The following is a 56508-nucleotide window of genomic DNA, read 5'->3' on the forward strand; positions in this document are numbered from 1 at the left end:
CCCCGTTTTGCAGGCCCTCCGGATCCACGCCAGGCTCGGTGGTAGCAGCAGAGGAAGACGTCTCAGCATTCTTCTGTGCCGGTGCCTCGCCGGTAAAGGTCGATGCGTTGTCGATCTTGCCGGATTCAGAATCCTGCTCGTTCGGCGGGTGGCAGGCGGCCAAGGAAAGGCCGGCGGTAAATACTAATCCAGCGGTGGCGAAACGGGAGAATTTCTTCATGGGGATGTGCTCTTTCTCCAGAGTAGTGAAGGCGGTAGTGGGGTGGACGGAGGAAATTAGGACTCGCGCGGGGTGGCAGCCTTGGCGGAATCGTATGGGGCAGCCGACTCGATGGTCACCGAGATGGTCTTACCGTTTGGCGCGGAGTACTCGCGGGTTTCGCCCTCCTGTGCACCGATGATGGCGGCGCCCAGCGGGGACTGCTCGGAGTAGGTCTCCAGGTCCTTGTTGTCGGTCGCAGCGGCGCGGGTACCGATGAGGAAGGTTTCCTTATCGTCCTTGTTGCCGTTGTAGTACACGTGAACGACGCTGCCGGTGTAGGCAACGCCTTCCTGCATGGTGCCACGCTCGGTGGTGGAGTTAGCCAGCAGCTCAGAAATCTGCTTGATGCGGGCCTCTTCCTGGTCCTGCATCTCGCGGGCGGCATCGTAGCCGGCGTTTTCTTTCAGGTCGCCCTCTTCGCGGCGCTCATTGATTTCCGCTGCGACCTCTGGGCGGTGATCGATAAGCTCCTGCAGCTCGGTCTCGAGCTTTGCCTTGGTTTCTGGGGTGATGTACTGCTTTTGCTGCTCAGCCATTCTAAAACCTTCCGTGCTGTGGAATAGTGGTCAAAGCCCCGCGATGATGGCGGGACCGAAGTTAAGTATGCAACCAGGCAAATGCCCAGTTCTAGGCTGTACAAATCCTAGCACATGGGGCTAGCGACTTTCCGCGTAGTCGGGGTTGTCCATATCCAGGTAATCCGGGATATTGCCGGAGCAGCCATAGGCGCCACCGGCGACGGCGCGGGCATTAGTGGGGACATCGACAGCAATGCGGTGGGTTTCATTTCCGCCGGCAGGAACGGCGAATTCGCGGCGGCCCACCTCGGATTTGGAGTAATCGTAGGCCTGCACGATGCAATAGGCGTCTTCATCGGTGTGATTGCGGGTCACATCGACCCAGACGCGCGTGGTGTCATCGCTGAGAACCTCCTGGGTGACCATAGAGATCTGCGCATTGACGGATTCTTTTTCCCGAAAATACTGGAAACCGTAATAAAGAAGGGTGACGAGCATGGCGGCGAAAATCAACACCAGCGCCTTATTGGTCCAGCTACCAGAGTTCTTTTGTGATTTATCGCGCGAGCCGTAGCGCGCGGCGGAGCGAGAATTTCCGGCGGAAGTCATAGCCCTACTTTAACCGAGGAGTACCATTTTCCCATTATCTACTAAGATAGTGATCTGTTCTAAAAGCTAGTTTTAAAGGGGATGGATTTTCAGTGAGCGACTTTCGCCTCCTAGCAATCCACGCACACCCGGACGATGAATCCTCCAAGGGTGCTGCGACTACGGCCCGTTACGCTGCAGAAGGTGCGGATGTAATGGTGCTAACCTGCACCGGTGGTGAACGCGGTGACATTATTAACCCGGCTATGGACCGTCCTGGTGTTAAGGAAAACATGGCTGAGGTACGCCGCGAGGAAATGGCTAAGGCAGCCCGCGCGCTTGGGGTCCAGCACCAGTGGTTAGGCCACGTTGATTCCGGCCTGCCGGATCCTGAGGAAGGCAAGAGCATGGAAGACCTCTTGCCAGAAGGCTGCTTTGCCTTGATGGGCGATGATGCAGCGGCCCAGGAAATGGTGCGCGTTATCCGCTCATTCCGCCCGCAGGTCATCATTACCTACGACGAAAATGGCGGCTATCCGCACCCGGACCACTTGATGGTTCACCGAGCATCCATGATTGCGTGGGATAAAGCAGGCGACCCTGACTACCACCCAGAATTGGGCGAGCCTTGGGAGCCGCTGAAGCTGTACTACTCGCATGGCTTTGTATACCAACGCATGAAGATGTTCCACGATCTCCTCCTTGAGGAGGGAAAGCCCAGCCCGTATGGCCCTATGCTGGCGCGTTGGGATACGGCTTTTGGCGATATCATGGCTCGCGTTACCACTCAGGTGGAGTGCGCCGATTACTTCGAAAACCGCGACGATGCGCTGCGGGCGCACGCCACGCAGATCGATCCTGCGGGCGCATTCTTGGCCACCTCCGTGGAGGTCCAGCAGCGTCTGTGGCCGACGGAGGAGTTTGAGCTAGCTAAGACTCGAGTATCGACCTCGCTGCCGGAAAATGATTTATTTGCGGGCATTGAAAAGAACGAGGAGACTTAAAATATGAGCGTCTATGACTCCCTTTTCCTTGCCGCACACGATGTCACTGTTCTTGCGCAAGGCACAGAAGGTGCTGAGGGCGGACCAATGGGCCCTGAGTTTGGTAAGGCTTCGCCCATCGGACTGCTTATTCTCGCCATCCTAGGCGTTGCCGTGCTGGTAGCGGGCTGGAACTTCCACCGCCGCTTTTCGCGCTTTCGCCGGCGTACCATGTTCGCTGAAGACCACGGGATCGATCCATTCGATGAAGAGGCAGTGGATGCGGCGCTGAAGGAAGCTGGCCTTTACGATAACCGCAAGAAGTCGATTTTCTAGCCGGCTGGAGTAATCAACGTGACATTTCTCAAGCGGCTGATGTACCCCTTGTATGAAGCGCGCCTCGTGCGGCTTATCAAGGGCAGGCCACAGCCGAAGCACGTGGCGATCATGGCTGACGGCAACCGCCGCTGGGCGCGGGAAGCCGGGTTTACTGATATTAGCCATGGCCACCGCCAGGGTGCGAAGAAAATCGGAGAGATGATCGCGTGGTGTCGCGATACCGATATTGAGGTAGTCACCATCTACCTCTTATCCACGGAGAACTTGAAGCGCAGCCAGCAGGAAGTGCAGCTGCTTTTTGACATCATCTCAGATGTGGTCACGCACCTGTCCCGGGGAGATTTGGATTGCCAGGTGCGCCTTGTAGGCAACTTGGATTTATTGCCCGCGCCGGTAACCCAGCGCATGGTCGATGCCGCCGAGGAAACCAAGGATAACCAGGGCGTCATCGTCAATGTGGCTGTGGGCTACGGTGGGCGCCAAGAAATCGTTGATGCCGTCCAAAAATTGGTGCGCAGCGAGGCCGAAAAGGGTACCAGCGCGGCCGAGATGGCGGAGCGAGTTACCGCAGACTCGATCACAGAACACCTGTATACCAAGGGCCTGCCGGATCCGGATTTGGTGATCCGCACCTCCGGTGAGCAGCGCCTTTCCGGGTTCCTGCTGTGGCAAGCGGCCTATTCAGAAATCTGGTTCACCGATACCTATTGGCCGGCGTTCCGGAAGGTAGACTTCCTGCGCGCGCTGCGTGATTATTCCCAGCGTTCGCGCCGCTTTGGCAAGTAGCGGCTAAATTTTTCGCATTCGTACCTTTTCAACGAGGTGATGCGAGCCCTTTTTCAATACCAACGAGGCGCGCACGCGGGTGGGCAGGATGTTTTCTACCAGGTTCGGCAGGTTAATGGATTGCCAAATTTCGCGGGCTTGGGCGCGCGCCTGCTCATCATCCATATCCGCATAGGCGGCGAAGTGCGCATTCGGCCGGCGGAATTCGGTATTGCGCAGCGTGAGGAAGCGATCGATGTACCACTGCTCAATATCGTCCGTGCGGGCATCGACGTAGACGGAGAAATCAAAGAGATCCGCAATGGTGAGGGTGGGGCTGGTCTGAAGGACGTTGAGGCCCTCCAAAATCAGAATATCGGGCTGGTTGACCTCTTGGTAGCGATCTTTGACGATGTCATAGGTGATATGCGAATACAGTGGCGCCTTGACCACGGGCTTTCCGGACTTGACGTCGGTGACAAAGCGCATGAGCGCGCGGCGGTCATAGGATTCGGGAAAACCCTTGCGCTTCATTAGACCGCGCTCTTTAAGCGTTTGGGTGGGAAAGAGGAATCCGTCCGTGGTAACCAGATCCACCTTCGGATGCGAGTCCCAGCGCTGCAAGAGCACCTGGAGGAGGCGGGCGGTGGTGGATTTACCCACGGCCACGGAACCGCCCACGCCAATGACGAAGGGCACGTGCGTGGGCGGGTTGCCCAAAAAGGCCTCGGTGGCGGCGGTGAGCTGCTGCCGGGCGGTGACCTGCATGTGGATAAGGCGGGAGAGGGGGAGATAGACGTCTGCGACCTCGTCCAAATCAATGCGGTCACCGATGCCGCGAAGTTCTTCAAGCTCGTTTTCTGTCAGCACCTGCGGCATCGATTTGCGTAGTTCACGCCAGGTTTCACGGTCAAAGTCGAGGTAGGGGCTCGAATCCAGGTTGCGCGCCATGGCTTAATTGTCGCACGCCGTAACAAGGGAATGAAAAATTTGCCCCTGTAAGGTAGCCGAAAGGTTATGATATGTAATGGCTCATACTGCTTCCTACCGAGAAGAGGACTAGTCTTATATGGCTTCTTTCAATACTGACCTGCGCGATCTTGACCCAGATGTTTTCGGCGCTATCCAGGGAGAAATCTCCCGCCAGCGTGAAACCCTGGAAATGATCGCCTCTGAGAACTTCGTGCCGCGCGCCGTCCTGCAGGCACAGGGTTCTGTCTTGACCAATAAATACGCCGAGGGCTACCCGGGGCGTCGTTACTACGGCGGCTGTGAGCACGTCGATATTGTTGAGGATCTCGCCCGCGACCGTGCGAAGGCGCTCTTCAACGCGGAATTTGCTAACGTGCAGCCACACTCCGGCGCGCAGGCTAATGCCGCAGTCCTGGCCAGCATCGCGGAACCGGGCGATAAGATCCTCGGCCTGTCCTTGGCCCACGGTGGGCACCTGACCCACGGGATGAAGTTGAACTTCTCCGGCAAGCTTTACGATGTCGCAGCCTACGGCGTGGACCCAGAGACCATGCGCGTGGACATGGATAAGCTGCGCGAGCAGGCAATTAAGGAGAAGCCAAAGGTTATCATCGGCGGTTGGTCCGCCTACCCGCGCACCCTGGATTTCGCGGCCTTCCGCGAAATCGCCGATGAGGTGGGCGCTTACCTGTGGGTTGATATGGCCCACTTCGCGGGTCTGGTTGCCGCGGGCCTGCACCCGAACCCGGTAGAGCACGCCGATATCGTCTCCACCACCGTGCACAAGACCTTGGGCGGTCCGCGCTCCGGCATGATCTTGGCCAAGCAGGAATACGCAAAGAAGCTGAACTCCAATGTCTTCCCCGGCCAGCAGGGTGGACCGCTGATGCACGCGGTGGCGGCAAAGGCCATTTCCATGAAGATTGCGGCCAGCGAGGAATTCAAGGAGCGCCAGGAGCGCACCCTCGAGGGTGCCCGCATTCTGGCTGATCGCCTCTTGGCGGAAGATACACAGGCAGCTGGCGTCGACGTCGTCTCCGGCGGCACCGATGTCCACCTCGTCCTGGCGGATCTGCGCAATTCGCAGCTCGATGGTCAGCAGGCAGAAGATCTCCTGCACCAGGTAGGAATCACCGTCAACCGCAATGCGGTCCCGAACGATCCTCGCCCGCCGATGGTCACCTCGGGCCTGCGCATCGGCACCTCCGCCTTGGCCACTCGTGGCCTCGATGCGGAAGCCTTCACCGAGGTTGCCGATGTCATCGGTACCGCCTTGGCGCAGGGCAATAATGCCGATGTCGAGGCACTTCGCCGGCGCGTCGATAAGATCGCCGAGGACTACCCGCTGTATGAGGGCCTCGAGGACTGGAAGCTGGTTTAGTCCTTATCTTCTGAGGAATCCTCTGCGGCGTCCTTGTGGACGTCGTGGCCGCGAGCCTGCGCTAGCGTGGCGCGGGCTTGCTGCAGCCACTCCGGCTGCTTTTCCAAAAGCTCGCTGATTTCCGCGGTGGTCAGCGGCTTATCCATGTCATTCTTCTTTAGCGCGGTAACGGAAATGCCCAGTTTGTGGGCAACTTCCTGCCGGGGGTGGGGGCCTTCGCGGCGCAGTGTTTGCAGCCACTGCGGGGGATTGTGCTGCAGCTCGCGCAGTTCCTCGTGGCTTACTGCACTATTTTGAAATTCCTCGGGGGCGGCGGGCAGATAGATATTTAGCTTCTTAGCGGCGGTCTGCGCGCGCATCGCGGTACCGGACGGTTGCTGTTGGTTATGTTGTTCACTCACGGTTTAACCGTAGCACTTTCAGTAGACTGTGCTCCATGCTGCGCTTAGCCTTTGTTACCGGTACGCAACCTGGAAAATGGTTTCAGAGATTTCAGGACAATACTGCCCACGGCGGTTTATCCACCGTCGATGCGGATGACGGCATGGCGGAATTGCTCGCCGGGCACGCGGATGTGGCGCTGACCCGCTTGCCAGATGCGCGCCTGGATGACTCCTTCCACGTGGTCCGCCTCTATGAGGAGGCCCCCGGCGTTGCGGTTCCAAAGGACTCCGTCTATGCGGAGGTGGGCGAGGCGCTGGCGCTTGCCGATGTCTCCGATGAACACCTCAACTACCGCCTCACCGATGCCGGTGAGGTCGATATCGCCGCCGTGCGCGAGGCCCTGCAGGTGGTCGCGGCCAATGTGGGCATCGCCATCGCACCGCTGCCGCTGCTAAAAATCCTCAGCAAGAAACAGGTGGTTCCGCTTGCGCTGAAGGGCAGCGAGGTGCCGGTCACCGAAATTGCCTTGGTCTGGCGAAAGGCGGAGGATAGCGAGGCAATTCAGGACTTTGTGGGCATCGCTAAGGGGCGTACCGCCCGCTCCTCTAGGCAGGAAAAGCCGAAGCGCACGGCCCGTGAAAAAGCTAAAGCCAAACAGTCTCGAAGGATTGTTAACAATCCGTTACAAAAACAAAAGAAACGCCCTAAGCAGCGCAAACGGCGATGAACTGAAGCCTGAACCGCGCAAACCTCGGTGCACAGAGTGGCGGCATAGTGCACTTGGGGTCTACGGTGGGCTGCGCTCGCCTCAACGGCGGCCTAAAACTACAGTGAACTAATTTTCGGCTGAAAATCGAAAGGTAGATCTAGAAATGCGCAAGATGACTCGTCGTATCGCAGGTGGCTTCGCGGCCGCAACCCTCTCCGTTGCTCTCGTTGCATGCTCGGATGCAGAGGACGCCGCCGATGACGCAAAGGATGCCGCTGGCTCCGTAGCCGCAGACGCCTCGGATGCTGCTGGTTCTGCCGCATCCGATGCCACCGATGCCGCTGGTTCCGCTGCCGCAGAGGCAACCGGCTCTAAGGACGATAATGCAGAGGGCGCCAAGGGCGATACCCAGACCATCACCACCGCAAATGGCGAGGAAGAAGTTCCGGCTGACCTCGCCGCCGCCATCGAGGAAAAGCAGGCTGAGTGGGGCGACGTGCAGAGCGTAGAGTCCTCCGATAAGGGCACCCTGGCTACCTTCGAGGGTGGCAAGTACTTGGTCTACTCTGAGGAGACTGGCGCACAGCCGGTCATCGGCAAGATTGCTGAGACCTGGGTCAACGAGGGCGGCCTCGACGCCTCCGTTGGCCTGCCTACCAACCCAGAGGCTGACGCAACCGACGCAAACGGCTGGACCCAAGAGTTTAGCAACGGCACCATCTCCTGGACCGAGGGTGAAGACGGCCAATTCAAGGCTGATATCGAGGCCTAAAGGCTAAAATTCGGCGCCTGCCCAAGCGGCACGCCGAACACTCTCGTCACTTTCCCTGCGGGTTTTCCCGCAGGGATTTGTCGTTTTCTTAAAGTTCATCTTCCACCCATGTGATTTCAACCTTGGGTGCTTAGGTTGGGTGGCAACCCCTAAAGGATCGCGATCATTAGCGGTCCTGGGGGAGATAGACAAGGAAGAACAGCTTTCTACCGTTTCGCAAAGGAAGATTCCTGCCACCATGACTCGCCCCTCTGTACTTTCTACTCCACTAGGCACCACGGAAAATGACGTCGCTACCAAGACCTACGTCCTTGATACCTCGGTCTTATTATCTGACCCGTGGGCGCTGCGAAAATTCGCCGAACACGAGGTCGTCCTTCCCGTCGTGGTTATCTCTGAATTGGAAGGAAAACGTCATCACCCGGAGCTTGGCTGGTTCGCCCGCCAAGCTCTTCGCTTTTTGGAAGAGCTGCGCGCTACCTATGAGGCGCTTGACCAACCCGTTCCGGTCAACGTGGCCGGCGGTACCTTGCGGGTAGAGCTCAACCACCAAGATCAGTCGCTCTTGCCGGCCGCATTCCGCGGTCCGGAAGGAGACCACCGCATCTTGGCCTGCGCCTTGAACCTCGCGCACGAGGGCAAGGACACGGTCCTAGTGACCAAGGACGTACCGCTGCGCGTTAAGGCCGGCGCCGTAGGCGTGCAGGCCGATGAATACCACGCCCAGGATGTCATTTTGACCGGGTACTCCGGTATGGCCACCGCCTATACCACCACGGATGTCATCGATGCCCTCTACAGCGATGGGGAAGTGCTGCTCGATGGGGCCGTCACGGACGATGACACCCCAGTGGAAGACCTGCCGGTGCACTGCGGCATCACCTTGGTTGCCGGAGCGCAATCTGCCCTGGGCCGCATCATGCCGGACGGGGCGATGCGCCTGGTACGCGGCGATCGAAATGCCTTTGGCCTGCAGGGTCGTTCGGCGGAACAGCGCATCGCCCTCGATCTCCTGTTGGACCCGGAGGTTGGCATCGTGTCCATCGGCGGTAGGGCAGGCACCGGCAAATCCGCGCTGGCCTTATGCGCCGGCTTGGAGGCGGTCTTAGAGCGCGGTGAGCACCGCCGCATCGTGGTCTTCCGGCCCATGTACGCCGTCGGCGGGCAATCGCTGGGGTACCTGCCGGGCTCCGAATCAGAGAAGATGAACCCGTGGGCCCAGGCGGTCTATGACACCTTGGAAGGTCTAGTCTCTGACAATGTCCTGGAGGAGATCCACGAGCGTGGGCTCATCGAGGTCCTGCCACTGACCCATATTCGCGGCCGTTCTTTGCACGATGCCTTCGTTATCGTGGACGAGGCGCAGTCGCTGGAGCGCAATGTTTTGCTTACCGTGCTCTCGCGCTTGGGGGAAGGCTCGCGAGTAGTACTCACCCATGACGTTGCCCAGCGCGATAACCTGCGGGTGGGCCGCCACGATGGGGTACAGGCGGTCATCGAAAAGCTCAAGGGCCATGAGCTCTTCTCACACATTACCCTTCAGCGTTCGGAGCGCTCTGCCATTGCGGAGCTGGTAACGGATCTGTTGGAGGGCAATGGCTAAGGGGAGGGATGAAAGCGTGTTCGCAGACAGCGAATTTAATCAAATTTATATGGCAAAAATCACCCAAGACCAGTAATAATGGTGCCTATGAGCGAGAACGCCAAGCAAACGTCTGCGGACGAAAAGAAAAAGGATTTCCGTATCCGGCCCTTCACGTCGGCCGATTACCCGCAGATGCGGGAGATCTACGAGCAGGGCCTGCAAACCGGCCATGCCACCTATGAGACCCGTTCCTTGACCTACGAGGAGTTTACGAATTCCAAGATCATGGCTTCGGTGCACGTAGCCGTTGAGGCGGACGATGATTCCAAGGTATTGGGGTGGGTTTCGGCCGCCCCGATTTCCTCGCGCACCGTCTTCCACGGCGTCGTGGAGGATTCCATCTACTTGGGATCTGATGCCCAAGGCCGTGGCATTGCCGGGGCCTTGCTCGATTGCCTCATTGAGGTGTGCAAGGACCTGCACAAGTGGGCCATTCACTCCTGGATCTTCCCAGAAAATGAAGGCTCTGCGGGCCTTCACAAGTCCCGCGGCTTTGAAAAGGTCGGCACCTACTCCCACATGGCCAAGATGACCTATGGCGAGTTGGCCGGTCAGTGGCGCGATACCGATGTCTACGAACTCCTGCTTCCCAAGCCGGAGGAAAAGAACCGCTAAATACAACCGTGCCTCGTAACCACGAAGGCCGTAGCGCTGCCGAGGGAATTAATAATCTCGGTCGCTACGGCCTTTGGTCGTTTTCTACTTCGCGAGGCCGCCGGTTGGGTAGGCGAGGGCGGACTCGATGGGAGCATCGGCAAGCGGCAGGCTTTCGCGCAGCGCATGCAGCTCCCCTAATCGATCGTCTCCTTCAGGCGCTCTTCGCGCAGGGGAAGCAGGACGAGTAGGGCGACGATGACGAGCGGAACCATCAGCGCGATGACCGGGGTGAGGCCATCGTTATAGGAATTGAGGATCGCTTGCTCGAGGGGCTCTGGCAGGGAAGAGACCATATCCGGGGTGAGGCTATTGGCATTGCCATTGGCGCTATTGAACTTCTCAGCATAGGCCGCGCCCTCGGGGCCCAGCTGCTGGATGGCCTGCGGCAGGCGGTTGGCCATCTCATCCTGCATGTTGTTGATGAACATGGAACCAACCAGGGAAGCGCCCAGGGCAGAACCGATCTGGCGGAAGAAGTTATTCGCCGCGGTAGCCGTGCCCACCTGGGACAGTGGGAAGGAGTTCTGAACAATGAGCACGAGCACCTGCATGACCATGCCCAGGCCAATGCCGAAGGCAAGGAATTCGAAGCCGAGCTGAATGAGGGACGTGTCTACCGATAGGCGGGACATCCAGAACAGGGCGCCTGCGGTAATGGCTAGGCCGACAAGCGGGTAAATCTTGTAGCGGCCGGTGCGGGCGATGATGAAGCCGACGCCGGTAGAGGTGCCGATAAGGCCAATCATCATCGGAATCATCATCAGGCCAGCGCTGGTGGGCGATAGGGTATGGACCATCTGCAAGTAGGTGGGCATATAGCCCAGCACCCCAAACATGGCCAGGCCCAAGATGACGCCGGATAGGGTGGTCAGGGCCATATTGCGATTCTTGAACAGGCGAACCGGGATGAGTGGTTCGGCAGCGCGCAATTCCACGATGATGGTAATGATCGCACCGACGAGGGTGATGGCGCCGAGGGTGAGGATCATGGAGGAATCCCAGTCATACTCGGTGCCGCCCCAGGTGGTCATGAGGATAAGGGAGGCGGTGGTAATGGCGATGAAGGTGGCGCCGAGCCAGTCAAAGCGCTTCATATCGGCCTGACCCACACGCAGGTTGAGTACCAGGATGCAGACCACCATGGCCAGCAGGCCGAGCGGGATATTCATCCACATGCCCCAGCGCCAGCCGGGGCCATCAGTAAACCAGCCGCCCAAGACGGGGCCAAGGACGGAGGACAGGCCGAAGACGCCGCCCATGATGCCCATGAACTTGCCACGCTCACGGGAGGAGGTGACCTCGGCGATGATGGACTGTGAGGAGATCATCATGAACCCAGCGCCAAAGCCTTGCACGGCGCGGGCGATGATGAGCACCGTCATGGAATCGGCGAAACCGCCGATGGCGGAGCCCACGACGAAGACGGCGATGCCGCCAATGTAGAGCCACTTGCGGCCCAGCATGTCACCCAGCTTGCCGGAAATCGGCATGGCGATGGTCATGGTGACAAGGAATGCGGAGATGACCCAGCTCATGTGGTCAACGCCGCCAAGCTCACCAACAATCGTTGGCAAAGCGGAAGAGAAAATCATCTGGCCCAGCGAGCTCATCAACATGGTGAGCACTAGCGCAGAGAAAATGAGCCCCAGGTTATCCGCCCGCGACTGGCCCTGCGCAGGAGCCTTTTCGGCTGTATCTACCATCGGATTCCTTTCATAACATCATTAATCAAAGTCAGTGAATCATTCAGACGCGAACTCAGGGCGTCGCTGCAATCGCTATCGGGGGCGGCGATGGAAAGCCAGAGGGCCTCGCGGACCACTCCGGCGATGACCATGGCCTCCGTTGCCGTGGAATGGTCCTCGAGGACGCGCAGTTCCGGTTCCCAGTCAAGGCGCTCCTCAATGAGCCCAATAAGCTCGATGGATTTCGCCCGCTTGCGGCTAATGGAGGCGGCGGCCGCCTCTGGGTCATTAGCAATGCGCTTGCGTCGCTCCCGAATCGTGGGATTAACGTGATGGCCCTCCATGTGCTGCTCAACCAGGTTAAGGACGAGCTCCATGATGTTGGTGGTGGGCTCGTGGAGGAAATACTCGCGCATTTCCGCGGTGAAGTCAGCGCTTGGCGCCCCAAGCACGGCGGATTCCTTCGAATCGAAATAATTAAAAAACGTGCGCCGAGAAATACCGGCTAGTTCGCAGATCTCTTCAATAGTGACCTCGCCAAAGGAATGCTTATCCACCAATTCGGTGGCGGCATCCTCAATGCGTAGCCGCGTTTCTAGGCGTTTCTGCTCGCGTAGTGATAGTTCTTCTTGCACAAAATGCAACTTTACACTCGGTGCAAACTTGCACCAAGTGCAAAATGGGTGATTTTGTAGATGTGTACGCTGAATCTATGTTGTAGTTCACAGCCTGCGCTTGCCGATGCCCCTTTCTTTACCCGCGCTTGCCATGCCTGGGAAGCGCGTCGAGGCATGCGAAAACCCCCGCTCAGAAGTGATTTCCGAGCGGGGTTACAGCGCTAAAAGCGGCTGAGATTAGATATTGTCGCGCTCGCGGTTGGTCATGCTCAATACATCCAAGCGCTTGTCCAGCTCTTCCTCGGTGAGGTTCTCGCCGTCAACAAAGCCCAAGTCGATAACGGCCTGGCGGACGGTGATCTTCTCATTGAGTGCGTGCTTTGCGGCCTTGGCGGCGTTCTCGTAGCCGATGGCGGAGTTCAGCGGGGTCACGATGGAGGTGGAGGACTCCGCGAAGTGCTTCATGCGCTCCTCGTTGGCCTCGATGTGGTCGACGCACTTCTCAGCAAAGACGCGGGCGGAGTTGGCCAGCAGGCGAGCGGACTCGAGCACGTTGCGCGCCATCATCGGGATGAAGACGTTGAGCTCGAACTGGCCCTGTGCGCCGCCGAAGGCAACGGCTGCGTCATTGCCCACGACCTGGCCGGCCACCATGGTAACCGCCTCAGGGATAACCGGGTTGACCTTGCCCGGCATGATGGAAGAACCAGGCTGCAGGTCCTTCAGGTGGATTTCTGCCAGGCCGGTCAGCGGGCCGGAGCCCAGCATGCGCAGGTCATTGGCAATCTTGTTGAAGGACACGGCCACCGAGCGCATGGCGCCGGAGAACTCTACGAGGCCATCGCGGTTAGCCTGTGCCTCGAAGTGGTTTTCTGCTTCCTTCAGCTTCTCAACGCCGGTGAGCTTCTTGAGCTCCTCGGTCACCTTGCCGCCGAACTCAGCGGAGGTATTCAGGCCGGTACCGGTTGCGGTACCGCCGATGGCGAGCTCGCCCAAGCGCGGGAGGGTAGCCTCAATGCGCTCGATGCCGAGCTCCACCTGGCGGGCGTAGCCGCTGAACTCCTGGCCCAAGGTGATTGGGGTGGCGTCCATGAGGTGGGTGCGGCCGGCCTTGACGACGTCCGCGAATTCCTTCGCCTTCTTGGTCAGGGACTCGTGCAGGACCTTCAGGCCCGGGATGAGGTCATTGACGGCTGCTTCCGTGGCCGCTACGTGGGTAGCGGTGGGGAAGGTGTCATTGGAGGACTGGCCCATGTTGACGTCATCGTTCGGGTGAACCTCGACGCCCTGCTTATGTGCCAGGGAAGCGATGACCTCGTTGGTGTTCATATTGGACGAGGTGCCGGAACCGGTCTGGAAGACGTCAATGGGGAAGGCATCGTTGTGCTTGCCTTCTGCGATTTCCTTCGCAGCGGCGATAATGGCGTCTGCCTTTTCCGCATCCAGGCTGCCGGAATCCTTATTGACCTGTGCGCATGCAGCCTTGAGCAGGCCGAGCGCGCGGATCTGCGCATCTTCCAGGCCGCGGCCGGAGATGGGGAAGTTGTCTACCGCGCGCTGAGTTTGTGCGCGCCACAGGGCATCGGCGGGAACTTTAACCTCGCCCATAGTGTCATGTTCGGTACGGTATTCGGTCATGAAAATCACCTCGGTTAATTGAATGTGTGCGTCTACCCCCAGTATGGCGAAAAGCTAAAAACTAGAGCGCGAAAAGCCCGAGCCCGCCCCGCCATTTGGGGGTGAGGTTTAGTTCTTGGTGGGGTCCGAGTAGTCCACGACGGAGTATTCCTGCAGCTTAGCCAGCTTGTGGAAGGAATCGACGTAGCGAATGGTGCCGGACTTGGAGCGCATGACCAGCGAACGGGTGGAGGCACCATTATTGCGGTAGGAGACACCGCGCAGCATGTCACCGTTGGTCACGCCGGTGGCGGCGAAGTAGCAGTTCTTGGAGGAGACCAAGTCATTGGTGCCCAAGACCTTATCCAGGTCGTGTCCGGCGGCGCGGGCCTTTTCCGCTTCCTCTTCATCCTTTGGCCACAGCTTGCCTTGGATTTCGCCGCCCATGCACCGCATGGCGCAGGCAGTGATGATGCCCTCAGGGGTGCCGCCAATGCCCATCATCATGTCGATGGAGTTGGAATCCTGGCAGGTAGCGATGGCGCCTGCCACATCGCCGTCCATGATGAGGCGCACCTTGGCGCCAGCCTCGCGGATCTCCTGGATGAGCTTTTCGTGGCGCGGGCGGTCCAAAACCACCACGGTGACATCCGCGGTGCGCAGGCCCTTCGCCTTGGCCACGGACTCGATATTCCACTGCACGGACTGGTTGATATCGATGGAACCGACGGCTTCTGGGCCCACGGCGATCTTTTCCATGTAGAAGACCGCGGACGGGTCATACATGGTGCCGCGCTCAGCGGCGGCGATCACGGAAATGGCATTGGGGCGGCCCTCAGCCATCAACCGCGTGCCGTCCACGGGATCCACGGCGATGTCCATCGCCGCACCCTCACCGGTGCCGACCTCTTCGCCGTTGAAGAGCATCGGGGCCTCATCCTTTTCGCCCTCACCAATGACGACGACACCCTTCATCGCCACGGAGTTAATCAGCTTGCGCATGGCATCGACTGCCGCGCCATCGCCCTCATTCTTCATGCCACGACCAACCCAGCGGCCAGAGGCCAAGGCGGCGGCTTCGGTCACGCGCACCAGCTCCATGGCCAAGTTACGGTCGGGCAAATAAGAAGTATTTTCGGACATGTGTAGTGGTTGCCTTCCATGTGTTCTCACCGTGGGGGTAATTCCCACGCGCTTAGTGTTCTACTTTTCCTATTCTGGCACTTTTTGGCGCCAATAGGTCCGATTTGGGGCCCCTTTTGTGGGGATTTTCCTTGTTATTGGCGGCATTAACGGCGCGAATGTGCGCACGCGGGAGGCATGTGGCACTTTCACGGCGGCTCATGCGATACTAAGGCGCGTGGCAGCAGAACAAAGACCGAAGATTTTCGAAGGCGCTCGCGACATCATTTTGTCCCTTTCCGTAGTGGTCGTCATGATGTTGCTCGTGGTGGGCGCGACCGGGCTCTGCTCGGTCAATCCGGAAACAGCGCAAGGCCCAGTCCAAGAGGTAGACGAGGAGACCTTCCTGGATACGCAGGCCCGCGCCGGTATTGGCGCCATCCGAGATCCCCAGATGCCTGAAGGCTGGCAGGCCAATGCGGCCCGCCGCTCGCAGCTAGGCGGCGAGACAGCCACCGTCGTCAGCTGGCTGACTGCGGACGGAAACTACGTGGAATCCACCCAAACGCAGGTTTCTGCAGAAGACGCGGGCGAAAAATACGATGCGAACTACCGCGGGCTGAACTCTACGCGCGAGGTAGCCGGCCACCAGGTGCGCGTGCTGGCAAGCGATGACGATTCGGTGCGCCGCTTGTGGATTGTTGACCTGGGCGATGCCCGCCTCATCATCTCTGGCGCGGCCCCCGATGAAGAATTCGCCGCCGCCACCGAGGCCTTTATCAAGGCCAAGCCTATAAGCGGAAAGTAACCTCGCTGAGCCCCTCAGAGTCCGCTTCCACCGTGATTCCTTCAGTATTACCGGTGGCTTCTTCTAAGCCAGCGGCATCCAGGCCGCTCAGCCGCGTCTTTTCTAGGTAGACATCCACGCGCTCGCGCTGAGAACGCTGCGGGTAGATGGAGACTTGGACCACGTGGGCATCGGCAAGCAGCAGCACGATGGACCGGGAAAAGTAGCTGAGTTCCTCCTCGGTGCCCGAAACCTGGGTGCTGGTATGCGCCGGCCCGAAGAACTCCTCTACCAGCGCGCGGGAATCGCCGCCCATGATGGAGCCTGCCGATGCCGATTTGGATACGAAATCAATCCGCTTTCCCGGGTAACCATAAATCTGCACTACTCTTCACCCTCCTCGGCCTGCTGCTCGTTGTTTTCTGCCTTCTCTAGGGCATCTTCCACGCGCTTGGAGGCGCCATCCAGGTGGGACTCGCACGTGCGGGCAAGCGCCTCGCCGCGCTCCCAGTACTTCAGGGACTCGTCCAGGCCCATCTGGCCGAGCTCTAAAATCTTGACGGTCTCAATGAGCTCATCGCGCGCCTGCTCGTAGCTCAACTCCTCTACGGGAGTAAAGGCATCCTGGCCCGGCTGGCCGGAACCAATGGTTTCATCTGACATCAGCAATTCTCCTACTATTTCTGGCTAATCGGCGGCCTGGGAGGCCATGGACACGGCGGTGATGGAACCATCGCCCACGCGAATTCGCAATTGCGCGCCGGGCGGTGATTGCTCATAAGAGCTGACGACCTCCGGATCGCTGCCATTTTTGGGCAAGACCTGGACAATAGAATACCCACGGGCAAGCGTGGCGGAAGGCCCCAAAGCAGAAACCCGCGCGCGCAGGGACTCCACGTGCCGGGTCTCGCGATCCAGCAGCACCCGCAGCTCGCGGCGCATACTCGTGCGCATGCGCTCGACCTCCTCGCGGCGGGCGCGGATGGGCGTCATCGGATCGGCCAGCACCGGGCGCGAGCGGATATTATTCAATCCACGGCGCTCACGTTCCACCCAGCCGCGCAAGGCCGCCGCCATGCGGGATCGCGCCTCAGCGATGACCGCGCGTTCCTCTGCTACCGACGGGACCACGCGCTTGGCGGCGTCCGTCGGGGTAGCCGCGCGCAGATCCGCCACGTTATCGAGCACCGGGCTATCCGGCTCGTGGCCAATCGCGGAGACCACCGGGGTACTTGCGGCCACGACGGCGCGTTGCAGGGCTTCTTCAGAAAAGGGCAGGAGGTCTTCGACGGAACCGCCACCGCGGGCGATGATGATGACATCGATCTGCGCATCGGCGTCGAGCTCCTGCAGGGCGGAAATCACCTCGGGGACGGTATTCGCCCCCTGGACCGCAGTATTAATGACGCGGAATTGCACGGCCGGCCACCGGTCGCGGGCAACCGCCATGACATCGCGCTCGGCGGCAGAACCGCGGCCTGTAATCAGGCCGATTTTCTGCGGGAGGTAGGGAAGCGGGCGCTTGCGCGCGGGATCAAAGAGGCCTTCTGCGGCAAGCTGCGCGCGTAGCTTTTCGATGCGCGCCAACAAATCGCCGATGCCTACGTGCCGGATCTCCGTGGTCCACAGGGAAAAGGATCCGCGGCCGGCATAAAAGGCGGGCTTGCCGTGCACGATGACGCGGTCGCCATCTTTTAGCGGCGTGGGCAAGTTGTGCAGCATTGAGGACGAGCAAGTCAATTGCACCGACTTTTCCTGCTGGACATCGCGCAGGGTGAGATAGGACAGCTTCCAGGTGGGCTTGTAATTAATCTGCGTTAACTGGCCTTCCACCCACAGGTATCCTAGGCGCTCGATCCATCCCTTCACCTGGTCATTGACCTGGCCCACGGGCCACGGGGTCTCTGGAGTATTTGCCGGTTGGTTCACGCAGCCACCCTTTCCTTGTACAGCGCCATACAGTGCCTTTTAGTGTAGGTGCTCAGGGCCCGTGGCGCCCCGCTTGGGTGGCCTAGATGGGCGCTTTCCCTGCTGGATAGGCCTTACTATTGTTTTGCTTTACCTTTCGATACTCTGGGAGGCATGACTGATGGTAAAAATGTTCTCCTCGCGGCACCGCGCGGTTACTGCGCTGGAGTGGACCGCGCCGTCGAGACCGTAGAAAAGGCGCTAGAAAAATACGGCGCACCCATTTATGTGCGCAAGCAAATCGTCCACAACCGTTATGTCGTTGAATCTTTGGCCAAGCGCGGAGTCATCTTCGTTGAAGAGGCCGCCGAGGCCCCAGAGGGTGCCCACCTCGTCTTTTCCGCCCACGGCATTTCCCCGGCGGTGCGCAATCAGGCGCAAGAGCGCAAGCAACTGACCCTGGATGCCACCTGCCCCTTGGTGACCAAGGTGCACAAGGAGGCCCAGCGTTTTGAGCGCGATGGCTACCACATCCTCCTCGTGGGCCACGAAGGCCACGAAGAGGTAGAAGGCACCGCGGGCGAGGCCCCCGATGTTACGCACCTGGTCGATGGTATCGACGGCGTGGACAAGCTGCCGGATTACCTGCAGGATGAAAAGCTCATTTGGCTTTCGCAGACCACGCTCTCGGTGGATGAGACCGTAGTCATCGTCAATAAGCTGCGCGAGCGTTTTCCGCACCTGCAAAACCCGCCGTCAGATGATATTTGCTACGCCACCCAAAACCGGCAAGAATCCGTCAAGGCCATCGCGCCGAAGTGCGATCTGATGATCGTGGTGGGTTCTAAGAACTCGTCCAACTCGGTGCGCCTGGTAGAGGTAGCACTCGAGGCGGGTTCGCGCGACTCCCACTTGGTGGATTTTGCCGAAGAAATCGATGAAGCATGGCTTGACGGCGTAGCGACCGTTGGCGTGACCTGTGGCGCCTCCGTGCCAGAGCTTTTGGTGCGCGAGGTGCTCGAATACTTGGATGATCGCGGCTTTAATGACGTGGAGCAAGTGACCACCTCCACCGAATCCATCACCTTCGCGCTGCCGCGCGACCTGCGCCCCGCGCGCACCTAGCGCGTAACCGCCTAGAGGCAACGAAAAACCGTGAGCCCCGCGGCCTCGTAAAGAGCGCCGGGAGCTCACGGTTTTATTTACTCATAGAGATTATCGTCCCACCGCTGCTTCTTGGCAGCCTCGTCTTTTGCTGAAGAGGAGGGGCCTCGTTCGGGAGCCGGTGGTATCACGTCCCCCGCGCGCCGGTTCGGATCCGGCTGCAAGCGATTTTCGCGTTCTGCCTGTTGCTCGCGGCGGCGCTCTTCTCGGTCGCGTCCGCGGATGCGATCCTGCGGCGGTTGCGCCTGTGCATGCGATCTGCGGCGGGAGGCGCGTGGGGACTGAACCTGTCCGTTTTCGGTTCTATCGCGCGCCATGAGCTCCGCCACGGAGAGCCGCTCAGCGCGGTTTTGGCGGTCCCGCTTCATGTCCGCGCGCCGCGATACCTTTTGCTGGTTGACGGCGCGCTGGGCGGTCTTGCGGAACCGCATCCAACGAATGATGCCGATTGCAGCCGCGCCGAGGACCGCGATAAGCAACCACAGGAAGTTCTGGACCATCGGGTACACGGAGGTCAGCAGCGACGTCTTAGAAAAACTGGTGCCTTCCGGGGCATTGGACTTGGTGATGACGATTCCCGCCGTCACCACGGTTACCGCGTAGAAGATGGGGATGGACGCGATGGACAGGAATAAGCCCCGCTCCTCAACGATGAGCGCTATGAGTAGCGAGCTGATGATGAGGAAGGCAAAGTACATCCAGCCTATGGAGCCGGCAAGAATGGAAATCAATGCGCCGGTGATCAAAAGTGCCGCCAATAGCCCAAGGCCTTTCAGTAGCGAGATGCTCGGCATGCTTAGGCGTTGCGCGGCGGTAGGCTTTCGTTGTTTGGCTAGTGACACGTCGCAAAATCCTACCGCCTGGCGCGGGCCAATGGCTATATCCACGCAGTGAAACCGCCTAGAATTTAGGAATAATTTGTCCCGCGCGGCCACGTATCAATGGGGGAGGGCTCGCGAGGCGCCCGGTTTGTGCGGCCGGGAATCTCCATTTCGTGGAGCTTGCGGGCGGTCACGCCCACCCGCGAATCCAGCGAAGAGAGCGTGGAATTATAGGCCTCCACTGCCTTTTCGAGGCTCTGGCCCACCTTGCCGTAGTGCTCCGAGAGCGTATTGAGCCGCGAATAGAGCTCGCGGCCTAGGCGCTGGACTTCTTTTGCTTTGGCGGAAATATCTTCCTGGTGCCATCCCATGGCCACCGTGCGCAAGAGCGCGAAGAGCGAGCTCGGGGTGGCGATGACGACGTTGCGTTCAAAACCAAACTCGATGAGCTCAGGATCGACCGACAGCGCCGCATCGAGGAAGGGATCCGCGGGCACAAAAAGCACCACGAATTCCGGGGTGGGCTGGAAGGCCTCAATATAGTCCTTGTGGGACAGCGCCTGGATGTGGCTGCGCAGCTGGTGCGCGTGGCGGCGCAGGTAGCCAGCGTGTTCTTCTGGATCCTCGGTTTCTAGCGCGTCGAGGTAGGAAGAAAACGGGACCTTGGCATCGACGATGATATGCCTGCCGCCGGCCAAGTTGATGAGCATATCCGGGCGCACGATGCGGCCGTTTAGGGGAGCTGAAACTTGGGAATCGAAGTCCACGTGCCTTGTCATGCCGCCGAGTTCGACGACGCGCTCTAGCTGAATCTCGCCCCACCGGCCGCGCACATTGGGCGAGCGCAACGCGGTAACGAGCTGATCCGTGCGCTCCGTGAGCCGGGACGAGGTGCGGGTCACCGCCTGCACTTGGCTGGATAGTGAGGCCAAGTGGGCGGTGCGGTCTTCTTCCAGTTCTTGTAACTGGAATCCCAGCCTATCCATGGCCTTTTCTAGCGGTTGCAGCTCGGCCTGGCGGCGCTGCGATTCCTGCAGCGCCCGGTGCTCCTCGCTCGGCGTGGAGCGAGACGCCGAATGGGAGTGGGCCAACCACCCCAGCACGGCGCCCAATAAGAGACCGATGAACAGCAGCAGCACGGGCAAAGTGGAAGTCATGGGATCCACTATGGCACGCGGCGCGGACACGCCTGACTATTTATTCGAATCTCCGTTCAAAAGATTTTCGAAGGCATCCCGCGCCCGGCGCAGGTTGGAGCGCATGCTCGGATCGTCATAGTCTTCCGGGGTGGAATCGACGTCGACGGAATCATCCAGGGTGTTAGACGCGCCATCGGATGCGGCGTCGGCGCCTGCGATATCGGGGTTGGCGTGTTCTGGGACCTTGCGCCACTGCTCGCGCTTGTATTGTGCCTGCTCTTCGGTATAGCGGCCGATGAGATAGCCCGCGACGGTGGAGTAGTTGAGCTCGGAGGAGTGCTTTTCCCCGGATTGCAGCTTCATCATGTCCTGCACGTAGCGATAAGCCACCGCGATCATGGCGGCGGTCGGCACGGCCAGGAATCCACCGATGAGCCCAAAGAGCGCGGAACCGACGATGACGGAGACCAAAACAATAACCGGGTGCAGGTTCATGGCCTTTGCCTGCAGCCACGGCGAGAGTACATTGCCTTCAAGCTGCTGGACCAAAAGGACAAGGCCCAGGACCAACAGGGCTTGGGTAAAGCCCAAAGACACCAAGGCGATAACGACCGCGAGCGCGCCAGAGACGATGGCGCCGACAAACGGGATGAAGCCGGCGATGAAGGTGATGATTGCCAGGGCCATCGCCAAGGGCACGCCGATGAGAACGAGGCCGAGGCCGATAAAGATGGCATCGATAAGCGAGACCACCGCCTGTGCCCGAATGAATCCGCCCAGGGTATTCCAAGCGCGCGTGAGCAATTCAGTAAGGTGCCAGCCCGCGCGCCGGCCGGTGGCATCGCGCAGCCACGGCAGGAACTTGGCGCCGTCTTTCAGGAAGAAGAAGGTGAGCACCAAGACGATGAATACCGTGATGAAAAATGAGGTGGCATTACCGATGCCCGTAAATACCGACCCAGCAATTACGCCGGCGCGCTCCTGCAGCCAGCCCGCGGCCTCGTCGATATAGGTGCTCATATCGTCGCTATCGAGGTTCAGGGGCGGGCCCTGGGCCCATAGCTGCAGCTGCTGAATGCCGGAGACCGTTTGCAGGTAGAGCGACTGGGATTGCCGCATAAAGTCCGGCGCCACTGAGGCGATGAGCCCGCCGACCGCGGCCGAGGAGATAAGGATCGTCGTAATCGCCGCCAAGCCCGCGGGTAGGCCCTTTGTGCGCATCCACCGCGCGATGGGGTTTAAGACGGTACAGATAATAAGGGCCAAGAGCACCGGGAGGATGCCTTGCCAGAAGCTGCCTAGGACGTGATAGATCGCAAAAAGGAACACGCCGATGATCAACAGGCGTACGGCCCACAGGGAGGTCGACTTCACCATTTCGCCCGCGATGACGGAGCGATCGACCTGATTGCCCGGGGGATGTGGCGATACATCGTCCAATTGGCTGGTGTCGAAGTCACCGTCCAATTTATCGCCCGGGCTTGCCTGCGGCTTTTCGGGTTTTGGTTGCTTATCAGAACTCACCCCACCATCTTGCCTCATAACGTGGTAGGTGCGTTAGGATTAGCCCCGTGAGTCTTACACTAGGAATCGTCGGCTTGCCCAATGTGGGCAAGTCCACTTTGTTTAATGCCCTGACCCGTTCCGAAATCCTGGCGGCCAACTACCCATTCGCCACCATCGAGCCCAATGTCGGCTTGGTGGAGCTGCCGGATCCCCGTTTGGACACCCTCGCCAAGATGTTCAATTCCGAGCGCATCTTGCCGGCGACCGTGTCCTTCGTGGATATCGCCGGCATCGTCGCAGGCGCCTCGCAGGGCGAGGGCATGGGTAACGCCTTCCTAGCTAATATCCGCGAGGCCGACGCCATCTGCCAGGTGGTCCGCGCCTTTTCTGATGACAATGTCATCCACGTCGATGGCCAGGTAGATCCCGGCAACGACATTTCCGTTATTAATACGGAGTTGATTCTGGCGGATCTGCAGACCATCGAGAAGGCCCTGCCGCGCCTGGAAAAGGATGCCCGGAAGAATAAGGACTTGGCACCCGTGGTGGAGGCAACCAAGAAGGCGCAGGAAATCCTGGAGGATGACCGTACCCTCTTCGCCGCCGCCAAGACCGGCGAGATCGATCTCTCCCTCGTGCGCGAGCTGCACCTGATGACGGCTAAGCCCTTCCTCTATGTCTTTAACTCGGATGAGGCTGTGCTTACCGATGCCGCCAAGAAGGACGAACTGCGCCAGCTCGTCGCCCCAGCAGATTGCGTCTTCCTCGATGCACAAACCGAGTCCGAGCTCTTGGAGCTGGATGAGGACGAGGCAAGCGAGCTGCTCGAGGCAGTAGGCCAAGAAGAGCCCGGCTTGGCTACCTTGGCCAAGGCCGGTTTTTCCACCTTGGGCCTGCAGACCTACCTCACCGCCGGTGAAAAGGAAACCCGCGCGTGGACCATTAAGCAAGGCGCCGCCGCACCCCAGGCCGCTGGCGTTATCCACACCGACTTTGAAAAGAAGTTCATCAAGGCTGAAATCGTCTCCTTCGACGATCTCGTTGCCGCCGGCTCCATGGCCGAAGCGCGCGCCAACGGCAAGGTCCGTCAAGAAGGCAAGGACTACATCATGCACGATGGCGACGTGTGTGACTTCAAGATCGGTGGCTAAATCCTAGCTTGTTGCAGGTCGCGGGAGTAGACGTGGCGAGTGCGCGAATTTAGAGTTATCCTATTTGCGTACTTAACAACAATAAGGAGGTCATAATAATGGCTGAGCTAGAAAACAAGACGATCGCAATCATTGCTACCAATGACTTTGAAGACTCCGAGCTGACCTCTCCGCTGGAGGCCGTGCAGAAGGCTGGTGCCACCGTAAAGGTATTGGCACCTAAGGCCGGCACCATTACGGGCAAGAACGGTACCGAAATTAACGTTGATGCTACGACCAAGGACTCCGAGGGTGAGACCTTCGACGGCATCATCTTGCCTGGCGGCACCAATAACGCCGACCTCATCCGCTTGGACGAGGCAGCCGTTAGCATTGTGCGCAAGCACATGGGCGAGGACCGCCCCTTGGGCGCCATCTGCCACGGCGGTTGGATCCTAGCCGATGCAGAAGCACTCAAGGGCCGTACCTTGACGTCCTTCCCGTCCCTGCAGACCGATCTCCGCAACGCAGGTGCTACCTGGGTTGATGAAGAGGTCCACTGCGACCAGGGCTTGGTCTCCTCCCGTACCCCTGATGACCTGCCTGCATTCAACGCGAAGTTGGTTGAAGAGTTCGCAGAGGGCCAGCACTAAATTAGGCTAGAGCCTTAATTACTCCCTACGAGCCAGAGCGTGAGAATCCTTCTGGTTCGTAGGGAGTTTTTCGTCTCTAGCGGCTGCAGGGCCCATGGGAAGATTCAGGCTTTGGCTGTATTTTTCCCCTTCCCTCTGTCTGCTAACCTATGAAGCCAGAAGGGGAGTAGTTCCTACGGCGCTTATTGCGCCGCGATGACTGGTCGACACACTGGCCTAAAAGCCCGGCCACTCAGCATCGATGCCTTTGATGCGAACGAGACCTTCGGACTGATTTTGGTTGCCGAAGGGAGAGTAGTAGGCCTTGTCTTCTTTAAGTTCTGAACAGCGCATTTTAGAGCGCTTTATGAAGTTGTCCATCGCCGCGGCGGTGGCGACGATTATCTTGAAATCCCTGGCGGCCTGGCTAACGGGCTCGGTAGGTTTCTTCTCTGACGCCCTTGAGTCCCTCGTGAACCTCGCAGCCGCCATCGCGGGCTATTGCGCCTTGCGCATTTCCGCCAAGCCTGCCGACCACAATCACCACTTTGGCCACGGCAAGGCCGAGTATGTGTCCGCGTTGGTAGAAGGCGCGATGATCTTCCTTGCCGCTGGTGCCATCATCTACACCGCGATCCAGCGCCTCATTACTCCCCAGCCCGTTGAAGAAGGCGGCTGGGGCTTAGCGCTGTCGCTCTTGTCCTCGTTGCTCAATCTGGGCGTCGGCTTGGCCTTGATTAAGGCGGGAAAGCGCTATCGTTCAGCGACGCTGAATGCCGATGGGCACCACCTGATTACTGACGTGTGGACCTCTGCCGGCGTTCTCGTCGGCATGGCTGCGGTGTATCTGACGGGCTGGTTGTGGCTCGATGCGCTTGTAGCCTTGGCGGTTGGCATCAATATCTTGTGGACGGGATTTAAGATTTTGCGCGAGTCCGTCAGTAGCCTGCTTTCTGAGGCCCTGCCTCAAGAAGAGCAGGATCAAATTTGGGATCTCTTGGCTGACTTAGAAAAAGAAAAGTCCGTGACCTTCACGGATCGGCGCACGGTAGCCTCCGGCAGGCAAAGGATGGTCTACCTGACCATGGAGGTGCCGGCGAGCTGGAGCGTTTTATACTCGCACGAGATTGCCGATGACGTCGAAGTCGCCCTCGACCAGCTTTTCCCCGGATGCAGCGTGTTTATCCACGTGGAGCCGGCCGGCGTCGCGCATCGCCGCCCACTTCCATTCCAGCAATAAATTAAGGCCCAAGGCGTACTGCCCTGGGCCTTCGTTCGCGATTTATTAAGCCTTGACGCTTACTTCCTCGTCGGAGTCTTCCTCCATGATGTGCTTGACGCCATTTTCGGCTTCATCCCACACCTCTTGGTTCTGGATGCCTGCGCGCTTGGCGACGACCGTCGCGCACAATGCCTGACCCGTGACGTTCAGCGCCGTACGGCCCATGTCAATGATGGGCTCAACGGCCAGCAGCAAACCGACGCCAGCCAACGGCAGTCCCAGCGTGGACAGGGTCAGCGTGAGCATTACCGTTGCGCCAGTGGTACCTGCGGTAGCAGCAGAACCAATGACGGAGACGAAGATGATGAGCAGGTACTGCGTGAAGTCCAGGTCTACGCCGTAGAACTGCGCAACGAAGATCGCAGCAACAGCAGGGTAGACGGAGGCGCAGCCATCCATCTTCGTGGTAGCGCCGAGTGGTACTGCAAAGGAAGCGTACTCGGTGGGAACGCCCAATGCCCGTTCGCTAAAGCGTTGCGTTGCAGGCATAACACCCATGGAAGAACGGGTGACAAAGCCCAAGGAGGTTACCGGCCAGATGCGCTTGTAGAAGCCCTTGACCGGAATATTGTTGAACTTCAGCACTGCAGGGTAGACCACGGCGAAGACGATGGCCAGACCCACATACATTGCCAAGACGAACTTGCCCAGCGAGCCAAGTGCGTCCCAACCGTAGGTAGCAACGGCCTTACCGATAAGCGCTGCGGTACCAATCGGTGCTAGGCGGATGATCCACCACAGGACTTTCTGGATGACCTTGAGGAAGGACTCCGTAAAGTGCAAGAACGGATCGGCTGCCTTACCGGTCTGTACGGCGGCAATGCCAATGGCCAAGGAAATAACCAGCAGCTGAAGCGCACCGAAGTTGAGGGTAACTTCGCCATCGCTAGCAGAGGCCGTAAGCCCGATGAAGTTTTGAGGGAGCAGCTGCTCGAAGAAGGCAGTCCACGAACCGACGCTCGATGGATCCTTTGCAGCGGATGCATCGACGCTCGCGCCAGCACCGGGCTTCATGACCAATGCCACGACGATGCCCACGATGACGGAGAAGAACGCCGTAATGGCGAACCACATCAACGTAGAAACGGCCAAGGATGCGGCATTGGCAACCTTGCGCAGGTTAGCCACAGAGGTGACCACCGCGGCGAAGATGAGCGGTGGAACCATGACCTTCAATAGCTGGACATAGGCGCCACCGACACCGCTGAGCAGATTGGTCAGCCACCCTGGATTATCAGGATCGGTATCCATGCCAGATGCGATCAGTCCCAGGATAAGGCCGATGATAAGGCCCGCAATGACTTGCGCGCCAAACCCTGTTGCCCAGCTAGGGAGCTTGGAGCGAGAGGAAACTTTTTGTGTCATAGAACGTCCTTTAGAAATCAACTGAACAGGTCTGACTATTTTCTTAGTACGGTTCTGTTCAACTTCAACCCGTCTTACTTTATTCCATGCGTCAAACCACAAGGAAAAGGGTCTCGTTTCCAGCTGCGATGCCGTTAAGACTGCTTTGTAGACTAAGCAGTTCAGCGCCGGTGTACCCTCTTACCCACACCGAGCCATTCAATCTGCGCCCCTCAATCCTCATCCGCCGATCCCGCGCTTCATCCCTTGTCCTGCAACCCCACCCTTCAATCCTCATCCTGTAACCCGCCCTTCGCGCTCACCGCGAGCCTCATTTCGGTTAGCGCTCCTATCCCCCGTAAGCGCGAAGGGTGGGGAGAGGGGGATGGCGCAAACAAGATGCTGGGTGTACCCAATAGGTAGCCCGTGAACCTCCTGGTACCTTTACTCTTATTTCTTTTACAGGAGGTAGAGGCATGGGCTGGATAAAGCCATTAATTGGCGTTGCCGTACTCGGTGGCGTGGTGTCGATGGGAGTCGGTGCAGCGAATAGTGATGAGCGCGCAGTGGTTAATCGCGTCATCGATGGCGACACCATAGACGTCATGCTTGATGGCGAAAAGACAAGGGTTCGACTCCTCAATATCGATACTCCCGAAATTGGGCGCAATGGGAAGCCCAGCGAGTGCTTAGCGGAAGAAGCCAAGGAGTACCTCGAAGGTCGATTGCCACAAGGAACCGAGGTGACACTGGAATACGACGAGGAGAAGACTGATAAGTATGGGCACACGTTAGCCGGTGTCTTTCTTGGTGGCGATCTCGTAAATGCAGACATTGCTGCTGAGGGGCTTGCAGTTGCCAAAAAGATTGGCGCTAATGGCAAGTTCTATAACGAGGTAAAAGAAGCAGAAAGCGGGCCGCGGACTAAGGGCACGGGAGTCTTCGGGGTTTCCGATGAATGCCAAGTATCCAGCGATAAAGAGATGGCAGAGTCACTTCAGCAAGCTAAAAGTGCTACGGCTGCTGCCGCTGGGATCGGAATTATTGCTGCCAACATCGACAGCGACGACGACGGTGGGGCCGCAAAGGCTCTGGCCCAGATCGACGCTGCCCGGAAGGGGTTGGACGCCTTGCGTGGACGTAGCGATGATCGCAGTGAGTTCCAAAAAGCCGCATATCCAGAAGCTCCAGAGCGCTTGGCAAAACAGATGGAGAAGGAACTATCTGAACATGAAGAAGAAATTGAGGAACAGGTAGAGACCGCCGAGCGGGAAAAGGCGAAAGAAGAGGAGCGAAGGGAACGGGAGCGCGAGAGCCAGGAGGCGGCTGAGCGAGAAGCGGCGGAGCGAGAGGCCGAGCGCGAGAGGCGACTGGCAGAAGAAGCTGCACATGTAGACGCCACAGCGCCCGCCGCAGGGTCTAATTCAAACACGGCCGGAAGCCAGTACGTGGCCCCGCAACCGCAGAAGGCACCGAGCGTGGATACCTACACCGGGTGTCGCGCATACGGCGGCAACTACGCCTTTACCTCCGTGGACAAGAAGGGCCGTGCCTACGCAAAGATTGATTGCACGACCAAGCAACAAATCGGTTAGCTGCTCAGTTTTCACCACCCCGCCCTTCGCGCTCACCGCGAGCACAGCGCCCCGCTAAAAGGCCGCCGCCGGTGAGCGCGAAGGGCGATGGGGCACTACGAGGAAACTAAGAGGACCGCGTGAAATCAAAGCAGCGGGCCACCGTCAGCTGCCATACTGGAATGATGAAGATTCTGGTAACTGCTTTTGATGCCTTTGGTGGCGAAGAAATTAACCCTACGGAACGCGCGCTGGATCGCTTGCCGGATGAAATCGGTGGCGCGCAGATTATTAAGCATCCTGTGCCAACAGTGTTCGGTGAAGCACTGAAGCAGGCCATTGCTGTGGCCGAGAAAGAAAACGTGGACGCGGTGGTCTGCCTGGGACAGGCCGGCGGGCGGGGCCATATCACTCCGGAGCGGGTGGGCATCAACTTGGCGGATGCTTCTATCCCGGATAATGCTGGTAACCAGCCCAGCGATGAACCAGTGGTTGAAGGTGGCCCGGCCGCGTACTTTTCCACCCTGCCGGTCAAGGCAATGGTTGCAGCGATTCAGGAGGCGGAGATTCCAGCGCAAGTCTCGACCACGGCGGGAACATTCGTCTGCAACCACCTGCTCTATGGACTGTTGCACCATTTCAAAGATACGCAGGTAAAGGCGGGATTTATCCACGTTCCGTTTATTAAGGAGCAGAATAAGGAAAACAGCCCGATGCTGGAGCTTACGGACGTCGTGCAGGGCGTGGAGCGCGCGATTAGTGCCGTGGCGAAAAGTGCTTAGGGTGGCCTTGCTAGAGAAATTTTCCGCCCAAATATAGATTTAAAGTCATGTCTCGCTTAAGTCCTCTCAACTGGCCGGTGGTGCGCCAGCTGCGTAGCGGCGATCCCTTTGGCAGGGATATCAATACGCAATCAACCAAGAGTAAGGAAAAGCACGGGCGCACGGTGGAAGCTGACCGCGTGGTGCAATCCGTGTGCCCATATTGCGCGGTAGGTTGTGCCCAGCGCGTATACGTTAAAGATGACCGGGTCATCCAGATTGAGGGCGATCCGGATTCGCCGATTTCGCGCGGGCGTTTGTGCCCCAAGGGCTCGGCATCGGAGCAGTTGGTCAACTCCGCAACGCGTTTGACCAAGATTAAGTACCGCGCACCGCACTCCACCGAGTGGCAGGAGCTGGATGAAGACACCGCGATGGACATGATCGCGGATCGTTTCTTGGAAGCGCGCCGGAAGGGCTGGCAAGACACCGATGACTCGGGGCGGACTTTGAACCGCACGATGGGTATCGCTGGCCTTGGTGGCGCGACCTTGGATAATGAGGAAAACTACCTCATTAAGAAGCTTTTTACCGCTGCCGGTGCGGTGCAGCTCGAAAACCAGGCGCGCATATGACACTCCGCCACAGTTCCTAGTTTAGGAACTTCGTTTGGCCGCGGCGGCGCAACCCAACCGCTGCAGGATATGGCGAATGCTGATTGCCTCGTTATCGAGGGTTCGAATATGGCCGAGTGCCACCCGGTGGGATTCCAGTGGGTCGTAGAAGCCAAAAAGCGCGGCGCCCGCATTATCCACGTGGATCCGCGGTATACGCGTACCTCTGCGTTCTCTAACCGCCACATTGGCATTCGCGGCGGTACCGATGTGGTGCTGCTGGGCGCGGTTATCAACTACATGCTCCAGAATGAGCTGTACTTCCGCGATTATGTCGTCGCATATACCAATGCGCCGATGATCATCTCGGAGGACTACCAGGACACCGAGGAACTGGACGGACTGTTTTCTGGATATGACCCAGAAACCGGTACGTACGTGACCGATTCGTGGCAGTACGTGCAAAAGCCGGAAGGTTCCTCCTGGAATGTCGAGCGCGATGACACTCTGGAGCACCCGAATTCGGTCTTCCAGATTCTCAAGCGCCACTATGCGCGCTATACCCCTGAGCTGGTAGAAGAAACCTGCGGCATCGCGCAGGAAGACTTCTACTACCTGGCGGATTCCATTGCGCAGAATTCTGATCCGGAACACACCACGTGTTTCGCCTATGCGTTGGGCTTTACCCAGCACACCTTGGGCGCGCAGTTCATCCGTACCGCTGCCATTTTGCAGCTTTTGATGGGCAATGTGGGCCGCCCGGGCTCCGGAATCATGGCCCTGCGCGGGCATGCCTCCATTCAGGGTTCCACCGATATCCCGACCCTTTTCCACTCCCTGCCTGGCTACCTGCCCATGCCGAGCGTGGAAAAGCAGACGTGGCCGGAATTTGTGGATGAGATCCGGGATGAGTCCCAAAAGGGCTTCTGGCAGATTGGCGAGAATTACGCCGTGTCCTTGATGAAGTCCTACTGGGGAGATGCGGCTACCAAGGAAAATAACTGGGGCTATGACCTCATGCCGCGCATTTCCGGCGCGCATTCTACCTATGAAACCCTGCAGGCCATGCTCAATGGTCAGGTGGATGGCTACTTCGTATTCGGCCAAAACCCGGCGGTGGCGCAGTCCAATGGTGGCATGCAGCGCCGCGGTTTGGCATCGCTGAAGTGGCTGGTCGTACGCGATTTCCAGGAAATCGAAACCGCTTCGTTCTGGAAGGACGCGCCGGAGATTAAAAACGGCGAGCTGAAGACCGAAGACATCGAAACCGAGGTCTTCCTAATGCCCGCAGCCACCCACGTGGAAAAGGCCGGTACCTTTACTCAGACCCAACGTATGCTGCAGTGGCGCTTCCAAGCGGCACCGCCGCCAGGCGATGCCAAGAGCGATCTGTGGTTCTTCTACCAGCTGGGTAAGAAGCTGAAGGAACGCCTGCGCGATTCCACCGATCCGCGCGATCTCCCGCTCCAGAAGGTGACGTGGGATTACGTGGAAAATGAGGAAGGAGAGCCGAATTCCGAGGACGTCCTCAAAGAGATCAACGGCTACTACCTGGATGGGCCCAAGAAGGGCGAGCTTTTGCCCACCTTCGTGGAGATGAAGAATGACGGCACGACCTCCGGCGGCTGCTGGATCTACACCGGCGTGTACAAGGATGGCGTCAACCAGTCCGCACGCAAGGTCCCGGGCTCGGAGCAGAACGAGGTCGCACCCGAGTGGGGCTGGGTCTGGCCTGCTAACCGCCGCATTTTGTACAACCGCGCTTCGGCGAAGCCGGATGGCACCCCGTGGTCCGAGCGCAAGAAGTACGTGTGGTGGGACGAGGCCCAGGGCAAGTGGGTAGGCGATGACGTCCCTGACTTCCCGGTGACTAAGTCGCCGGAGTACAAGGCTGCTGCCGATGCCGTCGGTCCAGACGCCCTCGATGGCACGGACGCCTTCATCATGCAGGCGGACGGTCGCGGTTGGCTCTTTGCGCCTTCCGGGCTTTCCGATGGCCCCCTGCCCACCCACTATGAGCCGCAGGAGTCCCCGGTGACCAACGTGCTGTATAAGCAGCAGCAATCACCGACGCGCTTGACCATCAAGCGCCCGGATAACCTGCAGCGCCCAGAACCGGGCATGCCCGGTGCGGAAGTGTTCCCGTTCGTATTTTCTACCTATCGCCTTACGGAGATGTACACTTCGGGTGCGATGTCGCGCCGCCTGCCCTATCTGGCGGAGCTGCAGCCGGGCCTATTCTGCGAGGTGGATAAGGACTTGGCCGCAAAGCGTGGCTTGGAAAATGGCGAGTGGGCGACGATTATCTCGCCGCGTGGCGTGATTGAGGCGCAGGTCTTGGTCACCGATCGCATGCAGATGCTGAAGATCAATGGGGAAGAATTCCACCAGATTGGCCTGCCCTTCCACTACGGCGAGTCCGAGACCACCGCCGTGGCCGGTGACGGCGCCAACGACCTCTTGGGCCTGACCCTCGAGCCGAATGTGTTTATTCAGAACTCAAAGATTGGTGCCTGCGATATCCAACCGGGCCGCCGGCCAAGGGGAGAAGGCCGCTTGAAGCTGCTCAAGCAGTATCAGGAGCGGGCGCAGTTGAGCGTGGATTCCGGCAATGATTTGTTGTCGGTCCCTGACTCGTTTACCTATAACCCCGAGCCCGAAAAGCATGGCCAGCCTGGGGCGGAAAGTAGTGACGGCGAGACGGCAAGTAAAGGCGAAGAAGGTAAGTAAATGACTAATCTACTGACCGAGGACGCGGGCCGGCACGGCTATGATTCCTACCGCCGCATGGCCTTTTTCACCGATACGTCCGTGTGCATCGGCTGCAAGGCCTGCGAGGTGGCGTGCAAGGAATGGAACCGCAACCCGGTAGAGGGATATGACGTCACCGGTGATTCCTATGACAACACCGGTGCCTTGGGCGCTAATACGTGGCGGCATGTGGCCTTTGTGGAACAAAACAACGACCGCATTGAGAAGGCGCGCGAAGAGGGAAAACAGCTTATTTCCCTGGGCATGCCCACCATCGGTGGAAAGCCTGACGAGGTCGATACCACTCCGCCGGATACGGATACGTTCCGGTGGTTGATGTCCTCGGACGTCTGCAAGCACTGCACGCATGCAGGGTGTTTGGATGTCTGCCCCACAGGCGCGCTCTTCCGCACCGAGTTTGGCACCGTGGTCGTCCAAGATGATGTGTGTAATGGCTGCGGAACCTGCGTGGCGGGGTGCCCCTTCGGCGTCATCGAACGCCGCGATGACGGCGGGGTGTCGTTGAAATACGATAAGACCGCGACGGTGGATTATCAGGATAATTCGCATGCCGGCATCAACGTGCTCAAGAAGCTCAAGCAGCGCAAACCCCAAGGCACGGATCACACGCCGGGCGAGGCGATGCCGATTAAGAATGTGGGCGTCGCCCAGAAGTGCACCATGTGCTATGACCGCCTGAAACAGGGCGAGCAGCCGGCGTGTTCCAAGACCTGTCCTACGGATTCCATCCAGTTCGGTACCTATGAGGACATGCTGGCCGCGGCGAAGGATCGCGTGCGCGTCCTGCACGAACAGGGCATAACGGAGGCGCGGCTCTATGGCGCCAATGATAACGATGGCGTGGGCGGAACCGGCTCTATCTTCTTATTGCTAGATTCGCCAGAGGTCTATGGCCTGCCGCCGGATCCGCGCGTGCCTACCGCGGATTTGCCGAGCATGTATAAAACCGCGGCCAAGGCCATCGGCGGGATGGCGCTGGCCGTGGCGGGTTCCTTTTTGATTGGAGGGCGCAAATGAGCGGTTTTGATGAGTACCGGCCACCGCAGCCGGAGCGGCCGAATCGCTACCGCAACTTCGATGGGCCGAAGCGCAAGAAGAAGCGCAAGCGCCCGGGTGCGGGTGCGCAGGATGGCTCCAAAGAGGAGCGGATGGCAGAAGACTTCGAGTTTTCTTCCTATTACGGCAGGCCCGTGGTTAAGGCCCCGCCGTGGGAGTGGCCCATCGGTGGGTATTTCTTCTTGGGCGGTATTGCCGGCGGTTCGGGTCTTCTCGCCACCGGTGCACAGGCGGCGGGCAATGCGCCATTGCGCCGGACCACGCGGGTAGCGGCTTTTGGCGCGGCGGCCGCTGGATCGGTCTTTTTGATTTTGGATTTGGGCCGGCCGGAGCGCGCGTTGAATATGTTCCGCGTCTTCAAGGTGACCTCGCCGATGTCTCTCGGATCGTGGTTACTCGCGGGCTTTTCCACCGCGGCGGCCATTCCTGCCGTGATAGAGATAGATGACGCGACCAAGCGGAAGCTGCCGCTGCCGAAGTGGCTGCGCGCGAGCCTAGGCAAGGCCGCGACTCCGGCCGGGGTGATAACCGGCGTGCTCGGTGGCCCGTTGGCCGGATATACGGCGGTATTGCTGTCTAATACGTCCAACCCGGTGTGGAATGACATGAAGCGGCACTTGCCCTATGTCTTTGTATCCTCTGCCTCGGCAGCGGCCTCCGGCCTGGCGATGGTGACCACTCCGGTAAAGCACGCCGGGCCCGCCCGCGCCTTGGGCATGGCAGCTGCGGCCAGCGATATCGCGGCGACGAAGGTGCTAGAAAGCAATATGGAGCCGGAGCCGCGCGAGGAATTGCATCACGGCACGCCGGGAAAGCTCATGCGCGCCTCGGAATACTTGATTGCCGCTGGCGGCGTGGGCAGCGCGGTGGCGGCGGCGACGAAGTCCCGCGCCGTATCCGTGGCTTCGGGGCTAGCCTTACTGGCCGGATCTGCGTGCACGCGCTTTGGCGTGCTCAACGCTGGCTTGGAGGCGGTGAAGAACCCGGTCACCACGATGGGGCCGCAAAAACGCCGTGCGGAGCGGCGCCGGCGCGAGCAAGGGCTTGCCACCGACGTGCTCAGCGCAGGCTAGCGAGGGCTAGCTAGTTTAGTCGAGGTTGGCAAAGGAATCGGCGAGCTCTTCGCCGATCTCCTGCATGCGCGATTGCTCCGCCTCCAAGGACTCGGAATCGCGGTGGAGATAGTAGTTCACCGCAGCGTCATGCACCGTGGTCACGCAGGTGGTTGAGACGGCATCCTCGACCTCCCAGGCCGAGCAATAAAAATGCCGGTCCGCGGCGGTGAAATCGAACGGCTTGTACTCATTTCCCGCGCGGCCTTGGGCGGCATTTTGCTTGTCGATGTCCTCATTGACCAGCTCCAAGTAGCGCTCCGCCGCCGCATCTGGGTCATCGGGGCATACGGCCTCATTATCGGATTCGTATTTCGTGCCCAGCACGCTAATCTTTTCCGGCGAATCGCCGCCGTAGAGCACGGAGAAGGAGTCATCCTCATCGCTGGTGGAATCGGGATCCTGGTTAGCGCCGATCAGGGTGTCTGGCAGGGAAGTACGCAGCTCCGATAATTCGATGGGCGAGCAGCCGCGGTTGGTGGTCCCGTCGGCGCAGGCGACAAGGCTCGCACCGAGGGCGAGGGTGACAAGGGGCAGGCTAAAAAGGCGGTGGTTCATCTTAGGAAATGGTGATGTAGGAATCGTCAGAAAGCGGTGTCGTGCGACCAATAACGGGGTAGCCCGGGACCTCGCCGATGATGAGGAGGCCGCCGGAGGTTTGGGCATCGGCAAGCAGCACTAGCTCTTCCTCCGTAAGGGAGGAGGGCTGCAGGTGCGGGCGCACCCAATCCAGGTTGCGGCGCGAACCGCCCGGGATAAAGCCTTCCGCGAGGGCATCGGTGGCGCCGTCCACGGTGGGGACCGCGGAAAAGTCCAGCTCAGCCGATACGCCAGAGGCGCGGCACATCTTGTACAGGTGGCCCAATAACCCGAAGCCGGTGACATCGGTGGCCGCGCGCGCACCTGCGGCGACCGCATCCTGGGCGGCCTGGCGGTTGAGCGCGGTCATGGAATCGATGGCGGCCTGGGATACCTCGCCGGTGGCCTTGTGTTTATTATTCAAAATGCCCACGCCGATGGGCTTGGTCAGCGTAATGGGCAGGCCGGCCTCCGCGGCATCGTTGCGCATGAGTTTTTCGGGATCAACGATGCCCGTCGCCGCCATGCCGTACAAGGGCTCCAGGGCGGTAATGGAGTGGCCGCCGGTAATGGAAATGCCTGCCTCGGTGGCCTTATCCATGCCGCCGCGCAGCACCTCGCGCAGGACGTCCAGACCGAGCTTCTCATTGGGCCAGCCCACGAGGTTGATGGCGGTAATGGGGGTGCCACCCATGGCGTAGACATCAGATAGCGCATTGGCCGCGGCAATCTGGCCCCAGGTATAGGGATCATTGACCATGGGGGTGAAAAAGTCCGCGGTAGAAATCACGGCGACGCCGTTGTCGATCTTGACCGCTGCGGCATCATCGCCATCGTCGAGGCCGACCAAGACATTGGGATCGGCCTTGCCGATGAGCCCTTCTACCGCCGATTCCAATTGCCCGGCGGGAATCTTGCAGGCGCAGCCGCCACCTGCGGCGAAAGAGGTTAAATTAATCTGCTCCATCATGTTGGTCATTTTACCCGCCGGAAGTGGTGGGGCGGCGGCGGTGGGGTGCGCGCGGGATCTGTAAAGTAGCCAGGCGGAGGCGTACGTGTCCTGGTGGGCGCCCCGGTCTTCAAAACCGGTGAGGCCGAGCATCTCGGTCTGGCAGGTTCGATTCCTGTCCGTCTCCGCCAAAAGCGCGCAAGGAGGAAAACGAGTGCCGAGTCATAACGCTGGTCGCCCCGCGAATAATGCCCGTGATCCCCGCCGGAATTTACCCCGCATGGATGAGCTATTGCGGCTCCCCGCGGTAGAGCGCGCACGGGAGATATTCGCTGAACACGCCATCCGCGCCACGATTAGGGCCGTGCTCTCTGCCGCCCGCCGCGGGGACGTGCCCGTTGCCAGCGTGGAGGAAGAAATAGCGCTAAGGCTGGCTGACCACAGCACCCATTCCTTGCAGCCGGTCATCAATGCCACCGGCGTCATCATCCATACAAACTTGGGCCGCGCCCCGCTGCCTGCGGCCGCGATCGACGCGCTGCAGGACGCGGCCGGATATACCGACGTGGAAATGGACTTAGACACCGGGCGGCGCTCGTCCCGGCGCGGTGCCGGTGCCACCCAGGCCCTATTGGCGGCGTGCCCCGGCGCGGAGGATGCGCTGGTGGTCAATAACGGTGCGGCGGCCTTATTGCTGGCCACGGCCGCGCTGGCCCCGGGCAAGGAGGTCATCATCTCGCGCGGCGAGCTCATTGAAATTGGCGCGGGGTTTCGCCTGCCGGAACTTATTGAATCCACCGCGACGCGGCTGCGCGAGGTGGGTGCGACCAACCGGACGCACCTGCACGATTATGAAGCCGCGCTGGGGGAGGAGACCGGCGCGATTTTGAAGGTGCACCCGTCCAATTTTCGGATTGAGGGGTTTAGCTCCTCGGTGGGTGTGGGTGAGCTGGCGCAGCTGGCGAAGAAACAAGGCACGAACCTTATTGTGGATCTCGGCTCGGGCTTGCTTACCCACGATCCGGTGCTGCCAGATGAGCCCGATATTCACGCGCAGCTGAAAGCCGGGGCGGATATTGTCATCGCCTCGGGCGATAAGCTTTTGGGCGGGCCGCAGGCCGGCATCTTATTGGGCACTAAGGACGCGATTGCGGCGGTGAAAAAGCACCCGCTGGCGCGGGCGGTGCGCATAGATAAGCTGCGGCTCAATGCCTTAGAGGCAGCGATCACGACGCCTGCCAATGCGGTGAATCAGGCCCTCCACCTTGACCCGGCGCGCCACCGCGCGCGCACCGAGGCCATCGCCGCGGCGGTGGGTGGCGAGGTTGTTGAGCATGCTGGCCGCGTGGGCGGGGGAGGAGCCCCCGAGTACCCGCTGCCCGGCGTAGCGGTATCCCTGCCGGAGGAACTTGCGCCAAAGCTACGCCAGCACACCCTGCCGGTGGTGGCGCGCCAGCACCAAGGCCGCTGCCTCATTGATGTGCGCTGCGTACCCGAGTCCCAGGACGAGGTGCTCATCGCGGCCATTCGGGCGGTGATGTAGGTGTATGTTATCGCGACCGCCGGACACGTGGATCACGGCAAGTCCAGCCTGGTGCGCGCCCTCACAGACATGGATCCGGATAGGTGGGCCGAGGAAAAACGCCGCGGGCTGACCATTGACTTAGGCTTTGTCTGGACGGCGCTGCCCTCCGGCGCGGACGTGGCGTTTGTGGATGTTCCCGGCCACGAAAAGTTCTTTGGCAATATGCTCGCCGGGGTGGGCCCGGCCTCCGTGGTGCTTTTCGTGGTTGCCGCGGACGAGGGCTGGCAGGCCCAATCCACCGACCATCGCGACGCGCTGCACGCGCTGGGCATCGAGCACGGCATCATCGCCTTGACCCGCAGCGACCGCGCCGATGATAAGCGCCGCGCGGAGGTCACCGCCCAGGTGTGCATGCAGTTTTCTGCCACCCCGCTTGCCGATGCCCCCATCATCCCCGTCTCCTCCCACACCGGCGAGGGCCTGGCGGAACTGGGCGCGGCGCTCGATGACTTGGTGGCCCGCGTGCCCGCACCCGACACAGACGCCCCGGTGCGGCTGTGGATCGATCGCACTTTTAGCGTCAAGGGCGCGGGAACCGTGGTGACCGGGACGCTGAGTGCTGGCACGCTGCGCACCGGCGATGCCCTGGTGCTTTCCACCGCGGCAGGGGACAAGCGGGTGGAGATTCGCGGCTTGCATAGCGAAAATACCGCGCAGGAATCCTTGGGCCCCGTAACACGTGCCGCGGTCAACCTGCGCGGGGTCGATGCCGCCGATATCCACCGCGGTGATCTGCTGCTTACCCCAGGTGCGTGGCGCGGTGTCGATATCGTGGACGTCCACCGCACTTTTGGCACCGCGCTTGATGAACTACCCGATAACCTCGTGGTCCACTGCGGTACCGCCGGGATAGAAGCGCACCTGCGGCCGTTGTCAGCGGATTTTGCCCGCCTGCGCCTATCGCGCGCTATGCCGCTGGTCATCCTGGATCGCCTAGTCGTCCGCAGCCCCGGCGGCCGACATGTTAGCGCCGGCGTGGAGGTCATCGACGTGCGCCCGCCGGAGCTAGACCGCCGCGGTGCCGCCCGCAAGCGGGCTAACGCACTGGCTGAATTAAGCTCCTTCCGCAATCCTTCCTCCTACCTGCAGCGCGTGGGCTATGCCCGGCGTGCGGACTTGGAACTCGATGGTTATGACACCGACGCCACGCCGCCGGGCATCATTAACTTTCACCAGTGGTGGATTGCTGCCCGCCAGGTAACGCGCTGGAAAGAAGCTCTGACTACCGCGCTGCAGGAACACGCTGCGGCCAACCCGCTCGCACCAGGCATGCCGCGCAAGGCGGCACTCGATGCCTTGGGCCTTAAGGAAGAGGGGCTGCTGCGCCTAGCGGTGGTCGCCGCCCATGCGGAGGAATCCGAAGGGCTTATCCGCCTGCCCGGCCACAGCGTGGATCTCGGCGCCGCCGAGCCCGCCGTGGCCGGATTGGAGAGCAGGCTAGAAAAGGAACCTTTTGCCGCACCAGAGGCGCACGAACTTAAAGAGCTGGGGCTGAGCGAAAAAGAACTGGCCGCCGCCGAGCGCGCTGGGCGCCTGCTACGTCTGAAAGATGGCATCATCCTCCTGCCGGACGCCCCAGACAAGGCACGGGAGCACCTCTCACAACTCGAACAGCCCTTTACCTTGTCCGCCGCGCGCCAAGTGCTGGGGACCACCCGCCGGGTGGCTATCCCACTGCTGGAATACCTCGATGCCCAAGGCATTACCCGCCGCGGCGAGGGTGGCAAGCGCACACTGCGCTAAGCACAAGCGGGCGCCTTATTTGCGGTGGTTTCCGCCGCGCGGGCGGGACTGTTCGCGCGCCACGCGCCGGGCGCGCACGCGGGCGGATTCGGAAGAAAAGCGGCCCGGTTCCTCCGCGACGGGAAGTGCGCGCCAGCTCAGGTTCTGTGAGCCCGGCATGGACGAGACCAAGTCGGCCAAGCCGCTGCTAGCGGGCGGTGCCGCAGCCTGGTCGCCCTCGTGGGCACGAGGCGTGGTCGGGGCAGCGTCGTTCTCTGGAGCAGCGCTGGGCATTGCGGGCGACGCTTCGGCCGAGCTCAGATCCTTGTTGGCACTCGGGCTGACTGGGCACCGGAAGCCGGCGGGAAGATCGCCTGCAATGTCGGCGGACTCCAGCGCGAACTCCCACCCCTCGGGCTGGGCTGGGGTGGTAGGGCGGGATGTGGTGGTGCTGGGAAGCGCGGTGCGGCCAGACGGCACCCGCAGGGGTGGTACCGCCGGGGAGAATAATTCGGTATCTGTGGCATCCTCTGCGGGGGTATCGACCGCGATCATCCCGCCGCCGCTATAGGCACGGGCTGCCAACACAGTACCGGCTTCTTGTGCCGCCGCATACGCTGCGCGCAGACCCGGTAGCTGGCTCAACACGCCGCACGGACCGACCACAGTATCGCCACACGAGGCCACGACGGCGTCATCGATGATCTTGAGCGTGACAAAGAATTGCTGCGTTTCAAGTTGAGATAGCTGCGACTCGGTCAGGTCGCCCGCCGCAGTATCAACGACCGCGCCGTGACCGCCGGCGAGCAACGCCGATTCGGCCGGTTGGTCATTGACCGGTAGCAGCCACGGCCACAGCCCGAGGGAGACGGCGACCTCGAGTTCACCGTCAATGATGTCGACCGTGGCTACCGTCTGCGGGGTGGCCTGCGAGGCCTTCAACCGGTGTAGGTCCGGGTATTCGGCTGCCTCTACCTCATCGAGGAACCCGATGAAACCAAATTCCGAACGCACCCGCCAGCCGTTGGAGTAGGTATCGGGCTCTAAGGAGACATCGATAAGAGCAGGCTGGCTACCCACGCCAGGAATGCTCAGCACCGTGCCGGAGATGACATGTTCCAGGATGGCGACGTGTTCGACGCCGAAGTAGCTGGTCGCAAGCGGGTAGGGCACCATAGGAAAAGTAACTCCAAAGCTTTAAAGCGGGGCGTAACGTACGGATCTCATTTTACGCATGTGGGGGTAAAACAGCGCTTAGTCGGTGGTTTTAGCCAATGTTCGTTAACGTATTAATGATCCCCTCAAGTTGAAAAGTGCATAAAGAAATAGGAGTAGGGCTTTGTCGTCTAATTCATCGCCCCGGCCCGATAACGGAACCACCAGTGGGCTGGAAAACGTTAATAATACGGAAGAAAGCCAAAAGCGCGTGCGCGGCGCCAAGCGCATCCTGCACGACATCATCTACCCGCACAATATTCACCCCGCCTTGGTCCCTGGCGTATCCATTGAGGACCAAAAGGTTAAATACAGCGTGGATAAGACCATCTTGAGCGTTGTCGGTGGGCTCGTCATCGCCTTCGTGGTGTGGGGAGTGCTCGCCCCCGAACAGGTTTTTAATACCTCCTCTACGGCCCTGGACTGGGTTATGCGCAACCTAGGCTGGATCTTTACGGCGCTGGCCACCTTCCTGATGTTCCTGCTGTTGATCCTGGCCTTTTCCAAGTACGGGAAAATCCCACTCGGCGTGGATGGCGAAAAGCCGGAGTTTTCCACGATCAGTTGGGCCGCCATGCTCTTTGGCGCGGGCATCGGCATCGGGCTTATTTTCTTCGGCCCCTACGAACCGCTTACGCATTATCTCTCGCCGCGCCCTGGTGCCTATGAGGCCGCCAGCGATGAAGCGGTGCTCGGCGCGCTGGCCCAATCGGCCATGCACTGGGGCCTTAATGCGTGGGCTATCTATGCCATCGTCGGGCTGTGCGTGGCCTACGTGTCCTTCCGCCGCGGGCGCGTACCCCTGATGAGCTCTATCTTGATGCCGCTTTTTGGCAACCGTCCACCGATTCCACACCGGCGCGCATTATCGATGGCCTGGCTATCATCGCCACCCTCTTTGGTACCGCGGCTACTTTGGGCATTGGCGCGCTGCAGATCGGCCGCGGCGTGGAAATCGTCAGTGGCTGGTCCACCGCCGGCAATACCGCGGCGTTGGTCATCATCATTGTGCTGTCCATCGGCACCATCTTTTCCGCCGTGTCTGGTGTGGCTAAGGGCGTGCGGTGGCTATCCAATATCAACCTGGCATTGGCGCTAGGCATCGCCATCTTCTTCTTCGTCATCGGACCGACTGCCTTGCTGGCCAATATGATGCCCGCAGTCATCATCGAGTACCTCGATAACACCCCTGAAATGTTGTCCGCCAACATGGGCGAAGGCGAAGATATGGTCTCCTTCCTATCCTCGTGGACCACGTTCTACTGGGCGTGGTGGGTATCCTGGTCGCCGTTTGTCGGCGTATTCGTGGCCAAGATTTCCCGCGGTCGCACCATCCGCCAATTCGTCCTTGGCGTGCTGTTTATTCCTTCTGCCATCATCATCGCCGCATTCACCATCTTGGGCGGCACCACCATTTGGCTGCAGCGCCGCGATGGCGATATCGCCCCCGATGGCACCATCGATTCCATGCCGGCGGCCGAAGACATCTTCTTCAACGTCTTGGACCATTTCCCCGGATCCAATTGGATGGCCCCACTGGTCATCGTCATGCTCGTGGTATTTTTCATCACCACTGCGGACTCAGCCTCGCTGGTCAATTCCCAGCTCACCCAGCGCGGCAACCCACAGCCGAAGCCCTTGGTCACCGTCTTTTGGGTGATCTGCATGGCGGGCATCGCCGTGGTTATTCTCATCTCCGGCGGCAAGAACGCGCTGCAAGGCCTGCAAAACCTCATCACCATTACGGCGCTTCCCTTTGCCGTCATCATCGTGTTGATGTGCATTGCCCTGATTAGGGAACTGCGCCACGATCCGGCCTCCATCCGCCACTATTACGAGCACCAGGCCGTGTCCAATGCGGTCATCCACGGCGTGCGCGAATACGGCGATAACTTTGCCCTGTCGATCGAGCCCACTGCGGGAGACTCCGATTACGCCACCGGCGGCGAATTTGATTCCACCGCCGCAGAGGTCACTGAGTGGTACGCGCGCACCGATGAGGAGGGCCATGCTATCGGTTACAACTACGAAGCCGGCCGCTACGTGGATGATGATCCTTCGGTGGCCGATGGCGAGTTCGTCTCTGGCTCCACCGATGACGATGCACAGACTCCGCCTGCTCATTAAGGCTCGATAAGTTTAGTTAGGTACAGTCACAGACCATGACCTTGTCCACGTTCGCCTTCGCCTTTGGATTGGTCCTGCTCTCGGGCCTGTCCACCTCCATCGGCGGGGCGCTGGCGGTGGGAAAGCGCCAGCCAGGGCCCGCATTTATGGCCGCGGCCCTGGGCCTTTCGGCGGGTGTGATGCTCTATGTTTCCTTCATGGAAATCCTGCCGGAAGGCATAGAGCAGCTTGGCGATGCCCTCGGGGGCGAAAAGCCTGGCACCTGGGCCGCGGTAGGGGCCTTCTTTGCCGGTATTGCGGTCATCGCGATTATTGACCGGATGGTGCCAGAAGAAATTAACCCGCACGAACCGGGCACGACGGAAGAAGACGCCCGCCGGGGCAGGTTGATGAAGACGGGCGTATTTACCGCAGTAGCGCTGGGCTTACACAATTTCCCGGAGGGCTTTGCCACCTTCTTATCCGGCCTGGAGTCCAAGGAGATTGCGGTGCCGGTGGCCGTGGCGATTGCCATTCACAATATCCCGGAAGGCATCGCCGTCGCAGTGCCGCTGCGGGAGGCGACCGGCTCGCGCAAGAAGGCCTTCTGGTGGGCCACGCTTTCCGGACTGGCTGAACCACTCGGCGCGCTCATCGGTTTTGGCCTGCTCATGCCGGTATTGGGGCCGGCCACCATGGGCATTAGCTTTGCCGCCGTGGCAGGAATCATGGTGTTTATTTCCCTCGATGAGCTGCTTCCCACCGCGGAAGAAACTGGTGAACACCACTACGCCATCTACGGCCTCATCGCCGGTATGGCCATTATGGCTGTATCGCTCATGCTGTTTATGTAATTCTTAGTGTTGCGCTGCCGAGGTGGCAGACGGCGAGCCGGTTGAGGCCTTGACGGCTATGACGATGCTGGCGATGACAAGGCCGAGGATGAGCCCGCACACCATGGACAGGCCGGTTTCGGCCAGCCAGCTCAGCGCGTCATTGTGGATATGTTCAGTGGCGGCCTCGATAAACCCGTGCGGCTGGTCCACCCCGAATTCATGCAGGCCCGTGGTGACGATATGCCCGCCTACCCACAACATGGCGGCGGTGCCGATGATGCCGATGATGTCCAACACGATGGGCATGCCCTTGACCAAGGCATTGCCGAGAAGGGAGTTGCCATCGCGGCGCTGGGTTAAGGCTAGGCCGATGTCGTCCATCTTGACCAGCAGTCCCACGGCACCGTAGACGCCTAGGGTCAAGATTATGCCGACGGCGATGAGCGCGCCGAGGCGCAGCCAGAAGGGCTGATCGATGACCTCATTTAAGGAAATCACCATGATTTCAGCAGACAGGATGAGATCGGTGGTGATGGCGGATTTCACCAGGCTATCTTCGGCCTCGGGGCCCTTGTGCTGGACGGTATCGGTGGCATCGCTTGGGGAGGAGTGGAAGAAGGAGAGGATCTTTTCCGCGCCTTCGAAACACAAATAGGTACCGCCGCACATCAAGATGGGTGTCAGCGCCCACGGCGCGATCCAGGACAGGATCATCGCAATAGGCAAGATGATGACGAGCTTATTGATGAGCGAGCCCTTGGTGATACGCCAGATCATCGGCAGCTCACGCTGCGGTTTGATGCCCTCGACGTATTGCGGGGTTACTGCGGCATCATCGACGACGACGCCGATGGCCTTCATGGAGGTCTTGCCGCCTAGGGCGGCCACATCGTCGACGCTGGAGGCGGCGGCGCGGGCGATTAAGGAGACATCGTCAAGCAGGGCGAAAAGGCCACCGGCCATGGCTTATCCTTCGGGGGCTAAAGTTACGTTGTCTGACCAAGACAAGTCTATGCCGTGGTGGGCAAGCCAGGCCATTGCATCGTCGCCGTGGCGGGTAATTCCCTCGACCGCGTTCAGGGTGGTATCGATGGCGAGCTCGGCGTCCTCGGCGGAAATGAGGCCCGCAGACGTCGCCGCGGAGAGCTCGTCGATGTCGAGGACGGTGATGGGCTCGCCGGTGGTGGTCACCAGGTCAACGTAGAGATCGCGGGTGGTCCACTCGTTGCCGTGGCGCTGGATTTCGGCGACGTCGATATAAAAGTCCTGCTCTACCTCAACGCCGGGGCGGAAGTGGAAGATATTCGCGCGCAGGTTGAGGCTTGGCAGGAGCCAGGATTCGAGGTAGCCAAAGCGCGGGTGATCGGCGCCGCGGGCCATGTACAGGCCGAACTCGGTTTCGGTGTAGGTATCGACTTGGCGGAGGTAACCCTTGGGATCGGTATTGGTAAAATCCGCGGTATTAAAGGTCTCGCGCTTGACTGGGTGGAGATCAACGGCCATTACTTCACCTCCAGGAAGGCGGCGGTGGGGGCGAAATCGCAGCGCGCCTCGGTGGTATTAACGGAACCGGAAAGCAGCGCGATGACCAGGCCCTTGCCCGTGTGCGCGGTGCCGGAGAGCGTCGTGGGCCCATCCTGGTTGATGCCGTTATTGTGCAGCGGGGTAATACCGCTTTGCAGGGTATTGATATTGAACCACTGCACGTGCATGCCGCCTTGATCCGGTGCTGCCGGTGGGGTGCCCAGGGCGGTAAAGAGGAAGGCGGTCTCGCCCTCGCCGGCACCGGGGGCGGGAATCTCCGTGGGGCCGGGGACCGCGATGGCAGAGCCGGTGGCGGCGTTGGTGCCGCCGATGCAGTGCGCGGAGACGGTGGGCCAGTAGAACTGCCGGAAGTGCGGGTTATCGCCCTGTGGTAAGGCGACGCCGCCATCGCCGTCGCCGTTGCCGGCAAAGAAGGCCAGGCCTGACAGGATTGCATTGCGGGCCTCTTCGGGGATCCACGGCTGTGCGGCAAAGGCGCGCACGCGGTCCTGGGTCTCCGGGGTGGGGCGGCCGAGCTCATCTAAGGGGCTGGCGGGCAAGTGCTGCTGGGCCAGTGAGGAGAGGTCCGGGGCGAAGGCCTGCGCGGGCGCAACCAGGGGAGAGGCAAGGCCAATTAGTGCGGCGGTGGCAGCGGCGATATAGCCGGTGCGCCCGCTTAGGCGCCAAGAGGTTCGGGCGTGGCTCACGGTATCAGGTCCTTGTTATCTCGCGGAGGGAAAGCAATACAGCCCCATTAATCACATCAGTAACAATAATAACTCTAGTAACGATAGTGATCCGCTGGGAAGTGTCAAGTACTAGGTCGTTTCGAGCGCGCGAGACGTTACGGGGTGGCATAGGTCGCGTCTTGGCTCCCCGATGCTGCACTATGCCCTGTTAGGGGGTATCGTAGGACGTCGTTCAAGAACATTTCTCGCGCACCAGCGCTTGTAGATCCTCCGAAGGAGAACCCAACTAGTGAGTAATACCGAGTTCCGTAATGTTGCCATTGTCGCGCACGTTGACCATGGCAAGACCACGTTGGTCAACGGCATGCTGGAGCAGTCCGGCGCCTTTGGCGAACACGGTGAGCACACGGACCGCGTCATGGACTCCAACGATCAGGAGCGCGAGCGCGGCATTACCATTTTGGCCAAGAACACGGCCATCCGCCGCCAGGGTCTGGGTAAGGACGGCGCAGACCTCATCATCAACGTCATCGACACCCCGGGCCACGCCGACTTCGGCGGCGAGGTCGAGCGCGGCATTTCCATGGTGGACGGAGTCGTGCTGCTTGTCGATGCCTCTGAGGGTCCCCTCCCACAGACCCGCTTCGTCCTGACCAAGGCGCTCGAGGCCAAGCTGCCGGTTATCGTCTGCGTGAACAAGACCGACCGCCCCGATGCCCGCATCGACGAGGTTGTTACCGAGTCTCAGGACCTGCTGCTGGAAATCGCCGCCGGCCTCGAGGATGAGGAGGCCGCAGCCGCCGCCGAAGAGCTGCTAGATCTCCCGGTCCTGTACGCCTCTGGCCGCGCCGGCGTTGCCTCCACCGAGAACCCGGGCGATGGCAACGTCCCCGATAGCGAGGACCTGCAGGCGCTTTTCGATGTCATCTACAACGTCCTGCCCGAGCCTTCCGCTACCGTCGATGCCCCGCTGCAGGCGCACGTGACCAACCTGGACGCCTCCGACTTCCTCGGCCGTATCGCGCTGCTGCGTATCTACGCCGGCCGCATCAAGAAGGGCCAGCAGGTGGCTTGGATCCACTACGACGATGAGGGCAACCAGCACACCAAGACCGTCAAGGTCGCCGAGCTGCTGCGCACCGTCGGCTTCGAGCGCCAGCCGGCCGAAGAGGCCATCGCCGGCGATATCGTCGCCATCTCTGGTATCTCCGATGTCATGATTGGTGACACCATCGCCGATCCAGAAAACCCCGAGGCCCTGCCGCGCATCACCGTTGATGAGCCGGCCATCTCCATGACCATCGGCGTCAACACCTCGCCGATGGCAGGCCGCGGCGGCGGCACCAAGCTGACCGCCCGCATGGTCAAGGCCCGCTTGGAGCAGGAGCTTATCGGTAACGTCTCCCTGCGCGTGCTGCCCACCGAGCGCCCCGATACCTGGGAGGTTCAGGGCCGCGGCGAGATGGCTCTGTCCGTGCTCATCGAGTCCATGCGTCGCGAGGGCTTCGAGCTGACCATCGGTAAGCCGCAGGTTGTGACCCAGCAGATCGATGGCAAGACCTACGAGCCTTATGAGATCCTCACCATCGACTCCCCGTCGGAGCACCAGGGTGCCATCACCCAGCTGCTGGCCTCCCGCAAGGGCCAGATGCAGTCCATGGACGTGCGCGAGGGTGACTGGGTGCGCATGATCTTCCGCGTTCCCGCCCGCGGCCTTATCGGTTTCCGCACCCAGTTCATGACCGAGACCCGCGGTGCCGGCATCGCCAACTCCATTTCCGATGGCCTCGATGTCTGGGCCGGCGAGATCAAGTCCCGCGCCACCGGCTCCTTGGTGGCTGACCGCACCGGCCAGATCACCCAGTACGCACTGATGCAGCTGGCTGACCGCGGCAACTTCTTCGTCGAGCCAGGCGCCGAGGCCTACGAAGGCATGGTGGTAGGTGCCAATAACCGCGATGAGGATATTGACATCAACATCACTAAGGAAAAGAAGCTGACCAATATGCGCTCTGCCACCGCAGACGCCACGGTCACCCTGGCCAAGGCCCACACGCTCTCTCTGGAAGAGGCGCTGGAATTCTGTGGCAACGACGAGTGCGTCGAGGTCGCCCCAGACGTGCTGCGCGTGCGCAAGCTGGAGCTTTCCGCCACCGACCGCAAGCGCGCCGCTTCCCGCGCTAAGCAGATGAAGAAGTAACCTGCCGACCTAAGTAGTGCCGGCGGTTGATACCGCAACCGCCGCGATAATCGCCGTCGTCTCCTGCAAAATGGTTTTTACCGCAGAGGCGGCGGCATCGTCGTATTCCACCTGTTGTTTTAATTCTTTGATGCGGTTGCGCATCTCCCGGCGTTTCATTTCGGGCGCATCCTCCTTGAGCAGGGGATAGGCCCCATTAATTTCGCGGAGAATATCCAAGATAATCACGTCCTTGGCGCTTGGGTTTTGGGTGCCGTCAAGTACCGCCGCGAGCCTCTCGCGCACTTCATTTTCTAGCGCCGTGTCCGTCATGATGTAGCGGTCGCCGCCCAGCTGCCACCATGCGGAATCCTCAATTTCCAATTGGCCGCGGTCCTGAAAATCCTGGGCAATCTTCTCGCGCGGGGAGAACCACCGCGCCTGCAGCAGAGTCTTGACCGAGCTGGTCCGGTGCTCGTGCAGGCTATCCCACGCCCAGGCAAGCACCGGGTGTTCCGGCTTTTTATCCGTGGCGTGCACCTTATTCTTCGGCGCAATATATACCGCCTCCTGCAGGAGCAAATCGGTGAAAAGGCCGGCGCGCAGGGCGGTCTCATTATTGGACAGTACTTCCTTTTTACCGTTGTCCTTTGTAAGCAGGAGGAACATTTCTTGGCAGATAAGCATGGTGGGGCGATCCCTTCAACAGTGATTTTGTCCGAGTTTAGCGCGCAGAATCTTCGTGTGGCGGGAAGAAGGTATTAAAGTAGTCCGCGATGAAAAATAGTCTTAAGGCCCGTGCACTGGCTGCCACTGCCGCCATCGGCCTCGCGTTTGTCAGCGGGTGTTCGGCCAATCCTGGCCCACCACCGGTGGTAGAAGACTCGGACGAACAGGAATCTACCGCCCAGGAAACGGAATCCTCCACGACCACGACGGATAACGAGCCGCCGCGCGCGGAGGAAGGAAAGTCGCGGCCTACCATTTCCATCGGCGTCGATCCCCTGCGCGCCGGCCTTAACCCACACCTGGTGGCCAATAACTCTGAGCTCGTGGATCAAATCGCCGAGCTTGTTTTGCCGTCGACGTTCCACTGGGGGCGCATGGATTCAGACGTCTTAGAATCCGCCGCGGAGGTCACCGCGCCGGAGGGCGTGGCCCAGCGGGTGCGCTACGTCATTGCCACTCCCGCGCAGTGGTCCGATGGCACCCCGATTTCCGGGGCGGATTTCAACTACCTGTGGAAGAAGATGACCACTACTGCTGGGGTCAAGGACCCGGCGGGCTACCGCGCGATTTCCGCGGTGACCACCTCCGATGGCGGGCGCGTGGTCACGGTGGATTTTGCAGAGCGGGTTAAAGATTGGAAGCAGCTATTCAACCAGCTCTTGCCCTCGCACCTGCTGCAGAATTCCGATTTCGATTCGGCGCTGGCCAATGACATCCCCGCCTCCGCCGGTCGCTTCTCGGTCGATAGCGTGGACCGCAGCCGCGGGGTCATCACCCTCAACCGCAATGACCGCTTCTGGGGTGCCGATCCCGCCCACATCGACGTCGTCCAGCTGCGCGAGGTGCGCGATAGCACCCAGGCGCTCAATATGCTGCGCTCCGGCCAGATTGGCTTCGCGGACTTCACCCCGGATCAAACCTCGCAGGAAGCGCTCGGCTTGCTGGGGCACGTGAGCGACAAGACGGTTACCCGGCCGCGCCAGCTGCGCTTGCACATGTCCACCGAGCAGGGTGCCCTGGAGGACGCCGCCGCGCGACGCGGTCTGGCCTCGCTTATCGATACCGGGCAGGTCGCCCGTCTCGCCACCGGCCGCGCCTCCAACCTGAAGGCCGGGCATAACCCGGTCTCCGGCGAGGCGAACCTGACGGCCCTGCGCGAGCGCGCCAGCAAGAAGCCCATCCGCTTCGCCGTCGATCCGACCAGCCCCACGGCTTTGGCTGCGGCGAATACGCTTTACGATATCCTCGAGGCCCACGGCATCCCTGCCGAGGTCACCACCGATAGGCTCACCACCATTACCTCTAAGCTGCTGCCGGAAGCCAAGGTGGATGCGGTCGTGACCTGGGAGGATATCACCTTAACCTCGCTGTCGGCCGCGAACATCTTCAATTGCGCCGAAGACGAACCGCTCGCAGGCGATCTCTCCGGGTTCTGCCCCGACAACGCCGCCGCAACGCGCATGGACATCCTTTCTGGAAAGATAAGCCCTTCGACCGCGCTGGGGCGAATCCGCGAGATCAACGCCCAGGACGTGTTATACGTCCCGCTCTTAGATGAAACGCGTGTGCACGCGCTGGGGGAGGGTATTGTAGGCCCCGGCCAAAGTATTGATGATTGGGATAAAGGTCTGGTCACCGCGCCGGTTTGGAGGATAGATGAGGACTAAGGACTTGGTGGGCTACCGCGTTGTAGCGGTACACGCACACCCCGATGATGAAACGCTTTTTACCGGCGGCACCCTTGCCACCCTGGCCGCGCGCGGGGCACAGGTCACGGTCATCACCCTTACCCTTGGCGAGGACGGCGAGGTCATCGGCGCGCCCTATCAAGGTCTTGCCGAGCACCATCAGCTCGGCGGCTTCCGCGCCCGCGAATTGGCCTGCGCCCTCACTGCCTTAGGCGTAGAGGGCATGCAGCTGGGTGGATTCGGCCACTTCCACGATTCTGGCATGGTGGGATCTCCCTCTCACGACAACCCCCGCGCGCTGGTCAATCGCCTGGATGAGGCGGCAGATTTGCTCCGCGCGGAATTAGAGGTGCTCCAGCCGCACGCCATCTTGACCTATGGGCCGGATGGCGGCTATAACCACCCGGACCACGTGGCGGTGCATAGGGTGGTGGAAAAGGCGGCATCGGCAAGCACGCGCATTTGGTGGGCGATCTTTGACCGCGCCGCCAATTACGCCGGCCTGGACACGCTCGACGCGCCCGCGGGCTGGCGCAAACCCGATGCCGCGTACCTGGATAATTTCACCACCGCCGGCGCGGATCTAGCCTTCGCGCTTGACGATGCCGCCCTGCACGCCAAACGCGCCGCCATGCGCGCCCACGCCACCCAAATCTGGCTGGCCGATGGCACCACCACCGCCACCAACCCCGAGGCCGCCGTGGCCGCCGTCCACGACCCCGCCGCGGTGCCAGGGGCCTACTGCCTGTCCAATAGATTGCTCATGCCGTTGCTGCGTGCCGAATACTTCCAACTCGGCAGGGGCGAGCCCACACGCGACCTCCTAGGGGATCTGTAATGCGCACTGATTTTAGCCGCGGCGAGCAGGTTACCGGGCTTATCTGGCTCTCCCTCGGCGCCCTGCTATCGCTATTTCTGGAGGTCATTTACCTCACCGCCCGGATTCCGCTGGCTGATGGCGCGAGCATCGCGTTTCCCATCACCATCCTCATCGCTGCCGCATTCAATGTGGTGTTAACCCGCACCGCGCGGCTGTGGAGTGATAGTACTTACATCGCAGCCATCCCGCTCATCGTCTGGGGCCTGGGCTTTTTCGGGCTTATGCTGCTGGTTCCGATTACTGGCGATGTCATAGTGGGCAATAATATTCTCAGCTTGCTCCTGCTTTTGGCTGGGATTGGCGGCGGCGTTTGGCCTTTCCTAAAGCAGAAGTGACATACTATATTTCATCCCCCAACCCCATGAAATCAGGAAGATTCAAGGATTCTCCATGACTTATACAATCGCTCAACCTTGCGTTGATGTAATGGACCGCGGCTGTGTTGAGGAATGCCCCGTCGATTGCATCTACGAAGGCAAGCGCATGCTCTACATCCACCCAGATGAGTGCGTGGATTGCGGCGCCTGCGAGCCCGCATGCCCGGTAGAAGCCATCTTCTACGAGGACGACGTTCCCGATGAGTGGATCGATTACAACGATGCCAACGCAGCATTCTTCGATGACTTGGGCTCACCCGGTGGAGCGGCAGCCCTTGGCCCGCAAGATTTCGATGCGTCAATGGTAGCCGCGCTGCCCCCACAGAATCAGGATTAATTCATGGCCCGCACACCGCTAGGACAATCGCTTCCGGATTTCCCCTGGAACTCGCTGGCTGGCGCCAAGAAGAAGGCCCAGGCGCACCCAGATGGAATCGTTGACCTTTCGGTGGGCAACCCCGTAGATCCGGTCGCCCCCGGCGTGCAGCTGGCGCTGTCCTCTGCCGCCGAGGCCCCCGGCTACCCGCAAACGCAGGGCACTTCCGAGCTGCGCGAAGCCATCGCCTCAGCCCTCCGCCGCCGCTACCACATGGACGTGGACCGCGTCCTGCCCGTGGTGGGCACGAAGGAGGCCATCGCGTGGCTGCCCACCCTGTTGGGCATGCGCGGCGAGACCGTCGCCTTCCCCTCGGTGGCCTATCCCACCTACGAGGTCGGCGCCCTCCTCGCTGGGGCCACCCCACTGCGCGCCGACGACGACTTCCAGGACGCCTCTCTTGTATTCATCAACTCCCCGTCCAACCCCACCGGCCGCGTCGCTGGGGTAGAGGAGCTGCGCCGCATCGTGGCCTGGGCCCGCTCGACGGGCGCCATCATCGCCTCCGACGAGTGCTATATGGGCTTGGGCTGGAACGACGACAACCCGCCGGTATCCATCCTGGATCCCCGCGTGACCGACGGCGATAATACCGGGCTTATCGCCATGCATTCGCTGTCTAAGTCCGCGAATATGGCCTCCTACCGCGCCGGATTCTTCGCCGGCGATAATGACCTCATCGCGGAGCTCCTAGAGCTGCGCAAGCACGCCGGCCTCATCGTGCCAGGCCCGATTCAGGCGGCGATGGTTGCCGCGCTTGACGATGACCCCACCGAAGCCCTCCAACGCCAGCGCTACGCCGCGCGCCGTGCCGAATTGATGCAGGCGCTTATCAAGGCGGGCTTTACCATTGACCACTCGGACGCCGGCCTGTACCTCTGGGCCACCCGCGGCGAAGACTGCCGCGAGACCATCGACTGGTTGGCTTCGCTCGGCATCCTCGCTGCCCCCGGTGATTTCTACGGTCCCTCGGGCGCACAGCACGTGCGCATTGGCTTAAACGGCACCGATGAGCGGGTGCGCGCCGCCGTCGAACGCCTCGCCAGTGCCTAACTCACCTCGCGCGTTTCGCCCGCCTGCGCGGGAGGGGATTTCTCCCCGCAAGGTGGTCTTGCGCGATCACGTTCCTTTAGAAGGCGAGTACTGGGCCGCTCGCGCTGGCGACTCGCCTTTTCCGGAGGGCACCCTTCTTCCCGCGGGTACGGTTCTTTCGCGCCCCATCCCCGTGTGGTATCACCCCTTCGTCCCGCCGGAGGATCCGATCCCCTTTGGCTACACCGTCGTCCACGCGGATGAAGACATCATGGTTGCCGATAAACCGCACTTTCTTCCCACCACCACGAATGGCCGCTTGCAGCGTGAAACCCTGCAAACCCGCCTGCGCGTGGACTTCGGCGAAGACGAAATCGTGCCGCTTCACCGCCTCGACCGCCTGACCGCCGGTCTCGTCATCTGCTCGCGCAATCCTGCGACCCGCGCGGACTACCAGCGCATCTTCCTGGAGGGGAGGGCGGTGAAGAGGTATAGGGGCATCGTCAAGCAGCCGCTTTTCTGCGATGAGGAAATCAGGCTGCCGATGCACAAGCCGCGGGGCAGCAGGCAGGTGCTCGTGGCTGATAATGGCACGCCGACTTCGACGTATGTGCGCGCTGCGGGGCGGGAGGTGACCATGTGGCCGCGGACCGGGCATACGCACCAGCTGCGGGTGCTGCTGAACCACCTTGGGAGCCCGCTCATTGGCGATGACATCTATCCCACGCCGCGTCCGCTCGACCTCTACGATTTCTCGCGGCCGCTTTCCTTGCTGCACGAAACTATATCTTTTATAGATCCTTTATCACATTCGGAGCGTCAGTTTTTCAGTTCGCGGGGCTTAGGAACTACAATCAGGTAATTACTAACTTCCGGCAAGAAAGGCGGCCCATGGCAGACCTCAGCGTTGCGCGCTTTGCGTCCAATTTTGGGCAATTCCTTAAGTTCGGTCTTGTCGGCGGCTCGGGTACCGCGGTTAACCTCTTCGTGTATTTCCTCGCGCAGAAACTCTTTGGCGCGGCGGATATCTTTGCCGAGGATCCCTTCATGAACCTCTTCGGCTCTGCATTCCACATCCGCTGGTACCACGTCTTTGCCACCATCTCCTTCCTCGTGGCCAATACCTGGAACTACCAGCTCAACCGCATGTGGACCTTCCGGACCGTGTCCAAAGTGTCCTGGATTCGCGGTTTCTTCCCGTTCCTTTTGGCGGGAATCGGGGCGTTTATCGTCAGCCAGGTCATCCTGACGCTGCTCATGAACCCCAACTCGCCCGTGGGTCTGCCCAGCGATGTCTTCGATAACTCCACCGGATTGCGCACCAAGTCCTATTGGGCGCAGGCCATTTCCATCGTGGTGGCGATGCCCATCAACTTCATCATCAACAAGCTCTGGACGTTCCGCTCCAAGCCCAATAAGCCCGTCGTCGTCGACGAGGTCGCGCCGGTTTAACTACCCGCCCTTCGCCGCCGGCCACGGCCCTGCCCTTCCCAACCAGGTAGCCCTAGGCCGCCCCACCACCCTTGCAGCCTCGCCGTCCGCACGGCCCCAGCCGCCCCAGCCGCCCTTCGCGCTCACCAGCGTGGGCTGCTGGGGTCTTTTTATGCCGCCGGTGAGCGGCAAGGGCGGGGAGGGGCATCGCCAAGCAAGTGTATATGCGACACCCATCCCTTCGCGCTCACGCTGGGGTAGTTTTCATCGACGCCATGCCTGCTCGGTGAGCGGCACGGGAGGCCTCGCCCTTCGCGCTCACCGACAACAGTTGCCGGCGGTGAAACCTACTCCCTGTGAGCGGCAAGGGCGGGAAGGCCGGGCGCCGCTGACGCTAGCCCCTTCGCGCTCACGGGGCGTAGCAAACGGAAACCACCCGCTGTCCGCGGTGAGCGCGAAGGGCGGGTGGTGGAGTGCGTGATGGCGGTGGGAGTGAGCATTAGTCCTCGAGCTCGGCGTCGAGGCGGGACTGGTCGCGGCGGTTTTGCTTCCGTCGGAGTGCGGGCGAGATGAGGACGGACGTGATGGCACCTACGGTGGCGCCGATGAGGTAGGGGGCGGCGGCATCGGAAAGCGCGTAGGCGTGGTAGGCGATGCCGGCGAAGCAGAGGAACATCGGGATGAGGTAGAGGGCGGTCAAAGTCCAGTTGGAGCGGCCGGTGGGGGTGGCGATGTGCCTGCGCATCCAGGCGGCGCTGAGGGACGTGCCGGCGATGGAGGGGACGATGGCGAGGAGGGCGAGGAGGCTGAGGCGGCCGGGGAGGGACCAGGCGAGGATGGCGGCGACGATGAGCTCGAGGAAGGTGATTGGGGTGAGGGTGATGGCGGAGGCCTTGGTGAGGATGTCCCGCTCGAACTCGTCGGTGGAGGCGCGCTCGATGTGGTTGAGGGATATGTTGGCGATGGCGTTAATCATGTTGTTCAGCTCCAAAGATTTCTTCGACTGTTTTGTCTAGTTCGTGGCAGATGTCCAATGCGAGGTGCACGGACGGGGAGTAGTTGCCGCGCTCGATATTTGCGATAGTTTGCCGGGAGACGCTGACGCGCTCTGCTAGTTCGCCTTGCGACCATTCGCGCCAGCGCCGCCACTTGCGGACCATGTTGGGTTGTCCGGCCACATCATCACCTCTCTTGTCGTGTTTACATGACCTAATGTAAAGCAAACCTGACATTATGGCAAGGGTTATACGCATAGATGCCAGCGCCAATATGGCTGGGTGGCGGACATAGGAAGCTGTGGCTTGCGGCCTTTGAGCAGGTCACGGGTGGCTTTGATAAGCAGGATGACTTGGTCAAGGTGGTGCGTGACGTCATCGGCAGTAAAGCGCAGGACCGCGTACCCGTGTGCGGTTGCGGCGTTCTGTTTGGAACGGTCGGCCTGGAACGCGATGCTGTGGCTGTGGTAGGTCCAGCCGTCGATTTCCACGATGAGCTTGCCCATCAATAGGTCGAACCGGTACCCACACACCAGGGCGTTGTGAACAGGGAAAATGCCTTCTGCGCGCAGCGCGCGGCTGACTTTCCGCTCCGGCGGGCTATCCGCGCCGATGGCGGAGCGCCGAATCGTCTCCTTCAACGCACGCGGTGTCCGGCCCATTCGTTTGCGGTCCCGCTCCAGCCGGCCGGGCCCCTTTTCACCGCGGTAAAACTCTTCCAGCAGCGGGCCACAGGCCCTAGCAATCTTGCGAGCAGCCCACAGAACCTGCACCACCGGCAGCCCTTTGACCAGGCTCGTTGCCTTGAGGCGAGAATGCGAAACCCGGAAATTCTTACCCCGCAGCGTGCGCGGGCCCTCCGCCTCCAGCGGAAACGTCAGCGGCCGGTCGAGGTGAATTTCTTGCGCGGTCTTCCCCGTAAAATGAATGCGGCTCAGCCCATGCATCAGGGCCTTCGCCACCGCCAGCGGCGACCACTCGTCGGTATAAATTCCCCG

The 56508-nt window shown here is 60.5% G+C and carries 55 protein-coding genes, 1 tRNA gene and 1 pseudogene (2 of these 57 cut by a window edge); 31 read left to right on the forward strand and 26 right to left on the reverse strand.

All coding sequences use genetic code 11. From position 1 onward, the window contains the following. From HMPREF1267_RS04795 to HMPREF1267_RS04805, 3 genes are all read right to left on the reverse strand, one after another. Nucleotides 1-220, reverse strand: the 5' portion of a protein-coding gene (locus HMPREF1267_RS04795; protein ID WP_005280024.1) for a hypothetical protein. Its footprint begins 53 nt before the window's first position; the window shows 220 of its 273 coding nt (coding positions 1-220); its start codon is at nt 218-220; its stop codon lies off the left edge, out of view. A 56-nt stretch (nt 221-276) separates the two neighbouring features. After that, nucleotides 277-798: a transcription elongation factor GreA gene (gene greA, locus HMPREF1267_RS04800; protein ID WP_005280026.1), complete on the reverse strand. Its 522-nt coding sequence runs from the start codon at nt 796-798 to the stop codon at nt 277-279. 120 nt (nt 799-918) lie between these two features. Next, nucleotides 919-1389 carry a DUF4307 domain-containing protein gene (locus tag HMPREF1267_RS04805; RefSeq protein ID WP_005280027.1) on the reverse strand — a complete coding sequence of 157 codons (471 nt, stop codon included), beginning with the start codon at nt 1387-1389 and terminating at the stop codon, nt 919-921. Nucleotides 1390-1481: 92 nt separating this feature from the next. Between HMPREF1267_RS04805 and mca the strand changes: the two genes are divergently transcribed. From mca to HMPREF1267_RS04820, 3 genes are read left to right on the forward strand one after another with little or no spacing between them, the layout of a single operon-like run. Beyond that, complete coding sequence (gene mca / locus HMPREF1267_RS04810; protein WP_023028594.1) at nt 1482-2372, forward strand: mycothiol conjugate amidase Mca; 891 nt, start codon at nt 1482-1484, stop codon at nt 2370-2372. Nucleotides 2373-2375: 3 nt separating this feature from the next. Beyond that, the gene (locus tag HMPREF1267_RS04815) at nt 2376-2687 is read left to right on the forward strand and encodes a hypothetical protein (protein WP_005280029.1); all 312 of its coding nucleotides are present in this window, start codon (nt 2376-2378) and stop codon (nt 2685-2687) included. Between the two features lie 18 nt (nt 2688-2705). After that, nucleotides 2706-3476, forward strand: coding sequence for an isoprenyl transferase (locus HMPREF1267_RS04820; RefSeq protein WP_005282106.1), 771 nt, complete (start codon nt 2706-2708; stop codon nt 3474-3476). A 3-nt stretch (nt 3477-3479) separates the two neighbouring features. Here HMPREF1267_RS04820 and coaA read toward each other — a convergent pair whose 3' ends face one another. Further along, on the reverse strand, nt 3480-4406 hold the full coding sequence (gene coaA / locus HMPREF1267_RS04825; protein WP_023017688.1) for a type I pantothenate kinase: 927 nt from the start codon (nt 4404-4406) through the stop codon (nt 3480-3482). Nucleotides 4407-4524: 118 nt separating this feature from the next. Here coaA and glyA point away from each other — a divergent pair, with 118 nt between their 5' ends. Further along, the gene (glyA, locus tag HMPREF1267_RS04830; protein ID WP_023028595.1) at nt 4525-5808 is read left to right on the forward strand and encodes a serine hydroxymethyltransferase; all 1284 of its coding nucleotides are present in this window, start codon (nt 4525-4527) and stop codon (nt 5806-5808) included. Here glyA and HMPREF1267_RS04835 read toward each other — a convergent pair. Next, nucleotides 5805-6167, reverse strand: coding sequence for a DUF5997 family protein (locus HMPREF1267_RS04835; protein ID WP_023028596.1), 363 nt, complete (start codon nt 6165-6167; stop codon nt 5805-5807). The genes glyA and HMPREF1267_RS04835 overlap by 4 nt on opposite strands. Nucleotides 6168-6244: 77 nt before the next feature. Between HMPREF1267_RS04835 and HMPREF1267_RS04840 the strand changes: the two genes are divergently transcribed. The 4 genes from HMPREF1267_RS04840 to HMPREF1267_RS04855 all read left to right on the forward strand — a co-directional run bounded on the left by HMPREF1267_RS04840 (nt 6245) and on the right by HMPREF1267_RS04855 (nt 9933). Next, on the forward strand, nt 6245-6919 hold the full coding sequence (locus tag HMPREF1267_RS04840; RefSeq protein WP_023017691.1) for a LysR family transcriptional regulator substrate-binding protein: 675 nt from the start codon (nt 6245-6247) through the stop codon (nt 6917-6919). Between the two features lie 154 nt (nt 6920-7073). Next, nucleotides 7074-7673 carry a hypothetical protein gene (locus HMPREF1267_RS04845; protein WP_311197646.1) on the forward strand — a complete coding sequence of 200 codons (600 nt, stop codon included), beginning with the start codon at nt 7074-7076 and terminating at the stop codon, nt 7671-7673. Between the two features lie 238 nt (nt 7674-7911). Next, nucleotides 7912-9276 carry a PhoH family protein gene (locus HMPREF1267_RS04850; protein ID WP_023017693.1) on the forward strand — a complete coding sequence of 455 codons (1365 nt, stop codon included), beginning with the start codon at nt 7912-7914 and terminating at the stop codon, nt 9274-9276. Between the two features lie 78 nt (nt 9277-9354). Beyond that, complete coding sequence (locus HMPREF1267_RS04855) at nt 9355-9933, forward strand: GNAT family N-acetyltransferase (protein WP_005280037.1); 579 nt, start codon at nt 9355-9357, stop codon at nt 9931-9933. A gap of 176 nt (nt 9934-10109) precedes the next feature. Here the strand turns inward: HMPREF1267_RS04855 and HMPREF1267_RS04860 are convergent, their stop codons facing one another. From HMPREF1267_RS04860 to glpX, 4 genes are all read right to left on the reverse strand, one after another. After that, nucleotides 10110-11678, reverse strand: coding sequence for an MDR family MFS transporter (locus HMPREF1267_RS04860; RefSeq protein ID WP_023017695.1), 1569 nt, complete (start codon nt 11676-11678; stop codon nt 10110-10112). Then, nucleotides 11672-12295, reverse strand: coding sequence for a TetR/AcrR family transcriptional regulator (locus HMPREF1267_RS04865; RefSeq protein ID WP_023017696.1), 624 nt, complete (start codon nt 12293-12295; stop codon nt 11672-11674). The genes HMPREF1267_RS04860 and HMPREF1267_RS04865 overlap by 7 nt, the downstream gene beginning before the upstream one ends. Before the next feature lie 219 nt (nt 12296-12514). Further along, nucleotides 12515-13915: a class II fumarate hydratase gene (locus tag HMPREF1267_RS04870; RefSeq protein ID WP_023017697.1), complete on the reverse strand. Its 1401-nt coding sequence runs from the start codon at nt 13913-13915 to the stop codon at nt 12515-12517. 108 nt (nt 13916-14023) lie between these two features. Continuing rightward, a complete protein-coding gene (gene glpX / locus HMPREF1267_RS04875; RefSeq protein ID WP_023017698.1) occupies nt 14024-15037 on the reverse strand; it encodes a class II fructose-bisphosphatase in 1014 nt (337 codons plus the stop codon). A gap of 217 nt (nt 15038-15254) precedes the next feature. Between glpX and HMPREF1267_RS04880 the strand changes: the two genes are divergently transcribed. Then, on the forward strand, nt 15255-15824 hold the full coding sequence (locus tag HMPREF1267_RS04880; RefSeq protein ID WP_034666895.1) for a DUF4245 domain-containing protein: 570 nt from the start codon (nt 15255-15257) through the stop codon (nt 15822-15824). On the opposite strand, the gene HMPREF1267_RS04885 is transcribed toward HMPREF1267_RS04880, so the two are convergent. Genes HMPREF1267_RS04885 through xseA form a run of 3 tightly spaced genes read right to left on the reverse strand, consistent with a single transcriptional unit; the run spans nt 15808 to nt 17732 of the window. Continuing rightward, nucleotides 15808-16188 carry a hypothetical protein gene (locus HMPREF1267_RS04885; protein ID WP_005280051.1) on the reverse strand — a complete coding sequence of 127 codons (381 nt, stop codon included), beginning with the start codon at nt 16186-16188 and terminating at the stop codon, nt 15808-15810. The two genes, HMPREF1267_RS04880 and HMPREF1267_RS04885, sit on opposite strands and share 17 nt — an antisense overlap. Next, nucleotides 16188-16466, reverse strand: coding sequence for an exodeoxyribonuclease VII small subunit (locus HMPREF1267_RS04890; protein WP_005280052.1), 279 nt, complete (start codon nt 16464-16466; stop codon nt 16188-16190). The genes HMPREF1267_RS04885 and HMPREF1267_RS04890 overlap by 1 nt, the downstream gene beginning before the upstream one ends. Nucleotides 16467-16490: 24 nt before the next feature. Beyond that, a complete protein-coding gene (gene xseA / locus HMPREF1267_RS04895) occupies nt 16491-17732 on the reverse strand; it encodes an exodeoxyribonuclease VII large subunit (RefSeq protein ID WP_023017700.1) in 1242 nt (413 codons plus the stop codon). A 153-nt stretch (nt 17733-17885) separates the two neighbouring features. Here xseA and HMPREF1267_RS04900 point away from each other — a divergent pair, with 153 nt between their 5' ends. Next, nucleotides 17886-18836 (forward strand): 4-hydroxy-3-methylbut-2-enyl diphosphate reductase, encoded by a 951-nt coding sequence (locus tag HMPREF1267_RS04900; RefSeq protein ID WP_023017701.1) that lies wholly within the window; start codon nt 17886-17888, stop codon nt 18834-18836. Between the two features lie 77 nt (nt 18837-18913). Here the strand turns inward: HMPREF1267_RS04900 and HMPREF1267_RS04905 are convergent, their stop codons facing one another. The 3 genes from HMPREF1267_RS04905 to HMPREF1267_RS04915 all read right to left on the reverse strand — a co-directional run bounded on the left by HMPREF1267_RS04905 (nt 18914) and on the right by HMPREF1267_RS04915 (nt 22377). Beyond that, nucleotides 18914-19717: a DUF6542 domain-containing protein gene (locus HMPREF1267_RS04905; protein ID WP_232215106.1), complete on the reverse strand. Its 804-nt coding sequence runs from the start codon at nt 19715-19717 to the stop codon at nt 18914-18916. Between the two features lie 65 nt (nt 19718-19782). Further along, nucleotides 19783-20853 (reverse strand): DNA recombination protein RmuC, encoded by a 1071-nt coding sequence (locus tag HMPREF1267_RS04910; RefSeq protein WP_023028598.1) that lies wholly within the window; start codon nt 20851-20853, stop codon nt 19783-19785. 36 nt (nt 20854-20889) lie between these two features. Next, nucleotides 20890-22377 carry an AI-2E family transporter gene (locus HMPREF1267_RS04915; protein ID WP_034653586.1) on the reverse strand — a complete coding sequence of 496 codons (1488 nt, stop codon included), beginning with the start codon at nt 22375-22377 and terminating at the stop codon, nt 20890-20892. Between the two features lie 29 nt (nt 22378-22406). On the opposite strand from HMPREF1267_RS04915, the gene ychF reads away from it, so the two are divergent. From ychF to HMPREF1267_RS04930, 3 genes are all read left to right on the forward strand, one after another. Further along, nucleotides 22407-23492, forward strand: a complete 1086-nt coding sequence (ychF, locus tag HMPREF1267_RS04920) for a redox-regulated ATPase YchF (protein ID WP_005280062.1) — start codon at nt 22407-22409, stop codon at nt 23490-23492. Nucleotides 23493-23590: 98 nt separating this feature from the next. Further along, entirely contained in the window at nt 23591-24124 is a 534-nt protein-coding gene (locus tag HMPREF1267_RS04925; RefSeq protein ID WP_005282146.1) for a type 1 glutamine amidotransferase domain-containing protein, read from the forward strand. A gap of 346 nt (nt 24125-24470) precedes the next feature. Continuing rightward, nucleotides 24471-25343: a cation diffusion facilitator family transporter gene (locus tag HMPREF1267_RS04930; RefSeq protein WP_023017705.1), complete on the forward strand. Its 873-nt coding sequence runs from the start codon at nt 24471-24473 to the stop codon at nt 25341-25343. Nucleotides 25344-25388: 45 nt separating this feature from the next. On the opposite strand, the gene HMPREF1267_RS04935 is transcribed toward HMPREF1267_RS04930, so the two are convergent. Continuing rightward, nucleotides 25389-26750 carry a dicarboxylate/amino acid:cation symporter gene (locus HMPREF1267_RS04935; protein ID WP_005280065.1) on the reverse strand — a complete coding sequence of 454 codons (1362 nt, stop codon included), beginning with the start codon at nt 26748-26750 and terminating at the stop codon, nt 25389-25391. Between the two features lie 455 nt (nt 26751-27205). Between HMPREF1267_RS04935 and HMPREF1267_RS04940 the strand changes: the two genes are divergently transcribed. From HMPREF1267_RS04940 to nrfD, 5 genes are all read left to right on the forward strand, one after another. Then, entirely contained in the window at nt 27206-28324 is a 1119-nt protein-coding gene (locus HMPREF1267_RS04940) for a thermonuclease family protein (RefSeq protein ID WP_023028599.1), read from the forward strand. Between the two features lie 119 nt (nt 28325-28443). Next, a complete protein-coding gene (pcp, locus tag HMPREF1267_RS04945; protein WP_023028600.1) occupies nt 28444-29085 on the forward strand; it encodes a pyroglutamyl-peptidase I in 642 nt (213 codons plus the stop codon). Nucleotides 29086-29132: 47 nt separating this feature from the next. Next, entirely contained in the window at nt 29133-32408 is a 3276-nt protein-coding gene (fdnG, locus tag HMPREF1267_RS04955) for a formate dehydrogenase-N subunit alpha (protein WP_232215107.1), read from the forward strand. Further along, complete coding sequence (locus HMPREF1267_RS04960) at nt 32409-33467, forward strand: 4Fe-4S dicluster domain-containing protein (protein ID WP_005280072.1); 1059 nt, start codon at nt 32409-32411, stop codon at nt 33465-33467. Then, nucleotides 33464-34579, forward strand: a complete 1116-nt coding sequence (gene nrfD, locus HMPREF1267_RS04965) for an NrfD/PsrC family molybdoenzyme membrane anchor subunit (RefSeq protein WP_023028602.1) — start codon at nt 33464-33466, stop codon at nt 34577-34579. The genes HMPREF1267_RS04960 and nrfD overlap by 4 nt, the downstream gene beginning before the upstream one ends. A 15-nt stretch (nt 34580-34594) precedes the next feature. Here the strand turns inward: nrfD and HMPREF1267_RS04970 are convergent, their stop codons facing one another. Then, a complete protein-coding gene (locus tag HMPREF1267_RS04970) occupies nt 34595-35176 on the reverse strand; it encodes a hypothetical protein (protein ID WP_023028603.1) in 582 nt (193 codons plus the stop codon). Nucleotide 35177: 1 nt separating this feature from the next. Next, the gene (selD, locus tag HMPREF1267_RS04975) at nt 35178-36164 is read right to left on the reverse strand and encodes a selenide, water dikinase SelD (protein WP_034667035.1); all 987 of its coding nucleotides are present in this window, start codon (nt 36162-36164) and stop codon (nt 35178-35180) included. A 78-nt stretch (nt 36165-36242) separates the two neighbouring features. Here selD and HMPREF1267_RS04980 point away from each other — a divergent pair. From HMPREF1267_RS04980 to selB, 3 genes are all read left to right on the forward strand, one after another. Then, nucleotides 36243-36337: transfer RNA gene (locus tag HMPREF1267_RS04980), tRNA-Sec, on the forward strand. Between the two features lie 23 nt (nt 36338-36360). Further along, entirely contained in the window at nt 36361-37689 is a 1329-nt protein-coding gene (selA, locus tag HMPREF1267_RS04985) for an L-seryl-tRNA(Sec) selenium transferase (protein ID WP_023028605.1), read from the forward strand. Further along, nucleotides 37690-39474 carry a selenocysteine-specific translation elongation factor gene (gene selB / locus HMPREF1267_RS04990; RefSeq protein ID WP_023028606.1) on the forward strand — a complete coding sequence of 595 codons (1785 nt, stop codon included), beginning with the start codon at nt 37690-37692 and terminating at the stop codon, nt 39472-39474. A 15-nt stretch (nt 39475-39489) separates the two neighbouring features. Here the strand turns inward: selB and HMPREF1267_RS04995 are convergent, their stop codons facing one another. Then, entirely contained in the window at nt 39490-40629 is a 1140-nt protein-coding gene (locus HMPREF1267_RS04995) for a hypothetical protein (RefSeq protein ID WP_023028607.1), read from the reverse strand. Nucleotides 40630-40879: 250 nt separating this feature from the next. Here HMPREF1267_RS04995 and HMPREF1267_RS05000 point away from each other — a divergent pair. Further along, nucleotides 40880-42795, forward strand: a pseudogene (locus HMPREF1267_RS05000) (BCCT family transporter). A 35-nt stretch (nt 42796-42830) separates the two neighbouring features. Next, entirely contained in the window at nt 42831-43628 is a 798-nt protein-coding gene (gene zupT, locus HMPREF1267_RS05005; protein ID WP_023028610.1) for a zinc transporter ZupT, read from the forward strand. 3 nt (nt 43629-43631) lie between these two features. Here the strand turns inward: zupT and HMPREF1267_RS05010 are convergent, their stop codons facing one another. The 3 genes from HMPREF1267_RS05010 to HMPREF1267_RS05020 are packed head-to-tail and all read right to left on the reverse strand — an operon-like array spanning nt 43632 to nt 45841. Then, nucleotides 43632-44573 carry a DUF808 domain-containing protein gene (locus tag HMPREF1267_RS05010; protein WP_023028611.1) on the reverse strand — a complete coding sequence of 314 codons (942 nt, stop codon included), beginning with the start codon at nt 44571-44573 and terminating at the stop codon, nt 43632-43634. A gap of 3 nt (nt 44574-44576) precedes the next feature. Further along, nucleotides 44577-45113 carry a DUF402 domain-containing protein gene (locus HMPREF1267_RS05015; protein WP_023028612.1) on the reverse strand — a complete coding sequence of 179 codons (537 nt, stop codon included), beginning with the start codon at nt 45111-45113 and terminating at the stop codon, nt 44577-44579. After that, complete coding sequence (locus HMPREF1267_RS05020; RefSeq protein ID WP_023017719.1) at nt 45113-45841, reverse strand: hypothetical protein; 729 nt, start codon at nt 45839-45841, stop codon at nt 45113-45115. Before HMPREF1267_RS05020 ends, HMPREF1267_RS05015 begins: the two co-directional genes overlap by 1 nt. A gap of 271 nt (nt 45842-46112) precedes the next feature. On the opposite strand from HMPREF1267_RS05020, the gene typA reads away from it, so the two are divergent. Then, the gene (gene typA / locus HMPREF1267_RS05025) at nt 46113-48023 is read left to right on the forward strand and encodes a translational GTPase TypA (protein WP_005280085.1); all 1911 of its coding nucleotides are present in this window, start codon (nt 46113-46115) and stop codon (nt 48021-48023) included. A 9-nt stretch (nt 48024-48032) separates the two neighbouring features. Here typA and HMPREF1267_RS05030 read toward each other — a convergent pair whose 3' ends face one another. After that, nucleotides 48033-48689 (reverse strand): GPP34 family phosphoprotein, encoded by a 657-nt coding sequence (locus tag HMPREF1267_RS05030; RefSeq protein WP_023028613.1) that lies wholly within the window; start codon nt 48687-48689, stop codon nt 48033-48035. An 89-nt stretch (nt 48690-48778) separates the two neighbouring features. Here HMPREF1267_RS05030 and HMPREF1267_RS05035 point away from each other — a divergent pair, with 89 nt between their 5' ends. Genes HMPREF1267_RS05035 through HMPREF1267_RS05065 form a run of 7 tightly spaced genes read left to right on the forward strand, consistent with a single transcriptional unit; the run spans nt 48779 to nt 54536 of the window. After that, on the forward strand, nt 48779-50398 hold the full coding sequence (locus HMPREF1267_RS05035; RefSeq protein WP_023028614.1) for an ABC transporter family substrate-binding protein: 1620 nt from the start codon (nt 48779-48781) through the stop codon (nt 50396-50398). After that, the gene (locus tag HMPREF1267_RS05040) at nt 50388-51257 is read left to right on the forward strand and encodes a PIG-L family deacetylase (protein WP_023028615.1); all 870 of its coding nucleotides are present in this window, start codon (nt 50388-50390) and stop codon (nt 51255-51257) included. Before HMPREF1267_RS05035 ends, HMPREF1267_RS05040 begins: the two co-directional genes overlap by 11 nt. Then, on the forward strand, nt 51257-51634 hold the full coding sequence (locus HMPREF1267_RS05045) for a hypothetical protein (RefSeq protein WP_005280091.1): 378 nt from the start codon (nt 51257-51259) through the stop codon (nt 51632-51634). The genes HMPREF1267_RS05040 and HMPREF1267_RS05045 overlap by 1 nt, the downstream gene beginning before the upstream one ends. 55 nt (nt 51635-51689) lie before the next feature. Continuing rightward, nucleotides 51690-52013: a ferredoxin gene (gene fdxA, locus HMPREF1267_RS05050; RefSeq protein ID WP_023028616.1), complete on the forward strand. Its 324-nt coding sequence runs from the start codon at nt 51690-51692 to the stop codon at nt 52011-52013. 3 nt (nt 52014-52016) lie between these two features. After that, complete coding sequence (gene dapC / locus HMPREF1267_RS05055) at nt 52017-53105, forward strand: succinyldiaminopimelate transaminase (protein ID WP_023028617.1); 1089 nt, start codon at nt 52017-52019, stop codon at nt 53103-53105. A gap of 52 nt (nt 53106-53157) precedes the next feature. Beyond that, nucleotides 53158-53946, forward strand: coding sequence for a pseudouridine synthase (locus tag HMPREF1267_RS05060; RefSeq protein ID WP_023028618.1), 789 nt, complete (start codon nt 53158-53160; stop codon nt 53944-53946). Between the two features lie 29 nt (nt 53947-53975). Beyond that, nucleotides 53976-54536 (forward strand): GtrA family protein, encoded by a 561-nt coding sequence (locus HMPREF1267_RS05065; protein ID WP_023028619.1) that lies wholly within the window; start codon nt 53976-53978, stop codon nt 54534-54536. Between the two features lie 478 nt (nt 54537-55014). Here the strand turns inward: HMPREF1267_RS05065 and HMPREF1267_RS05070 are convergent, their stop codons facing one another. The 3 genes from HMPREF1267_RS05070 to HMPREF1267_RS05080 form a co-directional block, all read right to left on the reverse strand. Next, on the reverse strand, nt 55015-55491 hold the full coding sequence (locus HMPREF1267_RS05070) for a hypothetical protein (protein WP_023028620.1): 477 nt from the start codon (nt 55489-55491) through the stop codon (nt 55015-55017). Continuing rightward, nucleotides 55484-55693, reverse strand: coding sequence for a helix-turn-helix transcriptional regulator (locus HMPREF1267_RS05075; protein ID WP_034666904.1), 210 nt, complete (start codon nt 55691-55693; stop codon nt 55484-55486). The genes HMPREF1267_RS05070 and HMPREF1267_RS05075 overlap by 8 nt, the downstream gene beginning before the upstream one ends. Before the next feature lie 65 nt (nt 55694-55758). Continuing rightward, a protein-coding gene (locus HMPREF1267_RS05080; protein WP_005280102.1) for a type IV toxin-antitoxin system AbiEi family antitoxin domain-containing protein crosses the window boundary here: on the reverse strand, nt 55759-56508 show its 3' portion. Its footprint extends 96 nt past the window's final position; 750 of the gene's 846 nt are visible here — the last part of the coding sequence; its start codon lies beyond the right edge, outside the window; its stop codon occupies nt 55759-55761.

Origin of the sequence: Corynebacterium sp. KPL1824 (assembly GCF_000478095.1) — a bacterium.
In the GTDB taxonomy this organism is placed as follows: Bacteria; Actinomycetota; Actinomycetes; order Mycobacteriales; family Mycobacteriaceae; genus Corynebacterium; species Corynebacterium accolens.

Coding starts and splice junctions, on each gene's coding strand:
- HMPREF1267_RS04930 (WP_023017705.1), top strand. CDS start 24,471: ATGAAGTTGTCCATCGCCGCGGCGGTGGCGACGATTATCTTGAAATCC.
- HMPREF1267_RS05070 (WP_023028620.1), bottom strand. CDS start 55,491: ATGATTAACGCCATCGCCAACATATCCCTCAACCACATCGAGCGCGCC.
- HMPREF1267_RS04870 (WP_023017697.1), bottom strand. CDS start 13,915: ATGACCGAATACCGTACCGAACATGACACTATGGGCGAGGTTAAAGTT.
- selD (WP_034667035.1), bottom strand. CDS start 36,164: ATGGAGCAGATTAATTTAACCTCTTTCGCCGCAGGTGGCGGCTGCGCC.
- HMPREF1267_RS05040 (WP_023028615.1), top strand. CDS start 50,388: ATGAGGACTAAGGACTTGGTGGGCTACCGCGTTGTAGCGGTACACGCA.
- HMPREF1267_RS05010 (WP_023028611.1), bottom strand. CDS start 44,573: ATGGCCGGTGGCCTTTTCGCCCTGCTTGACGATGTCTCCTTAATCGCC.
- HMPREF1267_RS05065 (WP_023028619.1), top strand. CDS start 53,976: ATGGCAGACCTCAGCGTTGCGCGCTTTGCGTCCAATTTTGGGCAATTC.
- HMPREF1267_RS04815 (WP_005280029.1), top strand. CDS start 2,376: ATGAGCGTCTATGACTCCCTTTTCCTTGCCGCACACGATGTCACTGTT.
- HMPREF1267_RS05015 (WP_023028612.1), bottom strand. CDS start 45,113: ATGGCCGTTGATCTCCACCCAGTCAAGCGCGAGACCTTTAATACCGCG.
- HMPREF1267_RS05035 (WP_023028614.1), top strand. CDS start 48,779: ATGAAAAATAGTCTTAAGGCCCGTGCACTGGCTGCCACTGCCGCCATC.
- HMPREF1267_RS04925 (WP_005282146.1), top strand. CDS start 23,591: ATGGCTGAGCTAGAAAACAAGACGATCGCAATCATTGCTACCAATGAC.
- HMPREF1267_RS04935 (WP_005280065.1), bottom strand. CDS start 26,750: ATGACACAAAAAGTTTCCTCTCGCTCCAAGCTCCCTAGCTGGGCAACA.
- HMPREF1267_RS04840 (WP_023017691.1), top strand. CDS start 6,245: ATGCTGCGCTTAGCCTTTGTTACCGGTACGCAACCTGGAAAATGGTTT.
- HMPREF1267_RS04860 (WP_023017695.1), bottom strand. CDS start 11,678: ATGGTAGATACAGCCGAAAAGGCTCCTGCGCAGGGCCAGTCGCGGGCG.
- fdxA (WP_023028616.1), top strand. CDS start 51,690: ATGACTTATACAATCGCTCAACCTTGCGTTGATGTAATGGACCGCGGC.
- glpX (WP_023017698.1), bottom strand. CDS start 15,037: ATGTCCGAAAATACTTCTTATTTGCCCGACCGTAACTTGGCCATGGAG.
- HMPREF1267_RS04960 (WP_005280072.1), top strand. CDS start 32,409: ATGACTAATCTACTGACCGAGGACGCGGGCCGGCACGGCTATGATTCC.
- HMPREF1267_RS05030 (WP_023028613.1), bottom strand. CDS start 48,689: ATGCTTATCTGCCAAGAAATGTTCCTCCTGCTTACAAAGGACAACGGT.
- zupT (WP_023028610.1), top strand. CDS start 42,831: ATGACCTTGTCCACGTTCGCCTTCGCCTTTGGATTGGTCCTGCTCTCG.
- coaA (WP_023017688.1), bottom strand. CDS start 4,406: ATGGCGCGCAACCTGGATTCGAGCCCCTACCTCGACTTTGACCGTGAA.
- HMPREF1267_RS04805 (WP_005280027.1), bottom strand. CDS start 1,389: ATGACTTCCGCCGGAAATTCTCGCTCCGCCGCGCGCTACGGCTCGCGC.
- HMPREF1267_RS04940 (WP_023028599.1), top strand. CDS start 27,206: ATGGGCTGGATAAAGCCATTAATTGGCGTTGCCGTACTCGGTGGCGTG.
- HMPREF1267_RS04995 (WP_023028607.1), bottom strand. CDS start 40,629: ATGGTGCCCTACCCGCTTGCGACCAGCTACTTCGGCGTCGAACACGTC.
- glyA (WP_023028595.1), top strand. CDS start 4,525: ATGGCTTCTTTCAATACTGACCTGCGCGATCTTGACCCAGATGTTTTC.
- HMPREF1267_RS05045 (WP_005280091.1), top strand. CDS start 51,257: ATGCGCACTGATTTTAGCCGCGGCGAGCAGGTTACCGGGCTTATCTGG.
- HMPREF1267_RS04855 (WP_005280037.1), top strand. CDS start 9,355: ATGGTGCCTATGAGCGAGAACGCCAAGCAAACGTCTGCGGACGAAAAG.
- greA (WP_005280026.1), bottom strand. CDS start 798: ATGGCTGAGCAGCAAAAGCAGTACATCACCCCAGAAACCAAGGCAAAG.
- HMPREF1267_RS04970 (WP_023028603.1), bottom strand. CDS start 35,176: ATGAACCACCGCCTTTTTAGCCTGCCCCTTGTCACCCTCGCCCTCGGT.
- HMPREF1267_RS04890 (WP_005280052.1), bottom strand. CDS start 16,466: ATGTCAGATGAAACCATTGGTTCCGGCCAGCCGGGCCAGGATGCCTTT.
- HMPREF1267_RS04910 (WP_023028598.1), bottom strand. CDS start 20,853: ATGACTTCCACTTTGCCCGTGCTGCTGCTGTTCATCGGTCTCTTATTG.
- nrfD (WP_023028602.1), top strand. CDS start 33,464: ATGAGCGGTTTTGATGAGTACCGGCCACCGCAGCCGGAGCGGCCGAAT.
- HMPREF1267_RS04850 (WP_023017693.1), top strand. CDS start 7,912: ATGACTCGCCCCTCTGTACTTTCTACTCCACTAGGCACCACGGAAAAT.
- HMPREF1267_RS04835 (WP_023028596.1), bottom strand. CDS start 6,167: ATGCGCGCGCAGACCGCCGCTAAGAAGCTAAATATCTATCTGCCCGCC.
- HMPREF1267_RS04845 (WP_311197646.1), top strand. CDS start 7,074: ATGACTCGTCGTATCGCAGGTGGCTTCGCGGCCGCAACCCTCTCCGTT.
- HMPREF1267_RS04900 (WP_023017701.1), top strand. CDS start 17,886: ATGACTGATGGTAAAAATGTTCTCCTCGCGGCACCGCGCGGTTACTGC.
- dapC (WP_023028617.1), top strand. CDS start 52,017: ATGGCCCGCACACCGCTAGGACAATCGCTTCCGGATTTCCCCTGGAAC.
- HMPREF1267_RS04915 (WP_034653586.1), bottom strand. CDS start 22,377: ATGAGGCAAGATGGTGGGGTGAGTTCTGATAAGCAACCAAAACCCGAA.